The organism is Chryseobacterium sp. MYb7, from assembly GCF_002979455.1.
GTDB lineage: Bacteria > Bacteroidota > Bacteroidia > Flavobacteriales > Weeksellaceae > Chryseobacterium.
The window spans coordinates 115,344-173,014 of record NZ_PCOU01000002.1 but is presented as its reverse complement, the minus strand read 5'-3'; the positions used below and the strand labels follow the sequence as shown (position 1 = coordinate 173,014).

At 34.9% G+C, this 57,671-nt stretch carries 52 protein-coding genes (2 of these 52 cut by a window edge); 31 read left to right on the top strand and 21 right to left on the bottom strand.

Going from position 1 to position 57,671, the window contains the following annotated elements:
* Window positions 1-250: the 3' end of an SDR family NAD(P)-dependent oxidoreductase gene (locus CQ046_RS02720; protein WP_105700792.1), read on the top strand. Its footprint begins 512 nt before the window's first position; only the last 250 of its 762 coding nucleotides appear in the window; the start codon falls outside the window, past its left edge; the stop codon is at window positions 248-250.
* Between the two features lie 53 nt (window positions 251-303).
* Window positions 304-780, top strand: a complete 477-nt coding sequence (locus CQ046_RS02715; protein ID WP_034692183.1) for a Dps family protein — start codon at window positions 304-306, stop codon at window positions 778-780.
* 50 nt (window positions 781-830) lie between these two features.
* On the opposite strand, the gene CQ046_RS02710 is transcribed toward CQ046_RS02715, so the two are convergent.
* The gene (locus CQ046_RS02710; RefSeq protein WP_105700791.1) at window positions 831-1,763 is read right to left on the bottom strand and encodes a 1-phosphofructokinase family hexose kinase; all 933 of its coding nucleotides are present in this window, start codon (window positions 1,761-1,763) and stop codon (window positions 831-833) included.
* Between the two features lie 164 nt (window positions 1,764-1,927).
* Here CQ046_RS02710 and CQ046_RS02705 point away from each other — a divergent pair, with 164 nt between their 5' ends.
* The 5 genes from CQ046_RS02705 (at window position 1,928) to CQ046_RS23840 (ending at window position 5,313) form a co-directional block, all read left to right on the top strand.
* The gene (locus CQ046_RS02705; RefSeq protein ID WP_105700790.1) at window positions 1,928-2,590 is read left to right on the top strand and encodes a BON domain-containing protein; all 663 of its coding nucleotides are present in this window, start codon (window positions 1,928-1,930) and stop codon (window positions 2,588-2,590) included.
* Window positions 2,591-2,700: 110 nt separating this feature from the next.
* On the top strand, window positions 2,701-3,465 hold the full coding sequence (locus tag CQ046_RS02700; protein ID WP_105700929.1) for an MlaE family ABC transporter permease: 765 nt from the start codon (window positions 2,701-2,703) through the stop codon (window positions 3,463-3,465).
* Complete coding sequence (locus CQ046_RS02695) at window positions 3,465-4,244, top strand: ABC transporter ATP-binding protein (protein ID WP_105700928.1); 780 nt, start codon at window positions 3,465-3,467, stop codon at window positions 4,242-4,244. The genes CQ046_RS02700 and CQ046_RS02695 overlap by 1 nt, the downstream gene beginning before the upstream one ends.
* A gap of 11 nt (window positions 4,245-4,255) precedes the next feature.
* Window positions 4,256-4,999 carry an MlaD family protein gene (locus CQ046_RS02690; protein ID WP_228406865.1) on the top strand — a complete coding sequence of 248 codons (744 nt, stop codon included), beginning with the start codon at window positions 4,256-4,258 and terminating at the stop codon, window positions 4,997-4,999.
* Window positions 5,000-5,013: 14 nt separating this feature from the next.
* Entirely contained in the window at window positions 5,014-5,313 is a 300-nt protein-coding gene (locus tag CQ046_RS23840) for a hypothetical protein (RefSeq protein WP_228406864.1), read from the top strand.
* An 80-nt stretch (window positions 5,314-5,393) separates the two neighbouring features.
* On the opposite strand, the gene CQ046_RS02685 is transcribed toward CQ046_RS23840, so the two are convergent.
* Together CQ046_RS02685 and CQ046_RS02680 are read right to left on the bottom strand one after the other, a co-directional pair.
* The gene (locus tag CQ046_RS02685) at window positions 5,394-5,951 is read right to left on the bottom strand and encodes an inorganic diphosphatase (protein WP_105700789.1); all 558 of its coding nucleotides are present in this window, start codon (window positions 5,949-5,951) and stop codon (window positions 5,394-5,396) included.
* Window positions 5,952-6,041: 90 nt separating this feature from the next.
* Window positions 6,042-8,558, bottom strand: coding sequence for a cation-translocating P-type ATPase (locus CQ046_RS02680; RefSeq protein ID WP_105700788.1), 2,517 nt, complete (start codon window positions 8,556-8,558; stop codon window positions 6,042-6,044).
* Window positions 8,559-8,703: 145 nt separating this feature from the next.
* Here CQ046_RS02680 and CQ046_RS23835 point away from each other — a divergent pair, with 145 nt between their 5' ends.
* The 3 genes from CQ046_RS23835 (at window position 8,704) to CQ046_RS02670 (ending at window position 9,891) form a co-directional block, all read left to right on the top strand.
* The gene (locus CQ046_RS23835; protein ID WP_228406862.1) at window positions 8,704-8,883 is read left to right on the top strand and encodes a BON domain-containing protein; all 180 of its coding nucleotides are present in this window, start codon (window positions 8,704-8,706) and stop codon (window positions 8,881-8,883) included.
* Between the two features lie 8 nt (window positions 8,884-8,891).
* Window positions 8,892-9,383, top strand: a complete 492-nt coding sequence (locus CQ046_RS02675; protein WP_228406861.1) for a BON domain-containing protein — start codon at window positions 8,892-8,894, stop codon at window positions 9,381-9,383.
* A gap of 151 nt (window positions 9,384-9,534) precedes the next feature.
* Window positions 9,535-9,891 (top strand): DUF6629 family protein, encoded by a 357-nt coding sequence (locus CQ046_RS02670; protein WP_105700787.1) that lies wholly within the window; start codon window positions 9,535-9,537, stop codon window positions 9,889-9,891.
* 574 nt (window positions 9,892-10,465) lie between these two features.
* Here the strand turns inward: CQ046_RS02670 and CQ046_RS02665 are convergent.
* From CQ046_RS02665 to CQ046_RS02655, 3 genes are all read right to left on the bottom strand, one after another.
* A complete protein-coding gene (locus CQ046_RS02665; RefSeq protein WP_105700786.1) occupies window positions 10,466-11,377 on the bottom strand; it encodes a hypothetical protein in 912 nt (303 codons plus the stop codon).
* Between the two features lie 10 nt (window positions 11,378-11,387).
* Window positions 11,388-12,308, bottom strand: coding sequence for a hypothetical protein (locus CQ046_RS02660; protein ID WP_105700785.1), 921 nt, complete (start codon window positions 12,306-12,308; stop codon window positions 11,388-11,390).
* A 520-nt stretch (window positions 12,309-12,828) separates the two neighbouring features.
* A complete protein-coding gene (locus CQ046_RS02655; protein ID WP_105700784.1) occupies window positions 12,829-14,274 on the bottom strand; it encodes a helix-turn-helix transcriptional regulator in 1,446 nt (481 codons plus the stop codon).
* A gap of 851 nt (window positions 14,275-15,125) precedes the next feature.
* On the opposite strand from CQ046_RS02655, the gene CQ046_RS02650 reads away from it, so the two are divergent.
* Window positions 15,126-16,421 (top strand): NRAMP family divalent metal transporter, encoded by a 1,296-nt coding sequence (locus CQ046_RS02650; RefSeq protein ID WP_105700783.1) that lies wholly within the window; start codon window positions 15,126-15,128, stop codon window positions 16,419-16,421.
* A gap of 95 nt (window positions 16,422-16,516) precedes the next feature.
* Here CQ046_RS02650 and CQ046_RS02645 read toward each other — a convergent pair whose 3' ends face one another.
* The 9 genes from CQ046_RS02645 to CQ046_RS02600 form a co-directional block, all read right to left on the bottom strand.
* A complete protein-coding gene (locus tag CQ046_RS02645) occupies window positions 16,517-17,068 on the bottom strand; it encodes a CPBP family intramembrane glutamic endopeptidase (RefSeq protein ID WP_105700782.1) in 552 nt (183 codons plus the stop codon).
* Window positions 17,069-18,210: 1,142 nt separating this feature from the next.
* Window positions 18,211-18,858 carry a response regulator transcription factor gene (locus CQ046_RS02640; protein WP_228406860.1) on the bottom strand — a complete coding sequence of 216 codons (648 nt, stop codon included), beginning with the start codon at window positions 18,856-18,858 and terminating at the stop codon, window positions 18,211-18,213.
* The gene (locus tag CQ046_RS02635; protein ID WP_105700780.1) at window positions 18,855-19,589 is read right to left on the bottom strand and encodes a sensor histidine kinase; all 735 of its coding nucleotides are present in this window, start codon (window positions 19,587-19,589) and stop codon (window positions 18,855-18,857) included. Before CQ046_RS02635 ends, CQ046_RS02640 begins: the two co-directional genes overlap by 4 nt.
* Before the next feature lie 750 nt (window positions 19,590-20,339).
* Entirely contained in the window at window positions 20,340-21,773 is a 1,434-nt protein-coding gene (locus CQ046_RS02625) for a hypothetical protein (RefSeq protein ID WP_105700778.1), read from the bottom strand.
* A 10-nt stretch (window positions 21,774-21,783) separates the two neighbouring features.
* The gene (locus CQ046_RS02620) at window positions 21,784-24,588 is read right to left on the bottom strand and encodes a hypothetical protein (RefSeq protein ID WP_228406859.1); all 2,805 of its coding nucleotides are present in this window, start codon (window positions 24,586-24,588) and stop codon (window positions 21,784-21,786) included.
* 9 nt (window positions 24,589-24,597) lie between these two features.
* A complete protein-coding gene (locus CQ046_RS02615; RefSeq protein WP_228406858.1) occupies window positions 24,598-25,398 on the bottom strand; it encodes a WxL protein peptidoglycan domain-containing protein in 801 nt (266 codons plus the stop codon).
* Window positions 25,399-25,466: 68 nt separating this feature from the next.
* The gene (locus tag CQ046_RS02610) at window positions 25,467-26,012 is read right to left on the bottom strand and encodes a peptidoglycan-binding protein LysM (RefSeq protein WP_105700776.1); all 546 of its coding nucleotides are present in this window, start codon (window positions 26,010-26,012) and stop codon (window positions 25,467-25,469) included.
* 200 nt (window positions 26,013-26,212) lie between these two features.
* Entirely contained in the window at window positions 26,213-26,758 is a 546-nt protein-coding gene (locus CQ046_RS02605) for a peptidoglycan-binding protein LysM (RefSeq protein WP_105700775.1), read from the bottom strand.
* Between the two features lie 204 nt (window positions 26,759-26,962).
* Entirely contained in the window at window positions 26,963-27,505 is a 543-nt protein-coding gene (locus CQ046_RS02600) for a peptidoglycan-binding protein LysM (RefSeq protein ID WP_105700774.1), read from the bottom strand.
* A 419-nt stretch (window positions 27,506-27,924) separates the two neighbouring features.
* On the opposite strand from CQ046_RS02600, the gene CQ046_RS02595 reads away from it, so the two are divergent.
* From CQ046_RS02595 to CQ046_RS02525, 15 genes are all read left to right on the top strand, one after another.
* The gene (locus CQ046_RS02595; RefSeq protein ID WP_105700773.1) at window positions 27,925-29,289 is read left to right on the top strand and encodes a sigma-54-dependent transcriptional regulator; all 1,365 of its coding nucleotides are present in this window, start codon (window positions 27,925-27,927) and stop codon (window positions 29,287-29,289) included.
* Window positions 29,290-30,432 carry an FIST signal transduction protein gene (locus tag CQ046_RS02590; RefSeq protein WP_105700772.1) on the top strand — a complete coding sequence of 381 codons (1,143 nt, stop codon included), beginning with the start codon at window positions 29,290-29,292 and terminating at the stop codon, window positions 30,430-30,432.
* Entirely contained in the window at window positions 30,374-33,955 is a 3,582-nt protein-coding gene (locus tag CQ046_RS02585) for a PAS domain S-box protein (protein ID WP_105700771.1), read from the top strand. Before CQ046_RS02590 ends, CQ046_RS02585 begins: the two co-directional genes overlap by 59 nt.
* A gap of 123 nt (window positions 33,956-34,078) precedes the next feature.
* Window positions 34,079-34,519 (top strand): response regulator, encoded by a 441-nt coding sequence (locus tag CQ046_RS02580; protein WP_105700770.1) that lies wholly within the window; start codon window positions 34,079-34,081, stop codon window positions 34,517-34,519.
* A 6-nt stretch (window positions 34,520-34,525) separates the two neighbouring features.
* Window positions 34,526-35,257 (top strand): polysaccharide biosynthesis/export family protein, encoded by a 732-nt coding sequence (locus tag CQ046_RS02575; RefSeq protein ID WP_105700769.1) that lies wholly within the window; start codon window positions 34,526-34,528, stop codon window positions 35,255-35,257.
* Between the two features lie 9 nt (window positions 35,258-35,266).
* Window positions 35,267-37,408, top strand: a complete 2,142-nt coding sequence (locus CQ046_RS02570) for a GumC family protein (RefSeq protein ID WP_105700768.1) — start codon at window positions 35,267-35,269, stop codon at window positions 37,406-37,408.
* Window positions 37,409-37,411: 3 nt separating this feature from the next.
* Window positions 37,412-38,638 carry a lipopolysaccharide biosynthesis protein gene (locus CQ046_RS02565; protein ID WP_105700767.1) on the top strand — a complete coding sequence of 409 codons (1,227 nt, stop codon included), beginning with the start codon at window positions 37,412-37,414 and terminating at the stop codon, window positions 38,636-38,638.
* Window positions 38,629-39,744, top strand: a complete 1,116-nt coding sequence (locus tag CQ046_RS02560; protein WP_105700766.1) for a glycosyltransferase family 4 protein — start codon at window positions 38,629-38,631, stop codon at window positions 39,742-39,744. Before CQ046_RS02565 ends, CQ046_RS02560 begins: the two co-directional genes overlap by 10 nt.
* 3 nt (window positions 39,745-39,747) lie before the next feature.
* A complete protein-coding gene (locus CQ046_RS02555; protein ID WP_105700765.1) occupies window positions 39,748-41,037 on the top strand; it encodes an O-antigen ligase family protein in 1,290 nt (429 codons plus the stop codon).
* Between the two features lie 133 nt (window positions 41,038-41,170).
* Complete coding sequence (locus CQ046_RS02550; RefSeq protein ID WP_123906562.1) at window positions 41,171-43,480, top strand: hypothetical protein; 2,310 nt, start codon at window positions 41,171-41,173, stop codon at window positions 43,478-43,480.
* Window positions 43,477-44,217 (top strand): acyltransferase, encoded by a 741-nt coding sequence (locus tag CQ046_RS02545; protein WP_105700763.1) that lies wholly within the window; start codon window positions 43,477-43,479, stop codon window positions 44,215-44,217. Before CQ046_RS02550 ends, CQ046_RS02545 begins: the two co-directional genes overlap by 4 nt.
* Complete coding sequence (locus tag CQ046_RS02540) at window positions 44,165-45,400, top strand: glycosyltransferase family 4 protein (protein ID WP_105700762.1); 1,236 nt, start codon at window positions 44,165-44,167, stop codon at window positions 45,398-45,400. Before CQ046_RS02545 ends, CQ046_RS02540 begins: the two co-directional genes overlap by 53 nt.
* Window positions 45,397-46,473 (top strand): glycosyltransferase family 4 protein, encoded by a 1,077-nt coding sequence (locus tag CQ046_RS02535; RefSeq protein WP_105700761.1) that lies wholly within the window; start codon window positions 45,397-45,399, stop codon window positions 46,471-46,473. The genes CQ046_RS02540 and CQ046_RS02535 overlap by 4 nt, the downstream gene beginning before the upstream one ends.
* 126 nt (window positions 46,474-46,599) lie before the next feature.
* Entirely contained in the window at window positions 46,600-47,820 is a 1,221-nt protein-coding gene (locus CQ046_RS02530; protein ID WP_228406857.1) for a DUF1972 domain-containing protein, read from the top strand.
* 11 nt (window positions 47,821-47,831) lie between these two features.
* Window positions 47,832-48,899 carry a glycosyltransferase family 4 protein gene (locus CQ046_RS02525; protein ID WP_105700759.1) on the top strand — a complete coding sequence of 356 codons (1,068 nt, stop codon included), beginning with the start codon at window positions 47,832-47,834 and terminating at the stop codon, window positions 48,897-48,899.
* A 347-nt stretch (window positions 48,900-49,246) separates the two neighbouring features.
* Here the strand turns inward: CQ046_RS02525 and CQ046_RS02520 are convergent, their stop codons facing one another.
* From CQ046_RS02520 to CQ046_RS02500, 5 genes are all read right to left on the bottom strand, one after another.
* Window positions 49,247-50,350 carry a calcium:proton antiporter gene (locus tag CQ046_RS02520; RefSeq protein WP_105700758.1) on the bottom strand — a complete coding sequence of 368 codons (1,104 nt, stop codon included), beginning with the start codon at window positions 50,348-50,350 and terminating at the stop codon, window positions 49,247-49,249.
* A gap of 42 nt (window positions 50,351-50,392) precedes the next feature.
* Entirely contained in the window at window positions 50,393-50,662 is a 270-nt protein-coding gene (locus CQ046_RS02515) for a heme oxygenase (protein ID WP_105700757.1), read from the bottom strand.
* Window positions 50,659-50,877: a hypothetical protein gene (locus tag CQ046_RS02510; protein WP_105700756.1), complete on the bottom strand. Its 219-nt coding sequence runs from the start codon at window positions 50,875-50,877 to the stop codon at window positions 50,659-50,661. The genes CQ046_RS02515 and CQ046_RS02510 overlap by 4 nt, the downstream gene beginning before the upstream one ends.
* 137 nt (window positions 50,878-51,014) lie before the next feature.
* Window positions 51,015-51,233, bottom strand: coding sequence for a hypothetical protein (locus tag CQ046_RS02505; RefSeq protein WP_105700755.1), 219 nt, complete (start codon window positions 51,231-51,233; stop codon window positions 51,015-51,017).
* Window positions 51,234-51,336: 103 nt separating this feature from the next.
* The gene (locus tag CQ046_RS02500) at window positions 51,337-51,897 is read right to left on the bottom strand and encodes a helix-turn-helix domain-containing protein (RefSeq protein ID WP_228406856.1); all 561 of its coding nucleotides are present in this window, start codon (window positions 51,895-51,897) and stop codon (window positions 51,337-51,339) included.
* Between the two features lie 166 nt (window positions 51,898-52,063).
* Here CQ046_RS02500 and CQ046_RS23955 point away from each other — a divergent pair, with 166 nt between their 5' ends.
* From CQ046_RS23955 to CQ046_RS02490, 3 genes are read left to right on the top strand one after another with little or no spacing between them, the layout of a single operon-like run.
* A complete protein-coding gene (locus tag CQ046_RS23955) occupies window positions 52,064-52,195 on the top strand; it encodes a hypothetical protein (protein WP_262484053.1) in 132 nt (43 codons plus the stop codon).
* Window positions 52,196-53,224, top strand: coding sequence for a pesticidal protein Cry7Aa (locus CQ046_RS02495; RefSeq protein ID WP_105700754.1), 1,029 nt, complete (start codon window positions 52,196-52,198; stop codon window positions 53,222-53,224).
* 43 nt (window positions 53,225-53,267) lie between these two features.
* Window positions 53,268-55,535: a glycosyltransferase gene (locus CQ046_RS02490; RefSeq protein WP_105700753.1), complete on the top strand. Its 2,268-nt coding sequence runs from the start codon at window positions 53,268-53,270 to the stop codon at window positions 55,533-55,535.
* 46 nt (window positions 55,536-55,581) lie between these two features.
* On the opposite strand, the gene CQ046_RS02485 is transcribed toward CQ046_RS02490, so the two are convergent.
* Window positions 55,582-56,679: a calcium:proton antiporter gene (locus tag CQ046_RS02485; RefSeq protein WP_105700752.1), complete on the bottom strand. Its 1,098-nt coding sequence runs from the start codon at window positions 56,677-56,679 to the stop codon at window positions 55,582-55,584.
* A 460-nt stretch (window positions 56,680-57,139) separates the two neighbouring features.
* Between CQ046_RS02485 and CQ046_RS02480 the strand changes: the two genes are divergently transcribed.
* Together CQ046_RS02480 and CQ046_RS02475 are read left to right on the top strand one after the other, a co-directional pair.
* Entirely contained in the window at window positions 57,140-57,358 is a 219-nt protein-coding gene (locus CQ046_RS02480; RefSeq protein WP_105700751.1) for a hypothetical protein, read from the top strand.
* A gap of 122 nt (window positions 57,359-57,480) precedes the next feature.
* A protein-coding gene (locus tag CQ046_RS02475; RefSeq protein ID WP_105700750.1) for a cupin domain-containing protein crosses the window boundary here: on the top strand, window positions 57,481-57,671 show its 5' portion. Its footprint extends 148 nt past the window's final position; 191 of the gene's 339 nt are visible here — the first part of the coding sequence; it begins with the start codon at window positions 57,481-57,483; its stop codon lies beyond the right edge, outside the window.

The following is a 57,671-nucleotide window of genomic DNA, read 5'->3' as shown; positions in this document are numbered from 1 at the left end:
TTCGCGAAAAATCAGAGTGAATACAATTCACCCTTCTCCGGTAAATAACAGAATGATGCGTTCTATAGAAGAAAGCTCATCTGCAGGACATGGTGAAGAGGTTAAGAAGCAATTTGAGGCGGCAATACCATTAGGACGTTATGCTGAACCTATTGAAATTGCAAAACTGGCTTTATTTCTTGCAAGCGAAGACAGTCAGTTCATTACAGGAACAACTCAGATCATTGATGGTGGAATGTCTGCAAAATAGTAATATGTATTTCTCTGGGATACTAAAAAACAATAAAACCAATTAAAATTAAAATGAAAATACAAATAGGAATAGCAGACAATCATCGGCAGGCAATCGCGGATCAGCTCATAAAAATATTGGCAGATGAAAACGTTTTATATATAAAAACAAAAAATGCCCATTGGAATGTTGAGGGAGCTGACTATCATGACAAACGTACTTTTTTTGATACTCAATGCAAACAATTGGATGATATCATCAACAGTATTGCAGAAAGAATACGTTCTCTCGGTCAGTATGTACCGGCAACTCTAAAATCGTACGTAAGTTCAACACATTTTACAGAACAAAATGGGGAGAGACATAACAGCCATGCTTTTATTACAGAATTATTACAAGATCATGAAAGTCTTATTCTTAGACTTTGTGAATATACCATGAACTGTAAGGATGACTTACACGACGTAGCAACAAGTCATTTTATAACGCGCCTCTTAGAAATACATCAGAAAATGGCTTGGCCTTTACGTTCACATATAGTAGAATAATTTCGCAGACAAAAATTGGAGCTAACTATGATATCATTTTTAAGTAAAAGTTATTTCCAAATTTTATAAAATAAGTGCTTCGCATTTTCCCTGGTAAAAAGTCCTGTTCCTTCGGTCATTGTAGTGGCAGATCCACAAGCAATTCCCATGGAAAGGACTTCTTTATAATCACCTCCCTTTACCAAAACCGAAACCATTCCTGCAACCATGCTGTCTCCAGCGCCAACAGTGCTTTTTACTTCAACAACCGGTGCCTCAATCTTAATTTTTTCACTTCCTGAAAATAAGACAGCACCCTGAGAGCCCAATGATACTACCACAATCTCAGCTTTACCCTGTGAAATGATAAGCCGGGCAGCTTGATCTATATCAGTTTCTTCCAGTTTTTCTTTTCCCACTAAAAAGGCAAGTTCTCCAATATTAGGTTTTAATAAAAACACCCCTTCTTCTACCGCTGTTCTAAGAGCTTCTCCTGATGTATCGATAATTACCTTAGTTCCCATTGCCTTATAGATATTAACAAGTCTTCTTAGAAAATTCGGATTTGTATTTGTTGGTAAACTACCACTGATGACGACAAAATCCGGACAGGGATTTATGGTAGGCAAAATGCTTAGAATTTCTTTTTGCTGTTCCTGCGTCAGCTCTTCTCCGGGAAATCCAAATCGATACTGTTTGTTGGTGGAGATATCCAAAACAATGAAATTTTCCCGCGTTTCTGAAGTAATATGGGAAGGGAATATATTCAGCTTCTCGCCCTTAAGCAACTTTTCAAGCAATCTTCCGGTCCTTCCCCCTGAAGTAAAAAAAATATCTGAGACTACTCCCAATCTTTTTAAGGCTCTCGATACATTAACTCCGCCCCCACCCGGTTCATATATAGGAGAATTACAACGCAATTTCTTTTCGGGAACGACGCTCTGAACACTGCTGCTTTTGTCTACTGATGGGTTCAGTGTTATTGTTAAAATAGTTTTGTCCATTTTTATTTTTTTTAAGCTACACACGTACATAGCTATCCAAATTTCAACAATAAAACACACACCACCAAGCATTTATCCTGATTAACATCATGATTGATTGTGATGTTGGTCATCTTATATTTTGTGAAGTTGCTGGAACTTTGAAGTATAAAACTGTATAAAAAATGAAAACAAATGCAGAATTACAAAAAGATGTTCAGGATGCCATTCAATGGGAACCTTTGCTGTATTCAGCAGAAATTGGTGTTGTTGTAAATAACGGAATTGTTTCCCTTACAGGTAATGTAGACAGTTATGCAAAAAAGCTGCAGGCTGAACATGCCGCAAAAAATGTTACAGGGGTAAGGGTTTTGGTAGAAGATATTGAAGTAAAATTACCAGCCCCCCGCTCAAAAACCGATGTCGAAATCGCCAGTGAAATTATAACCGCATTTAATGCAAACTCATTTATTCCACAAGAAAAAATAACAGTAAAAGTAGAAGATGGCTGGGTGGATCTGGATGGTGAAGTATCTTGGGAGTACTTAAGGGAAATTACAGAAAATTCGGTCAAGTATCTACCTGGCGTCAAAGGTATTTACAATAATATCACCATTAACCCAGAAATCCGGGACGCTGTTGAAAAGAGTGATATTGAGAGGGCACTTGACAGAAGTTCAATCGATAATAGTGAAATCAGGGTGTCCGTAACCGGAACTACTGCCACATTAACAGGGACAGTACATACCTGGCATCAAAAGGAAGAGGCTGGTCGTATTGCCTGGAAAACGCCTGGTATACAGGATGTAAAAAATAAGTTAGAAGTGGATTATGAGTATGATTTATAACTAATAAACCTTTACCCCATTTCTAAGCATTGCAAGCCACCGGTTTTCTTGATAGGTTTAATCCTATAGATTATAAACAAAATGCACTGGAATATTTTAAATCCAACATCGTGAAAACCTATTTTAAAAATTATCTTAGCATCGCAGGCAATATAGCTTTATTCTCCCGTCGCTTTTTTAAAGAAATTTTAAAACCGGGATTTGAGTTTAAAGAGTTTATACGACAGTGTTTTGTTGTTGGTTACCAGTCATTGCCTTTAGTAACGATAACAGCTTTTATCATGGGATTGGTGCTCACTATACAGTCACGTCCGGCTATGGCAAGGTTCGGTGCAGAATCTATGATACCCGGTATGGTTTCACTGTCATTAATAAGAGAAATTGCACCGGTCATTACGGCTTTGATTTGTGCAGGAAGAGTTTCGTCAGGAATTGGAGCAGAACTGGGTTCTATGAAAGTCACAGAACAAATTGATGCCATGGAGGTTTCAGCGATCAATCCTTATCGGTATCTGGTGATAACCAGAACTCTTGCTACGACATTAATGATTCCTGTTTTAGTACTATATGCCGATCTGATTGGGATTATCGGTGGCTTTATCGGCATCAATATGCACAGCGAAAGCAATCTTGAACATTATTTTTCTCATGTATTTCAATCGTTAGAATATGAAGATATTTTACCGGCTATCATTAAAACCTTCTTTTTTGGATTTTTTATTGGTATTATTGGTTGTTATGAAGGATTTAATGCTTCGGGGGGAACTAAAAGTGTAGGAAAAGCGGCAAATTCAGCCGTAGTTTCAGCATCATTGATCATTTTTATCATTGATCTTATAGCCGTACAGATAACCGACTTATTTTTTGAATTATGATGGAAAATAGGGAAAAATTTACAGCCGAGTATAATGAATTACAAAACTGCGAAACATTGATAGAATTTAAAAATGTTTACAAATCATATGGCAGTAATAAGGTACTCAATGGAATCAGCTTTACCGTTGGAAGAGGAGAAAACCTGGTCATTTTAGGAAAATCGGGCTCGGGGAAGTCAGTTACGGTTAAATGCCTTGTTGGCCTTACAAAAGTTGATAAAGGAGAAATATTTATATCGGGAAAGGATATAACAAAATTGGATGAGGAAGGACTCAACCGGATCCGAATGAAAATTGGTTTTTTATTCCAAAATGGGGCCTTATATGATTCAATGACGGTCAGAGAGAATTTAGTTTTTACATTGCAGCACAATAATAAAATGCTTACCGAACAGGAAATAGAAACAGCTGTTAAAGAAGCTTTACAAAATGTAGGACTGGAGGAAGTGATTGACCTATTGCCGGCAGAACTGTCCGGAGGAATGAGAAAGAGAATTGGGCTGGCGAGAGCACTAATCATTAAACCGGAAATTATCATATATGATGAGCCGACAGGAGGTCTTGATACCATCACAGCTCGTGAAATTATCGGGCTCATTCGAAATATCAAACTACAATACAATACCTCATCCATAATCATAACACATGATTTAACCTGTGCAAAATATACCGGTGACAGAGTCATCGTCCTTAAGGACGGTCTAATTAAGGCTGAGGGCAGCTATAAAGACATAGAAAATAATGCCGATGATTGGGTAAAATCTTTTTTTGAAAAATAAATAGAACAATCATGAACAATGAGTCATCAAACAACTGGAAATTGGGAATTTTTGTCACAGTTGGCATCCTTCTTTTCATAACAACCATATACTTTATTGGGGTCAACAGAAATTTGTTTGGCTCTAACTTCGCTCTTCGTTCTGAGTTTAAAAACGTCAGCGGATTAAAGCAAGGCAGTAATGTCCGCCTTTCCGGAATTAACATTGGAACAGTCAGCAAAATAAATTTTATTTCAGATTCATTGGTTTTGGTAAAGATATTAATTAGAAAGGATGTTCAAAAATATATCAAAACTGATGCAGTTGCCAGCATTGCATCTGACGGATTAATGGGTGATAAAATACTTATTATTACCCCCGGTCCACAATCTAACACTATAGTGAAGGATAATGACTTCATTACTTCTTATAAAACCATCGAGATAGATGATATACTCTCGAGTGTAAAACAAAGTACCGATAATGCCAAAACAATTACCAACGAACTCGTGGAGTTCAGCGGTAAAATGAATAACAAGAATAGTTTATTGACAAAAATAATGACCAATAAAGATTTTGCTTCGAGAATTGACAAGACCATAGAAAACCTGCAACTAAGCTCCCGAGAACTGGCAAAATTCACATCTTTTATGAATAATAAAATGGATTTGCATCAAAAATATTTACCGATAAGAAATGGTCAGATAATATTGAAAGCAGCATTTCTAATTTGCGGAACAGCTCCCAAGAAATTAATAGGTTTACAACAAAACTAAACGACAAAAATAATGTGTTTTCTCAATTATCTTCCAACGATTCTTTAGCTCCTTCAATAGAAAAGACACTGCGCAATCTTGAAAAAAGCTCTGATGATCTAATTCAATTTACTTCGAAAATAAATAATGATGAGAATGTATTATCGAAACTTACCAACAATCCTAAATTAGGGAAATCTGTAGATTCCACTATTGTTAATATTGAAAAAGGTGTTGGTGAACTGAGAGAAATAGAGGCCGCCGCTAAGAACAATTTTTTGCTGAGAGGTTATTTTAATAAAAAGAAAAAAGAAAACGAAAAACAAAAAAGATGATTGCTGCCTAATCCATTCAAAAAGGTATGATTCATTTATTCGTACCAACCTACTATAATATACACAGAAATGAAATCAGGTTAAATATTTTTTATTTTAGGTTTGATTTCTTTGGCATACATCATTAAGCTTTCTTCAATACAGTTGAAAGCTTCTTTCTTATTTTTGAAACCAAATACCTGTACCGTTTTCCCTTCTAATTTTTTATATTCTTCAAAAAAATTCCGAATCTCATTAACTGTATAAGCCGGCAGTTCTTCAATATCATGGATATGCAGCATAGAAGAATCATTTTCAGCTATTGCTATTATTTTATGATCTTTTTTATCTTCGTCTATCATCTCCATTATTCCTATCACCCTCGCATTAACCAGAGTAAGGGGAACGAGGCTTTCCGAACATAGCACAAGAATATCCAACGGATCTCCATCACTGTAATAGGTCTGTGGTATGATCCCGTAATTGGCAGGATAATACATGGAAGATAAAAGAATCCTATCCAATCTTATTAATCCCGAGAGTTTGTCTATTTCATATTTTGTACGGCTGCCGGTGGGAATCTCAATAACTGCTGTAACTATTTGTGGCAGATGCTCTCCTGGTGAAACATCATGCCACGGATGTTGGTTTCCTATCATTATTTAAGTTTTAATTATTTATTTCTACTGTTCTTAATTTATTCCTATAAGTTTCAAGAATATAGTATTCTTAAGAATGGGTGGTAGTCACTATGCTTTTGCTTTTCCTATTCTTATTCTTCTTACATACTTATAAATCTCAAACCATAAAACAGAAACCGCTGCGATGAAAACAGTGAATCCCAATTCACCTATATTAAGTGCTGTTACCTTAAAGAATAGAGAGACAGGCTTTACGTATAATATTGCAAAAAGTAATCCCAGAACTAAGATGGAAATACCAATAAGCAAGGGATTACGGTTTCTGAAACTTTCCAACACACTATAAAAGAATGATCTGTTAACAAAACTCAGTAATATATTGGCAAAGATCAATGTACTGAATACCATTGCCCTTGTCTTGGCTTCATCACCTCCATTTTGAACGGTAAACTGATATACAAATAAAACTCCGAGGGTTATCACTACCCCCTGAATAAAGCTGATTCCTAGCTCACTCAAACTTAAAAAAGTATCTCCGATGGCTCGTGGCGGCTGCTTCATTGTGTTTTTTTCCATGGGCTCATTCTCATAAACAATAGAACAGGTCGGCCCCATCACTAATTCAAGGAAAATAACGTGAACCGGAGTAAATATGTGTGGAAATATCCATCCAAAAAACAGGGGCATAGAAACCGTCAGTATAATAGGAATATGAATGGAAATAATATACTGAACCGCCTTTTTAATATTGTTATAAATTCTCCTTCCTGCAGCAATTCCCACAATCAGTTTTTCTAAATCATCATTCGTTATAACCAATGCAGCGGCTGATTTGGCAATTTCGGTTCCTTTACTTCCCATGGCAACTCCAATATGCGCCGCTTTTAAGGCAGGGCCATCATTAACACCATCTCCAAGCATGGCTACCACTTCGCCTTTCTTTTTCAGCGCATGTACTATTGCAAGTTTCGCATCCGGAAACATCCTGGTAAATAAAGTAGTTTTTTCCGAGATTTCCATTAATGCTTCTTCAGTATTATTCATTATTTCACTACCATTGAGGGCAGGAGCCATGTTGATAATTCCTGCCTGTATTGCAATTGCTTTGGTTGTATCTTCATTATCTCCCGTTATAACCTTTACCTTAATACCGGCATCATAAATACTTTGAAAGACCTCTTCTATTCCTTTTTTAGGAGGATCATAAAATACAGTCAGCCCTAAAAATTCAAATACAAAATCCTGCTGTCTTTTGGGAAAATTGTTCCCTTCAAAATGTGACTTCGCAACTCCCAAAACGCGGTAACCTTGCTGTCCAAATGTTTTTATAATGTCCCTTATCTTTTCTTTCTCTGTCTCTGAAAGGCGGGAAACATTCAAAATTGCTTCCGGAGCTCCTTTTGCTGCAATAATTCTATCTTTATTTTCATTCTCAAAAAGATGAGTCATCATGGGTGGCTTGCCTTCAAGCGGATATTCATGAAACATTTTATATTCTTTTCGTAAATCATTCTTTTGAGTTTCGTCATACGTTTTATGCAGAGTGATTTCCATAGGGTCAAAAGGGACTGGTTCACTACTCCACATTGCATAATCAATAAGTTCACTTAAATTATTATTTTTAAATTCTTTTTCTTCATAAATTTTATCGGATAGGTAATTATATAAATGTTGAAGCTTCATCGAATTCTCAGTAATGGTTCCGGTTTTATCAGTACAGATAACGGTAGTACTTCCTAAAGTTTCTACAATACTGCTCCGCTTAATGATAATTCCCTCACGCATAAGCTTCCATGCTCCCAACGCCATAAAGGTTGTAAATGCTACAGGGATTTCCTCAGGTAATACAGACATTGCCAGGGTTAATCCACTAATAAGACTCGTTATGAGGTCTCCGGTTTTAATATAGCTGAAGATACAAACCATAAGAAAAATAATGATTCCAATAACAGCCATCCATTTTACAAACTTTCGGATCTGGATCTGTAACGGTGATATTTCTTCTTTTATATTCAATATAGATTCCCCAATTTTTCCTACACGGGTTTCTGAGCCTATTTTTTCAACTTTAAAAACCGCCAAACCTGAAACTGTAACTGTACCGCTATATACAAGATTGTCCTCGGATTTACGATCCTTAAAAACTGAAAAACTTTCGCCCGTAAGAGATGATTCATTCACAGAGAAATCATTGCTGTGCACAATCATTCCATCAGCATTTATATTCTTTCCTTCTTCAGTAACACATAAATCACCTACAACAATTTCATGGGTTGGAATTTCTATTATTTGCGAGTTTCTGATGACCTTACTTAAAGGTTCGTTCAGCTTCTCAAGTTCCTCCAGAGCTTTTTTACTGCGATTATCCTGATAAAAAGAAATAGCAGTTACCGCAACAATAGCCACAAACATAAAGGCAGCCTCACCATAATCCTCCACTATCACATAAATGACAGAAATAATGATAAGCAAGATCAGCATAGGTTCTTTTAAAATATTAATGACAAGATCAAACCATGTATTTTTATGGACCCCTTCCAAACGATTATATCCATTTCGTTGCCGGGAAGCTACCACTTCATCATGTGTAAGACCTGTAAGACCTTCGGGTATATTGTAAGACATAACAAATAAATAGGTTATCTAAAAATAAGCAATTATTATATACAAATTCAATTTCCCTTCTTGACCAGTATCAGGTTTCAATGTGATGTATATCATAGTGCTTTCTCCAAAGTTTCTGGAATTTTGATTAATAAATTACGTTATCATGAAGACAAATACAGAATTACAAAAAAATGTTCAGGATGCCATTAAAAGGGAACCATTACTACATGCAGCAGAAATAGGGGTGACCGCAAAAGACGGTGTCGTTGCCCTTACTGGGGTAGTTGATCATTATGCAAAAAAGATAGAAGCCGAAAATGCTAAAAAAAAGTTATTGGAGTAAAAATTTTAGTGGAAAACATTACCGTTAAATCTCCAGATTCCTTATCAAAAACTGATGATGAAATTGCTGAAGAGATTTTAAAAACTTTTAAATCCAATGCATTAATTCCAGAAAACAAAATCAAAGTAATTGTAGAAAATGGTCAGGTGACTTTAGAAGGTGAACTGCCATGGGATTATCAACGGGAAATTACTAAAAATGCAATCCGGTATCTACCAGGTGTAAAAGAGATCATCAATCATATTAAAATCACATCAGAAATAATGGATGATATCAAACAAAAAGATATTGAACATGCAATGAACATGAACTGGGCACTTTATAATAGTGATATTCACATCCAAGTATCCTGTGCTACAGTGATTTTAACAGGAACCGTAAATTCATGGTATCAAAAAGAAGAAGCCGGCCACATTGCATGGAAAACTCCAGGGATAAAACATGTAGATAATAGGCTATTGGTAGATTATGAATATTCAAACAATAGTTTATCATCCTAATTGTAAGACTTCAATTCCATCGAGATAACAGAATATTAAAAAATTACAGTGGACATTAACTTTATAACGCAAGGCAGCGCATCAATAACAAGTAAGTTTAATATTATTCTGTAAAAGAGTCACGAAAAATAACTTCTAAAATCCAAAGCAAATGTGTTTTTCAGCAATTTCAAGTTTTTCAGCAGGTATAGCACTCACGGCTGTTGGCATAGCATGTATAAAAAAAACACGCCATCCTTCACAACATCTTTTTGCATGTATTCCATTTATTTTTGGAGTCCAACAGCTAACAGAAGGAATACTTTGGTTAGCCCTTTCCCAGCAAGAACATATCATTATGCAACGGGCTGCAACTTTTATATTTCTATTTTTTGCAGAGATTCTATGGCCCGTTTGGGTACCTATTTCTCTTTTAATGTTTGAGGACAATGAGCCACGAAAAAAAGTACAGAAGATATTATTACATCGTGAGTATTTATTAGCGTATTGTCTTTTATCATATCATTAAGTATTAGAACAAATAAACACTTGTTGGTTCTGCCGAATAAATTTAATTCAAAACTACACTTTACTGATATGCTGCTTATTGTTTGATATTATAAAAAACCTTGATAAAGAATACCAAGGTTCAGCAAACTAATTATAATTGGTTAAAACCAAAAAAAAAATTCAAAGTATTATCCCTTTCTTAATTAACTTAAAATTAACATAAACCTCCGGTTCTTGCTGCAGATGCACTTCTGGAAGTCCCTGTATTTGTTATTTTTGTCTGCCGAAATATCAGCATAACATCAGCTGGTGCTACAATACCATTCACCGAAGATCTCACTGCATTAATTAATATCTATCGGGGAAATATCATTTTCCATGCAAAGGAAGACTAATCCTCCAAATAAATATTGCAATTGGTAATATATAAGGAATTCAGAAGGTAAAATATGAATAGAATTACTCTTTTTTCTAAATTCTGTATTTAAAAACTCCTGCTTCTGTTCTCTGGATAGAGTAAAGTTGCAGGAGTTCCTGGGAATAGTTTTTCTTTATTTTTGTTTTTAGAATCTTGAAGTGTGATTTTAGCCCATCTAAAGTTTGGTGACAATTAAGTAACCATAATTATCACTTCCATTTGGAATATTCATTTGACACGTTTGTGTATTATAGCTGTCTCCTCCAGCATAATTAACAAACAACGCCACTTTTTCATTTACTGCCGTACTTTGATAAGCAATAATAAGCTTCTGTGGATTAGCATACGCATAACTGCTGACATGAATTCCTCCTGTCCCATTTCTTCGAGCAACCGCATAATCTCTGAAAATTGTATTGGTAGAATAAACTGAACTTCCATTACTGGCTGTAGCAAATATGGTATTGATAGCAATTTGACCAGTATTAGATGATGTTGTTGGCAGTCCGGTACAAAATGCCGTCTGATACATCTCAAAAAGATATACACCAGGTTCGGGAATCGTTAGATAACTTATATTGCTGGCAGATTGTGAATTGACAGTTCCCGAAACATCTGTTCCGAATCCAAAACCTGTTGTATTACCTTGAACATCTCCTCCTGCAGGAAAAGGAATATTGGTATACATATTTGTATTATAAAGCGAAAAGTTACCAAAGGATGAACTGCGTTTAAAGTAAAAATACTGAATTGTTGCAGGCTTAACCTTAGCAGCACCACTAGCATCAACAGCAAGAGGACTGTAAGGAGAAGACAAAACAGGCAGATTTTCATGTTTCACCTCAGTTTTTACATGCAGTAAATCAGTCGGTAGAGATGTACCTGTATTAATTCCTAGGTACCCATTATTTTGGAGTTTAAATAATTCTGATCCGTCTGAGTTATTAATTTCCAGAGCTTTAGTTGTCAAATCATTTCCTTTTGAAATAATATCTAATGTTGCTGAAGGATTACTGGTATTGATACCCACCTGCCCCCAAACTTCAGCACTGACTGAAGTTAAAATTATTAAAAATATCTTTTTCATAATTAGTGAATCATAATTTGGAAATATTCATTGTTATTTTATTGGATAAACCAGGAGGAGTAGCAAAGGCACACACATTTGTGGGAAAGCTATCACCAAAACCATAATTTACAAAAAGGGCAATTTTTTCATTTGCTGCTGTAGTTTCAAATATTAGAAAAACAGTGTGGGGAAGTGGAAAATTATAAGGGCCGGCAATTACCGCACCGGTATCATTTCTTCTGGGTAAACCATTGTAACGGACTACTGCTAACCTATTGTAGCTCGTACTAGCTGAAGATGCTTTGAATAGAGCTGTTCCTATTCCCAACATCCCATTGGATGAATCAGTAGGACTTCCAGTGCAATTGGTATAGTAATTTAAATTTATTTTATAAACCCCAGGTTCCGGAAAAGTGATATATCTTACATTTGAGGATGAAATTACGGTACTGTTAACATTTAAAGAGGCAGAAGCATCAGTACCAAATCCAGTATTAATAGTATTGGTAACAGCCTGTGCAGAAGTAAGAGGGATATTGGTATAAACACCAGTATCTGAAAGTGGGAAACCAGAAGTAGTAACTGTTGACGCCATTGCCATATAAAGATATTTAGTAGGCTCTGGAACGTAGGTTCCAACTGTACCATCATCCTTGATAGCAAGAGGCGATAAACTTCCGGAAACAATAGGTAGGTTTTCATATCTTACACTTCCGTTGGTATGCAGTTTTGCAGTAGGAGTAGAAACATTGATACCGACATTTCCATTATCAAGAATTGTCAGGAGTTCTGTTCCATTGGAATTACTTACTTCAAGTGCTTTAGTTGTATTTGTATTTCCCTTAGATCTAATATCTAACATGGCACTAGGAGTTACCTCATTAATACCAACTTGTGCAAGTGTAGTAGCTGACAATAATATACTTGCAAAAAATACTGTTTTTTTCATATATGCTGTTTTAGAGTTTGTAAAATATGGGATATAAAAAAGTAAATCTATCTTGGTCTATTTATATAAAAATATTATAGAATAGATATGGAAAAAGGAACCTAATGACATGTTTACATTTTCTTGCCAAATGTATTGTAATATCACAAAAAGATCTGCACTGCATTTGCACTGCAATGAATAAATAACTGAATATGTAAAATTTACACTTAAGCCATTGAATACTTTCTTTTCAAATTGTAAGGATTAATTCAATAGAAGGAATACCCCAAACTACATAATTGCAGCAGTAAGGTTACAAATTAATACATTGTATGATCGAAATATAGTTTCTACAAAATATGAAATAGATAAGTATATACTGAATATTTTATGAAGCAATATAATCTATCTCAGTCTGAGTAGACCAAAAGTAATGCGGGAAGCATCGGTAAAACGTTTAGTCAAAAACTGATCTTGCCTAAGATACAATTCTTCATACAGTTTTACACGTGAGACATGAACCGTTGCATTGATAAAATTAATGTTCCAAAATCCATTTATTAAAATCTATCTCCTTTGGTAGCTCAAGTTTCTTTCTTAGCCTGTATTTTTTAGATTCAACAGTCCTTAGTGATATATGGTCATAATCAGCAATTTGCTTATTGGAAAAGTTTAATTTGATAAAAGCACATAATCTTAAATCATTTAAAGTAAGATGATTATACTTCGAAGTTAGATTATTACAAAATTCCGGATACAATTCCCTAAAACGATTCATAAAAGAAGGATCAGCATTTTTTACAAGTTGAATCAGTTCATCATGGACATTGCTAAGCTTTTTTCTGAGTTCTTGAGATTCCTGCACTTTTTGATCTATTAAAAAATCTTTTAGCTTTTCTCGTTTTTTTAACTCATCACGAATCAAGTAAATAGCTACGATACTCATGATTAAAATACTTATAATAATATAGTAAAAATAATATTTATTACCCTTTTCTTTTTTCAACTCCTCATCAAGAATTTTTTCAATTACAATGTTGGTAACAGTTTCTTCCTCAGTTCTTAGACTATCACGTAGCTGAGAGTACTTCAATACAAATTCTTGTTCTTTTTCCTTATCATTAAGTCCTTTATAAGCTTCAGAAATTAATTCATATGATTCCAAATTTCTTTTTCGTAGATTGGCTTTACTAGTAATTTTTAATGAATTAAACAGATAACTCAACGCTTTATCATAATGTTTTTTTTTGATGTTGAGTTTGCCGAAGGCCCGCAAGACATTAGCCTTTCCTTCGATGGGAATCTCTTTTACCAACAATAAGTCATTAGCTTTATTAATAAAAAATTCAGCTGAATCAATATTTTGTTTTTGAAAATGTCTGTTGGCAATAGTTATAAACAGCATGGGCATTGGAGACTGCATGCACTTTTTTTCATTACTATATACTGAATCCATCATCCCTAACACCTGAAAGCTATTTCTTTTCCAATCATAGATATTATATAATCTCTTCTCTCTCGTCTTTTTATCTTCGATTCTTTGTGCATATTCAAATGCAACATCAAAACTTCTTATTGCTTGTGAATGCATATGAAGTGAATTATAATTGACTCCATAGACAAAATATAGGTACTCTAAAAGATTATTATCCTGATCTTTGTCGAGCTCTTTTTTAGCAATTTCTAAAAAATCTAGACTCGTTTTGTTTTTCTTAAATACAGTCAGAGCATAAGCAATATTAATGTTCCCTCTTATTTTTCCTTTTTTATAGTTCTGTTTCCTAGCTACTTCAAGATACTTTCTTTCTTGCAAAATTATTTTTTTAAAATCACCATTTCTTAAAAGTCTGCCAAAAGCCTCTGTCTGCAAACTATCAATTTCATGTATCTTGGATTGTGACTTATACTCTAAAAAAGAAAAAATGATACCTAAAAAAAATACTTTTCTAAAATAAATCATACCAATAAATAAAGTTGAATTCATACCTTACAAAATTGTTTTTCCTCCATTTATTGATAAGGAATGTTTATCCAGTACTGTTGATTCTGAACAATATTTATAGTTACTAATAGAAGATAGTATTATTTTTTTCATACACTTTTTGACCTTAAATATATAATGTTTTACTTTGTTTTCAATTCATATTATTCTATTCATTAAAAAAATATTATAAATTAATTTTATTCTAAATAATGATGATTTTAAATTATTTTTTTTTAATAATAAAAATTAACAAATCACAAGTATATTGGGGTATACATAAAATGTTAAAAAGTAAATTCCATCAATTCTTCTTATTAAGGATATATAGCAGCATCCTTTATACATTATCTTATGTGTGAGCTGTTATTTTAAAATGCAGTATCAACAATATATATCCAAGTTCTTTTGCTCTATGATGTAAACAATATAATCTTCAATTAGGTAATAATTTAGAAAGGGTACAGCATAAGATTCGCATGGACACTTGATACATAACATTCCACAGACTAAACATTATAGAATAAAAAGCAAAGTTTTACTTCTGACACATCATTATATGTTTTTAGAATCGACTATTCTGTCTGCTAAATGTCTGCAGAGAAAATATCATTCCTATACAGGAGCAGTTCAATCTGAGCCGCGGCTATTTCAATTACCATACATGAAAAATTCTTTCTTTGAAAAATTTACCTCAGAGATCAAATAAAAAGATTGTTATGGACATCGGGAAGGTCTTCTCAACTATGAAAGAGCTATTTTGCTATATAAAATTAAGGACTGCGATTTGCTATAAAAAATATACCAATTAATTCTCTTTAATAGTATATTGTATCCCTAAAAACTATTTAATTATGTCCGCTAAGCATAATGTTCAAAACCAAAGCAAAAAAATCAAAAAATTTTTCGGACTACTAGGTCCTGGACTGACAACAGGGGCTGCTGATGATGATCCTTCGGGAATTGCTACATACTCCCAGACCGGGGCTCAATTCGGTTATGGGCAGCTATGGACCGCACTCTATATGCTCCCATTTATGACTGCAGTACAGGAAGCCTGTGCAAGAATAGGAATGGTTACTGGTAAAGGATTAACAGGAGTTATCAAAGAGCATTATAGTAAAAAAATACTCTATAGTTCTGTAGGATTGGTTGTCATTGCTAATACAATTAATATAGGAGCGGATATCGGAGCCATGGCGGCGGCGGCACAATTAATTATTCCTGCTGATATTGTTGTACTAATGTTGTTTTTTACTGTTAGCATACTTACTTTGGAGGTTTTCACCAGTTATCGCGTATATTCAAAAGTTCTCAAATGGCTGGCATTATCACTCCTTGCCTACCCTCTTACAGCTTTCATGATTGATCAGCCGTGGAAAGAAATATTAAAAGCCTCTATGGTTCCTCATTTTGAATTTTCTTTCAATTTTCTGTTCATAATCACTGGTGTATTTGGGACGACGATTACGCCCTATATGTTCTTTTGGCAAGCATCTCAAGAAGTGGAAGAAGAAAATAAAAGAGGTCTGATTCAAGATGGAAAACCCAGAATCGGGTGGCGTCATATTCATGCGATGAGAAAAGATAATAATATAGGCATGATTATCTCTGAATTTACTACATGGTGTATTATTTTGGTCGGAGGAACCGTTTTACACAGCGCTCATATAACAGATATTAATACTGCCGCTGATGCAGCTAAGGCTTTAGAACCTTTAGTTCAATCATTTCCAAATTCCGGATTGATATCAAAAATTATATTTGCAATTGGTATCATTGGCTTGGGACTTCTTGCTGTTCCAGTTCTATCAGGATCAGCATCTTATGCAGTTTCGGAAGCTCTCAACTGGAATGCAAGTTTAGATCTTAAATTTACAAAAGCAAAAGGCTTTTATATGGTCATTATTATCTCTACACTTATTGGCCTGTGCATGAATTTTATTGGAATTAATCCAGTGAAAGCCCTTGTTTACACAGCAGTTCTCAATGGTGTAGCTGCCGTACCTCTCTTGTTTCTGATTATCCGGATATCTGCAAGTGAAAATATTATGGGAGAATTTAAAAGTAAGTGGTTATCAAAAAGTTTATTATGGGCAACATTTTTTTTTATGGCGGCGGCAGCAGTTGCAATGTTTTTTACGATCTAAATAGATCAGTAAATACTTCAGTAAATAATGAAACCGCTAATATTGACCATTTTTGTATAATTAGATACTAAATTTACATCTGCAAGATCTGAGTATCATATTGAGTTATATCTTTTTTGAGATTTGATTAATTGAGAAACTGTTAGAATTCCCAATAGCATAACTACAATGTAAGCAGCATAGGAAACAATTTCGCCTTGCCTACCATTTTCCTTAGAAACTACTTCAACAAATAACATCCAATGTAGTAAGTTCCATGCAAAATGTAATCCTGTAGACAGGGCTATATTTCCAGTCTTTAATGTAGCAATACCAAAAAGTACAGCTCCTAATCCAGCTCCTAATATTGAGTTTTTTAACGTTGAACCGCCGATTATATGCTCTGCTATAAATATTACAGTAACACAAACCATACTTACTACTGGTCCAATTTTATCATTCAACCGCCATAACATATACGTTCTAAAGACTAGCTCTTCCCTAATAGCTACAAAGAAGAAAAGTGGAATATATAAAGCCAGTTGATGAAATTGAAATATAGAAGACCGTTGAAAATCTATACGGGTTAAATTTGTAATAATTAAAGTCATCACCGTTACCATCAGCATCCCGATACAAATCCCCCAAAAAAAATTTTGAAATATCATTTTTCTTAAAACAGAGACCTATACGATTCAATGAAATCTTATCCCGATGCGTGAATATATAGATCAATCCGGCTGTTAATAAAGTTGCCATTACTAATGAAAATAATTCAGGGAAACTAATGGTTTTACAAATTGCGTTTGAAATTGCAAAGAGCACCATACTACAGAGATGAAATAGAATTACTTTAAAATAAATAGAAGCACTTCTCATTGTATTAATTTAAGTTATTTAAATCTATAAAACCACTGAAAATCAACCAACTATTCACGATCTAATTTAGAGTCCATTTTCAAATTAGAACTAAAACCCTTTCTTTCTTGTTATCTTAATATTTATGTTCATTTAAAATGCTAAAATCAAAGATGACAGATTACTTGAAACCAACAAAAAAATAAGCACTCTATAACATTTTTAACTTTCTATTGTTGGTGGTTAGCCTTTTCGAAACACTATTGGAATTATCCCTATACTCTTTATAAAATATTTATTAAGGTGGCTGGTATTTGTAAATCCGTCATAAAAATTAAATATGTCTTATATCTTCGCTGTTACAAATAATTTACAAAAGTTTATTATTTCATTCCTGGTAATTGAATTTTTTTTAAATGTTCCAATAAATATTTCATTATTTCTTTATCCAAGTATAAAAGATAAGCAAAGCCAACTAAAGATTTATTATTCCAAGGCTGATTGTTATTAATTTTTAAAGTTAAATTACATAATCATAAAGGAAAGGAATTTGTTGATATAAATGAAGCTTGTAACTCTTGTTTAATTTGGCTCAGACGAACCAAATCATCGACAAAAGTGTTTGAAAATACGCTCGTCAAGGTCACAAACAGCCAAACGGCGCCACTTTAAGACAAGTGGCGCCGTTTATTTTATCCTCGATTCCAAAATAAGCCAATTGTTTTGGCAGTAGATATTTCTTACTGTAAGATATTCCGGTGTTTTTGTAGAATTGATAAATTCTGTTGATCATTTAAAGCAAATAATCAAAGTAATATCCAGTAAGCGATATACAAAGATACTTCCGTATACGATTTTGAACCTAAAAGAAGCAGATAAGGAGCCAGAAAATCAACGCATTGCATAATTTCATTGAATCACAATCATTTTTTTACGATATATGATATAAAATTTACTGATTATACAACCTGAGAATCTTCACCAATTCAGGTATGGATCGTATTTTCAGCTTCTCAAACAATCTGTTTTTGTAAGTACTGATCGTCGATGAATGGAGATTCAGTTGATTAGAAATTTCTTTGAGGGGAAGACCTTCTGCAATCTTATTGGCAATTTGCAATTCGCGGTCTGATAGTGCTTCAAAGGGAGAATTTTTTGTTGCACCAGTTAATGATTCTAAAAAAATCGTTTCTTTTATATTATCACTGACATATCTGCCCTTACTAAGCATCGCCGTTAAAGCAGTCTCAATTACTTCAGTGGAGCTTAGCTTGCTTAGATAGCCACCAGCACCCATTTTCAGATAACGCATTCCATACAACTCTTCATCCTGTGAAGAAAATATTAGAATTTTTAATTCAGGTTGGTGAATTTTTATGTAATCTATTGCTTCCTGAACAGTACCATTAGGCATATTAACATCCATGATGGCCAGATCAAATTCTTCTTTCAGAATTAATTTGTACAGCGATTTATAATCTTCTACTTCTGAAATTATGGCATCGGGTTTGAATCGTTTGATTGTTTGTATCAAACCCATCCGGACGATACCATGATCATCTGCCACAACAATGCGAATGTTTACTTTTAAACCCATCATTCTATAAATTTACGTAAAAAAAGGGAAACCGTAGTGCCTTTATTTTCAGTGGAAATGATTTGTACGTTTCCATACAACAAGGATATAAAGTTTTTTACAATTTTCAAGCTTAATCCAACTCCTTTCTCGCCCGCAGTTCCCAGGAATATGGGATTATCATAAGTGTAGATCGCAGATAAATACTTTTCATTCATTCCTGTCCCAAAATCAATTATAGAAAGTACAATCTCATCACCTTTCGTAATCATCTGTAAATAAATATCTTGCCCCGGAAAGGAATATTTTAGCGCATTATTAAAAATTTTGTCTAAAACGTATTCGAGCAACAGGCGATCGCTTGTAAGAAATACATTGTGATCACCTTTAAAATAAAATTTAATGTTTTTTTCTTCTAATTTTGTAGCATATTTTTCTTCTAAATAGTGAAAAAGATCCATCACCATGATTTTAACGGGTTTAATCTTGAAACCTCCGTATTGTGTTTTTATCCAAGTAATGCTGTCCTGGATCGTTTGCAGATTCTTCAGGGTATCACGTTTTACCTGTGGCAACAACTTAAAAAAATCTTCCTCACTTATGGTCTTTTGCTCTAGCCCTTCTATAAGCCACACAAAAATTCCAAACAGTTCTTTTGAGTCATGAGACAATATCGAGATCAGTCCGTTCTTGAAATTGATTTCGTTTTCCAGTCTTTCAATTTTTAATTGTAGTTCGTTGATAAAATCATTCATAAATTCAGTATCATGGTTTTAGAAGTTGTTTGAATTATTTTTTTTAAAAAAGGTAGAAAAGGTTATATTGTTTAAACTCGAAAAAACATATGGTTCAGACCTTTCTTCCAGGAGTTGGCAAGTTATAAAAAATATCATATTAGTAAAAAGAAAAATCAAATGGGATTTACTTGAAATAATAAATACCATATTTGATCCACTAAAAACAGCTGTGTCTAACGTGACATTCCGGGAGGGTTCCCGCCCTGGCAAATCGTTTACCGGCATTACCGAAATGGTGAAAGATGGAACATGGGACATGGGACAACATCACCAGGTTACTGATTGCAAGCAGCCGAATGATGCAAGATGAAAAATGGCAACCTGAAGATAGCCAGCATTGATTCAAAGGAAGAAAACGTTTCTATATAGAGATACCTAGGAAATCTTTTGGACCGTTTTGTATGTTTGGGCCAATTGCTATAATGGAACCACAGCTGTAAAACATTGGCATAAAATGGACTCAGAAAAGAAATTATTGGAAGACATACAGCTTATTTATGCCGATGGATTTTGGAGGAACTTTTCGTAAGCAAATGAAAACAAAATATGAGATCGAAGTGGAAATACCTAAAATCCCGATTACACTAAAAGGCAAAATTGAAATTTATTTTTTCTAAATACATTTAATTTATCAATATCTTGCTGATCCGGCGCTTGATTATTCCTATTAAAATAGTCCATAAGGAGGAGCTATTTCAGAAAATATTGTTAAATTGACGTAAAGCTATAATAAACATTGATAGAGTAAGTCGTATTTTCCTTCCCTACCAAACTTTGAGCACCTGCAGATGGTATGGTGTATCTTACGTTCAGTCCCCGGTCCAAAACCGGTGTTCCGTTAAAGAGTATTTTTTGGGGAGTTTTAGATAAGGGCACATTTACAGAACTTCCATCCACGCCAATTTGTAATATGTTGGAATTGATATCGGTCTGCAGGCCGCCTTTCTTGAAATAATTTTCGTCCGATTTTACATAGAGCTCAAAATTTTCATTATTTGACAACATAATTTGGTTTGGAATCATTTGTGACTGACCATCGGTGTAATGGGCAGCAGTATTAAAATTGAAGTTTACATTGCGCCCGGAACTTGGGATGGTGATCTCAGACAAAGGAAGTACCTTTAACTGAACAGCCGTATTTTGCAAACTGTTAATTGAGTTATCTGTACTGCTGGCATTGAAGTTCAAATCAAACGTATATGTTCCGGCTTCAAAAAAAAAGTTTTTAAAATCTTCCGCAGACACATAAAGTTGCGGAACAAAATTGTTTCTGTTTCCTGCTACAACACTGAAATTAGCAGCTGAAAAATTCTGAAAATCGGAAGATAAGGCTTTGGTTGTGAGTGAAGATCCGTTACTGCCCAATTTAATGCTTGCTATATTTCTGGTTCCCGGAACACCTTTAGAGGACGTAAACTGAACTGTTGTGGCAGTAGCTTTCGCCCAAAAATTAAAATCAACCGTATTTGCGATTTCCGTATTCCCCAAATCCCACACCCTCGTGCTTGTACTGCGGTAGTCATTCAAAGAAGAGATTTCTATGTATTTTGTTAAAGAGTTTGCTACCCATCGTATAGCTGAAGGAATGACTAAAATTGTTTTAAAATTACGTGGTGTGAAGTCATTATAATTCTGAGTGATATCCATGGAGTAATTCCCTGCCCGGAAGGCATTGGCACTAAATTGGGTGGCAGGAATTTTAAATGTAAAATTGATATTTCCCCGGTTGAATCCGCCCCCGATACTGATGGATGGCGGTTCAAACCATTTTACAGAGCTTGTACTGAACGACTGAAAACCTGGTAAATAACCTGAAAATCCAGTAGACGGCAACTGCCCGCCCATACTTTCTAACTGCCACAGAAGAGTGGAACCGGGTAAAGTAAGTGAGGAAGAAGAATGAGTAAAAGCTGGTCCGGAAACAGAGGTAAATGTAGGAGCTGTTGGGAGTAATCCCAAAAAGGCATAATCCCAGTTTGTTCTGTTGCCATTCGTCATTACCCTTGTAGGTACTGAAGTAAATTCGCTCCTGTTAAAAATATTATTTTCAGGAACCGACAGGTACACATCCTGAGCTTTCGTAGCTGCAGACCCGCAAAACACGGTAAAAATTCCTATTAGAAAAGTCCTCATCTTTTTCATACTTTTAAATTTAAAACTTTTTCACCTTAATGGTGGTGTCTTTCTTCTTATATTCAAAAACCACGGTTTTCGAGTAACCTTCTTTTGTCACCTGAATAGTTTGGGCGGGTTGTGTATAGCTGAATTTGTCATTTTCAATATAGAGGTTGTATTTTCCATCTTTCAGGAAAAACTCAAACTCATTTTTTTGATTAACCACTACGGTGTAAATTTTACCATCTTCAGCTTTTGCATATACCAAAATTCCTGTTACATCCGTATCTACAGTATCGTAAGCTTGTTTGATCTCAGTTAATTTCCCGCTTACCCTGATGTTTTTTACCAAGCCCACTTTACGGTTGATATTGTTATGTACCATAATGACAGGATCCATCATCAACCGGGAACCCGCACTTTCGTTCACCTTCAGTGTGTAAGTACCTTCAGGCACATTCTGAAAAATTACTTTTCCATTCTTATCCGTCATCGCTACATAATTGTCCAGTTTTACAATTTCATTAGCAAGTACAGATTCACCGGACTCCAGAAGTCCATTGAAATTTTTATCTTCAAAGAACTGGAGCGCCACTTTATGATTTCCGAGAGCCGTAGCTGTGGTAAAATATTTTTTAATCCCCACTCTGAACTGGTAATAACTGCCACTGCTTGCATATTCAGCCGTAGATTTATAACCGGAAAGATTAAAATACCCCGTGGTGGACCATGAAGGTGAAATCTTATATTCCAGATTACCGGTGATATTGCTGTTTAGATTTTTATAAAGTTCCGAATAGAAGGCTCCTACTGAAAAAGATCCGGTCAGACTATGATTTAGCATCTGGAAATTATATGAGGCGTATACATTATAGTTGGCGAAATTATGGTTTACATCATAATAAGAATTTAAATCAAAGACACTGGTTGCATTCCATTGGGCTGTTCCATTGAGGGAGAATGTTTTATATCTGTAAGATAAAGTTGTTTTCAAACTGTTGAACCAGTCTGGTTTATTGTTTTCTTTTGAATAAGAATATTCTGCCGTCAGGTTCAATCCGTGTGCTCCTAATGTAGTACTGATGTTGGCTTCCAGCCGGTAAGAAAAAAGTTCCTGTGATGTGTAAAAATTAGCTGTTTTTTGTTTTTCAACCTTTGGATAAAGTAGGAAATTCCACTTCTTTAAAGAAAACTGATAACCTAGTCCCAAAGCTTCTGTACTGTTGAAATAATAACGCAAATTAGCTGTATTCTCAGGTTGGATTGGCTCACTCTGGAAACTCAGGAATTCAGGTTCTACCTGCGAATTCTGATATTGTATAAAAGCGCGCTGAGAAACAGAAAATTGGAGACCAATCCGCTGATTTAAGAAAAAGGATCCCCGTTTGATCCCTGCATAACTTTTGGTCGCAAAGGAATTGACAGATTGTATATCCCATTTTCCTATTTTCCCCTCGTAATTGGCTCCCATTGAAGCCCCTGCGTTTTCATCGTTGTTCGAAAGACCTTTTTCCTGGCTCAGGCCCACCTCCGTACGGATTGTATGTTTATCGTTAATTAACAATGATGTTACCGCGTTCGCTACCTGCGTATCTATCTTAAGATGCGGATCATGGTCGAAAATATAGGACACTTTCCCATTGAAAGATTTAGCATTCCCAAAAGCATATTTTGCTCCCCCCATGATAGATCCTTCTGTTTGCTGGAAATAAGTACCATACAGATTATAATTGTTTTCAAGTGCAAGAATTTCAATCTGATTATTTTTACCAAATTTGGTAGAAACCTTCCCTCCTCTTCCGAAAACCGGGTAATCGTAATCGCTGCTATTAACATTTCCCACCCGTAATACCGTATTCTTTCTCTCCAGTTCCAGCCAGGTATCATACAGATTATAACGACCGTCTTCAAGATAGTAATCTGCGCCAATATTGAAGCGTGATTTTAAATTCTCTGTCACCCGAAATGCTGTGTTTCCTCTCAATTGAAGATAATTGAGACGTGAACTGTTTTCATTATAACTAATTTCTGCAAAATTATTTCCACTCACCTCTTCATTTCCCCGGGCAATTTGTCTATTATGTGATAAAACGACTAAGTAGAGCGTGTTGCTTCCCACGATTTTATTGTCAAGCAGATCTGTCACAATTGCATTAATATTAAATTCCGGATAAAGTGTATTCTGTTTTCTGACTACAATTTTGATCTCAATCGTTTGCTTTTCTAAACCTTCCAGAGAAACAGTTTGTTGTTTTGGCAAAATTTCCAGACCATCAGGAATGGATTGCAAATCAATCTTAACGGTTCGTTTACTATAACCTTGGTTTTCTACAATCAGCAGAATTGAGGATTGGGGTAAAGCAGGGTTAATGAAATTTTCGTATGTGGCGGTATAAATTGCAATGTTTTTATTCTCGCCTTTAGCAACGAGGAAGGAAGCGCTTTCAGTTCTGGTGGCCGTTGGGGTGGCGTAAGAAACCTGGAATTGAATCTGATTGGATCTCAGTTTCATAAAGTCCATGTTGGCGATCAATTTCACGGGAAGTTTTTTAGACTGCCCCGCAACTAGAGTAAAGTCATTTTGGGAATAGAAAAGCAATCCCGGATATTTTTCCTGAGGGAAGATATTCTGAATGATAATCTCTTCAGAACTTTTATTCTCAATAACCAGGAAATTAGTAAAAGTAGACCCCTTCTCAACAGCTACACTGTCATTTTCAAAATAGATTCGGATATCCTTCTTTTCCTGCGCAAAAGCCAACGAAAAGTGCAGAAGAACAAATACAAAAAATAAGATTGTTCTTCTTAGGATTGATATCGATATTCTATTCTGTGTTTTCAAAACGTAATTTTAAAATTTAAAGTTTTTTTCTCCTACACGTAAATCATTGGATTCTGCCATTTTAATAATAACCACGCCAAGGAAGTTTCCTAAAATTTTCTCTGGTAAGGAAAACCGAACAACCTGATTAGTATCCGGAAGCATCGAGATCGAAATTGCGGGTAATTTTATTTCCTTACCACTGTCTTTGTCGGTAAGTTCAAACGCAACGGTGGCATCATTGATAGTGTTTCCATCATTATGGATGCTTACTGCAACTTTTCTGTTCGCTGTATTCTCAGTACTCACCTCTGAAATATTGGTAATATCCAAACTTTTTACATGGTTTCCCGGTGGAGTATAAAAGATGTGAAGCCCCACCTCAAATAATGTGATAATACCAATACCATTCTGAATACGTGTCTTATCTGCCTGCTGGGGAAGCTGGGTAAAAAACAGCATGCTGTTTGTAACGGCAGAATTTGATACGTTTGCCGGAATCTGCATGTTTACTGCAATTTCCTTTGTACTTTTCGCAGGAACTGTTACGGTGTTTTCTAAGGTGGATACCCAGGAGGCATTGGAAGTTTTTGAACTGCCTGCTTCAAGATAAACCTTATTTCCGTCTTCTTCTCTAACCCAATCTTTATAGTTGAGATTAAAAACATAATCCTTATCCGAGCTGTTTTGAAGCGTAACTGTCTTTGTTACTTTTTCTCCTGGGTTACCGGTGAAAAACAAGCGTGTAGGCGACATAGAAATACTTTGTGCCAGAAGTGAGGAAACCCCTGTGAGGATAAAGAAAATGAAAAGGTGGATAAACTTGTGCATGGTGTAAATAGTTTAATAATATAAGACTGAAAACGTAGCAAAAGGAACCTTTGCAAACTAAAATTTTATTATAAAGCAGTCGCGGTATAAATTACTGTTTGCGTATACGTTCCGGCAGGTTTACCTAAAATATCAGATGATGATGATTTCGCCGCGGGAATGGTGTAGTCCAGATTCAGTGTTAATGCACTTCCAAGCGGAGCATTTGCAACCAAGGTTTTTTCTCCTGCAGATAAAACTACATCATTTTTTGTTCCTCCCATTGTTCCAGCAGCTGGGGAAGCTTTGATAGTCAAAACATTTACAGGGATTGAGTTTGAAACATTGACGAAATTCGGGCCACCTGCTTTTACTTTAACATTAAAGTTCTTCGTTGAAGTAACCTTCAAAGAGTTGGCTTTAGTAATCGTCTGATCAGAGTTATAGTCCATTGCAGTAACATAGTTAAAGGTAACTGTACCACCAATTGCAGTACTTCCTGCATCTATAGAGATGACATCGTTCAGGGTAATGGTTGCGGTTGTGGTTGCGGTTGTATTTTGAGCCTGAACATTATTAGTTCCTAATATGATTGCTCCAATAGTGAAGGCTGAGATTACGATTTGTTTTGTCATGGTAGTAATATTTAATTGTTATTCTGTTTAATTGTTCTCTTTTGAACATTACAAATCTACAACGGCGGTAAAAGTTTCTTTGTAGTGGAAAAAGGAAGTTCATGTAGTAAAATAACTACAGGATTACTCATTTGGTTTAAATAGAAAAACCCTCAATACTTGGAAAGTACTGAGGGCATATATATTGATGTGTTTTTTTATTATAAAGCAGTCGCGGTATAAGTTACCGTTTGTGTATACGTTCCGGCAGGCTTACCTAAAATATCAGAAGATGATGATTTTGCCGCTGGAATGGTGTAGTCCAAATTCAATGTTAATGCACTTCCAAGAGGAGCATTGGCTACTAAGGTTTGATCCGTAGCGGATAAAACTACAGCGCTTTTTGTTCCGCCCATTGTTCCGGCAGCCGTAGCTGCTTTGATAGTCAAAACATTTACAGGGATTAAGTTGGTTCCATTCATAAAATTAGCACCCCCTGCTTTTACTTTAACATTAAAGTTCTTTGTGGAAGTAACTTTTAAAGAGTTGGCTTTAGTAATTGTTTGATCAGAGTTATAGTCTGTAGCAGTAACATAGTTAAAGTCAACCGTATTACCAATTGCTGTACTTCCTGCGTCGATAGAAATTACATCGTTCAGGGTAATGTTCACGGTTGTTGTTGCGGTTGTATTTTGTGCTTGAACATTGTTAGTTCCTAGCATCATTGCTCCAATAGTGAAGGCTGTGATTACGATTTGTTTTGTCATGATAGTAATATTTAATTGTTATTCTTATTTAATTGTTCTCTTTTGAACATTACAAATCTACAGCGGCGATAAAAGTTTCTTTGTAGTGGAAAAAGGAAGTTCATGTAGTAAAATAACTACAGGATTACTCATTGGGTTTAAATAGAAAAGCCCCCAATACTTTTGCATATTAAGGGCTTTTCTATTTAAAAAATTGGTGTTTACTTACAATGCAGTGGCAGTATAAGTTATTTTTTGGGTGTACGTTCCCTGTGGTTTTCCCAGAAGTACCTTGGAAGCATTTTCCGCTGAAATAGAATAGGCAATATTTAAAGAATGTTTGTTACCTAAACTTGCATTACTCACCAGCACCTGATCAGTTGTAGATAAAGTGACCTGATTCAGGGTTCCCTCCAAACTTCCGCCCGGTATTGCTTTTACCTGTAATATATCTACAGGAATTACGTTTGCACCACTTACAAAGTGTGTACCTTCAGATTTTACTTTTACATCAAAATTTTTGGAGGAAATAATGACTAAACTATTGGGAACGGTCACATTTTTTGCTGAATTATAGTCTTTTGTGTTCCCATAATTAAAATCTACAGCGCCTTCTGAAGCAACAGAGCCAATGTCCATTGCAATAACGTCTGATAAAATAATATTTACTGATGTACTCACCTGCTCTGAATTTTGTGCCATAACCTGTTTGGTTCCTAAGGCGATTGCTCCCAGAGACAGCGCAACGATAGAGATTTGTTTTTTCATGATTAATAAATTTAAAGAGGTGTATAAAATATTGTCATTCAGAATCAATTATAAATCTAATAACATTATCCAACATTACCAAAGCCTTTTTCATCATTGGCTACATATTGTCATCATAAAGTTTACGGATATTTCAATCTATAGCTAATTCTTATTACGATCTTTTACTGTTATCAGTATCATAATACTTAAGGAAATTATTGAACGGCCCGGTAAATGTTTACAACAATATATATAAAACAATTATGGGGCGGACAGTTATTAATCAATATATTAACATAAACCAATATATAATACCAGAACATATAAGTATAATCATTTTAATTAAAACATTATACTTATATTTAGTTATTATTATTTATTACGCATTTTATAATGAAAAATCATTATTTTAGTAATAAATTAAAAACTAAAACCAAATGGGGACTTTCAAAATTTTCATAGTTGACGATGACCCTTTTTTCGGAGAAATGTTAAAATACCATCTCCAGCTAAATCCTGACTACGAAGTACAACTTTTCAGCACAGCAAAAAACTGTCTTTCAGCGCTTTTTCTTAATCCTGATATTATCTGTATAGATTTTGGACTTCCGGATATTCAAGGTGATGAGCTTTTTAAACAGATCAAAAATCTGTATCCTGATCTTCCCATTATCGTTATCAGCGGACAGGAAAACATAGAGGTAGCAATCAATTTTCTCAAACAGGGAGCAAAAGATTATATCGTAAAAAATGAGCATACAAAAGAGCTTCTGTGGAGCTCTATTATCAGGTTGAAAGAAAATATCTCGCTGAAACAGGAGGTGGAAGACCTGAAAGATGAACTTGAAAAAAAATACACTTTTGAGAACACCATCATTGGACAAAGCGAATCTATAAAAGGTATATTTTCAAAAATAAATAAAGCGCTAAAATCCAGTATTAATGTTTCAATTACCGGGGAAACGGGTACAGGAAAAGAAGTGGTCGCGAAAGCCATTCATTATAATTCACCCAGAAAGAACAAGCCCTTTGTAGCGGTAAATATGGCTGCTATTCCTAAAGAACTTGTAGAAAGCGAATTTTTCGGTCATGAAAAAGGGGCATTTACGGGAGCAGCGGAAAGAGCTTCCGGAAAGTTTGAGCAGGCTAATGGAGGAACCATTTTTTTGGATGAGATCGCAGAGCTTGATCTCAATATCCAAAGTAAACTGCTCCGAGCTCTACAAGAAAGGGAAATTACAAGAGTAGGCGGAAACCAGAAAATAAAGCTGGATGTAAGAGTGATTACAGCAACCCATAAAAATCTCGCCCAGGAAGTAAAAAAGGGCACTTTCCGGGAGGATCTGTATTACAGAATTATAGGCCTCCCTATTGAACTCCCACCCTTACGTGAAAGAGAACAGGATACTTTAATTCTTTCCAGGCATTTTATAGACTTATTTTCAAAGGAAAATAAAATCAAACCTTTAGGGTTATCTGCTGAAGCTAAGAAAAAACTTCTTGCTTATAATTTCCCCGGAAATGTAAGAGAATTGAAATCTATCATTGATCTGGCATGTGTAATGTCTGACCATTCTGAGATAATGGCAGATGATATTAGTTTTTATAGCCTTGAAAAAGATTCAGAGTCTTTTCTCGGCGAGCAAAAAACATTAAAACAATATACTACAGATATCATCCTACATTTTCTGAAAAAAAATAATAATGATGTGATTAAAACAGCAAAGTTTCTGGATATAGGCAAATCAACAATTTACAACCTGATTAGTCATGCTGAAACTAAAAAACTAAATAACAATTAGATGAAAGTTGCCAAATTACTTTTTATAAACGGAGAATTCAGATATGAAAGAAATGATGAAAATCTTGACTATCAGAAAGCTCAGCTCGTCCTAGGATATGGAGCCAGAAATCTTATTGAAGACAATCATTTTTTCTTACAGCTCAAAGAGAAATTCCCCCATGCAGAGATTACCTTATCATCATCGTCCGGAGAAATTTTCTGTAATGAAGTATATGATAATACGGTAACCGTTACCATTATCAGTTTCTCAACATCTTATATTAAAACTTCACAGATTAATATAGATGATTTTCCTAGCAGCTACGAAGCCGGGAGAACCCTAATGGAAAAACTTCCTAAAGAAAACCTCAAATGGGTATTTGTTTTATCAGATGGCAGTCGTGTCAACGGCAGTCAGCTGGTTCAGGGACTGAACTCCGGACGCCCTGATCATGTGTTAATTTCAGGAGGATTGGCAGGTGATGGGGACAAATTTGAAAAAACAGCAGTTGGCCTAAACCAGGTTCCTGCATCTAATCAGATTGTAGTAATTGGTTTTTATGGAAAAAATTTGGAATTATCTCATGCTTCATACGGAGGTTGGGAAAGCTTCGGACTTGAGAGAACAGTTACCCGTTCTCATCATAACATCCTATGTGAAATCGATCATAAAAATGCCCTTGATCTTTATAAAAAATATCTCGGAAAATATGCAGAAGAACTCCCGGGTTCAGCACTTCTTTTCCCTCTTTCTCTTAAATCTGACAACACCTCCTCTTCTGTTGTACGTACCATCCTTTCTATTAATGAGAAAGATAATATGATGGTCTTTGCAGGCGACCTTCCCGAAGGAAGTAAAGTAAGATTTATGAAGGCCAACATGGACCGGTTGATTGATGCAGCCAGTGATGCAGCCAGTGAATGCCTTGAAATAATTCATAATAAGCCTAAAATGGGAATTATTGTAAGCTGTGTAGGAAGAAAATTAGTTTTAGGAGACCGGACTGCTGAAGAAGTGGAAATGGTAAGAGATGTTTTTGGCCCTGACACCATCATTACAGGTTTCTATTCATATGGAGAGATATCCCCTCTGAAGCCTTTTGATGATTGTGCCTTACACAACCAGACTATTACCATTACCACCATTAACGAAACTGAATGAAATGGAACCGGAATTTCACAACCTATTAAAAAGACAGATCAACAAGTATCTTACAGAAGACTGTAAGTCTCATCCGCAGTTCAAAAATTTCATCAATGCTGTGAATCAGTCTTATCAATCTTTTGAAAGGGATAAAGAACTCATGGATCATGCTTTTAAACAAAGTGAGGAAGAGTATCAGGAAATCTACATCAACCTTAAAAATGAAAATATTTTAAAGCAAAAGTCGATCTCCAATCTTTATGAGTCCATCAAAATTCTTGATCCTGCGATTGAATATCTGGATTCTGAGGATCTTACAGAGCTGTCATCTTATGTATCTGAACAGTTGAGAAAAAGGTTTTTTTTGCAGGAACAGCTTAACAAGCAACTAGAGTTTCAGAAACTGCTTATGAATATATCTTCAGAGTATATTAATATTCCTATAGAAGAGGTATCCGAAAGTGTGAATAAGTCTCTTAAAGAGATGTCAGAATTTGTAAATGCAGACAGGAGCTATATTTTCAGATATGATTTTGCAGAAAACACCTGTTCCAATGTTTATGAGTACTGCAATGAGGGAATAACTCCTCAAATAGACAACTTGCAGAATGTACCACTTGATATCATCAGTGAATGGGTGGAAATCAATAAAAAAGGAGAAAGCATCTATTATCCAAATATTCAGGAACTGCCGGAAAGCGATCTTAAATATCTTTTAAAGGAACAAGAAATCAAAAGTCTTTTTGTGATTCCTGCCATGATACAAAATGAATGCTTAGGTTTTGTGGGATTTGATTTTGTGAGAAATTACTATGAGCTATCTGACACGGAGAAAAATTTGCTCACCATTTTTACTCAGGTTCTTGTCAATGTACGTGAGCGCCTCGTTCTTGAGAGAAATCTTTCCAGAACAGTAGAAATCCTGAAAAAGCTACTGGCGAATTTACAGTCCGGAATATTAATGGAAGATGAGAACAGACAAATTATATTTACCAATGATTTGTTTTGCAAAATGTTTAATATTCCAATTTCCGCAGATGATATGATCGGAATAGATTGTACAAATTCTGCAGAAGAATCTAAAGCTCTTTTTAAGAATGAAGATTATTTTGTCCAGAGAATTAATGAAATACTTAAAGAAAAGAAAATCGTAACCAATGAACTCCTGGAAACCAGGAATGGGAAGTTTTTAGAAAGACATTATATTCCCATTTTCATTAAGGATCATTACAAAGGACATCTCTGGAAGTATAATGATGTAACGGAACGTGTTGTTACCCAAAACCAGCTCAAACAAAGTGAAGAACGCAACAGAATGATCATGGATTCTGCCATGAGTGCCATCATCATTACCAACCACAAGGGGCAAATTACTTTTTGGAATAAAAGTGCGGTCAATACCTTCGGCTGGACAAAAGAAGAAGTAGAAGGTAAAAAAATTCTTGAAAAAATTATTCCGAAAGCAGATAAAACGCTCTACACATCAATGCTGAATAAACAAGTGGAACGAAACGTTATCAAAAAAAACGGAGAAGAACTTACGGTAGAAATATCAGTTATTGCCGTAGAACAGGATGATAACAAATATTACTGCTACTTCATTAAAGATATTTCTGAAAGAAAAAGAGCGGAAGATCGCATCAAGAGACAAGAGGAAAAATACCGGAACATCATTGCCAATATGAATTTGGGCTTGCTGGAAGTAGACAACAACGAAACCATCCGCTATGCCAATCAAAGTTTTTGTAATGTATCCGGCTATGATCCGGATGAGTTAATTGGCAAAAGTCCTTCACAGCTATTTGTATACGGAGACAATAATCTTGAGTTTGTAAAAGAGCAGATCCTATTAAGAAAAAAAGGAGTTTCAAGCGTATACCAGCTTCCTGTAAAAAATAAGAGAGGAGAAATTAGATGGTGGGCAATAAGCGGAGCGCCCAATTATGATGATAACGGTAATCAACTTGGTTCGATAGGAATCCACCTTGATGTTACAGACCAAAAAAAACTGGAAGAAGAACTAAAACAGGAAAAAGCTAAAGCATTGGAGGCATCCAAAGCCAAGGAAGTTTTCCTCGCCAATATGAGCCATGAGATAAGAACACCTCTTAATGCTATTATAGGTTTTCTACGAGAGTTAAAAAGAATAAACCTTAATGCCACCCAAAAACAGTTTGTAGAAAACAGCTATAATGCTTCACAACATTTGTTATCAATTATTAACAATATTCTTGATATCTCCAAAATCGAATCCGGCGAAATGTCTCTGGAAAGCAAAAGCTTTTCATTACAAGAAAGTATCGAAAACGTTATTACCATTCTCCAACCTAAAGCAAAACAAAAAAAGTTACAACTATACGCTATTTTTTCAAAATCCCTCGCCCCTACTCAAAAAGGTGACTCCTTAAAGATAGAACAGATTCTGTATAATATTATGGGCAATTCATTAAAATTTACAGATAAAGGTGAAATAAAGGTGGATTGTAATGTTCTTAAAGACTTTTCCCGTTATCAGACAGTCTCTATCTGCATTACTGATACTGGAATCGGAATGAGTGAAGAGTATGTAAATAGTATCTTTAAAAAATTCAATCAGGAAGACAGCTCTATTTCCAGAAAATATGGCGGTACAGGTCTCGGAATGACAATTACCAAAGAGTTGGTCTCATTAATGAAAGGAAAAATAGAAGTAAATAGTGAGAAAAATAAAGGAACTGCTATTACCATCACTTTCAATGTTGACAAAGGAAATGAAGAATCATCTTCAAAATCTTCCCAAAAGAAACAGAAAATTTCTATTCGGGGAGTTCATATCTTGCTAGTTGAAGATAATGAGCTGAATCAGCTGGTTGCAGAAAATTCACTGACCCATTTTAAGTGCAGTGTTACAAAAGCTGACAATGGCAGAATGGCAGTAGATCTACTAAGAAAGGAAAAGTTTGATATTATCCTGATGGATATCCAGATGCCTGAGATGGATGGTATAGAAGCCACCAAAATAATACGGGAAGAACTTCGAATCGAAACCCCTATCATCGCCCTTACCGCAAACGCTTTCAAAACAGAGATAGACAATTGTATTAGTGCAGGAATGGATGACTATATTACCAAACCGTTTATTGAAGAGAATCTGCTCAATATTATTCACAAATACACCAAAATTCAAAAAAGAACCAACACAACGATATCCAATATGAACAAAACACTTTATGATCTTAAAAATATACAGATGCTCAGCAGAGGAGATGAGGATTTTATTCAGAAAATGCTTTCCATATTCATTTCGCAGACCCAGGAAACAATTCCTTTGGTAGAAAAAGCATTTGAGGAGAAAGACTATGCAGAAATAGCCAGGCTCATCCATAAGATCAAGCCCAGTATAGAAGGCATAGGTATCTATTCCATTAAAGAAGAAGTAAAGCAGTTGGAAGTATCAGCAAAAGAACAGCATACAGATCTTACTGAACTGTATACTCTATTTGAAAACATAAAAAAAACTCTTACTACCGTAATAATCCAGCTGAAGGAGAAGATTAAATAAAGAGAAACCATCCAAAATCAAGACTCAATTCCATATTTTGGAAAAAGACAATATTTAAATAATTGATTTTCAAATAATTAAATACAGGCACAATAATAGACTTATTGTTTTCAAATTAAAAATATGGAAACAAATAAACAAAATTTAAAGTTTTTTATTGTAGATGATGACAGATTCTGCGCAAGTGTGTATGAGCAGTATTTGAAAAATCATCATTATGAAGACATTATTTGCTTCAGCAGTGGCGAAGAATGCTTGGATGAACTTCATCAGAAACCAAACATCATTTTTCTGGATCACAATATGGAAGACCTGAACGGCTTTGAGGTTCTAAAGAAAATCAAACGTTTTGATCCCAACATTTATGTGATCATGGTCTCTGCACAGGAAAACATCGATACTGCTGTAAACGCACTTAAATACGGAGCATTTGACTATCTGGTAAAAGATGGGAATGTTTCCAAAAAAATGACAGAAACTATAGACAAGATCTTGAAAATAAGAGAAGAAATGTCTCAAAACAAATTAAAAGGTTTCCGCAAATTCTTTTCAATTCTATTTTAAAAAACTATGGCAAAAAAATTCATCATATCATCCATTTTCATGCTTTTACTCCTTTCCTGTAAAACATATAATGTACTGGAAGAAGAACAGCCATCCCGAGGTATGCAGGATTTCAGTTTCGACCCCAACTACGAATACAGAATTCGCAAAGATGACAAAATAACGCTTTCAGTTTGGGGACAGGATGATCTGAGTGTGGGATCCGTCTATGGAATCTATAATTCTAACGAGGTTTATGGAAAATGGCTTTTGGTGGATATTAACGGAAATATTGAAATTCCAAAATTAGGAACAACTTCTGTAATCGGGAAATCTTTGCCCGAGCTGAAGGAAGACATAAAAACAAAACTTAAAAAATGGCTTGTGAACCCTATTGTTGATGTGAAAGTTCTTAACAAAGAAATTGCCGTGATGGGTGAAGTACGAAATCCTGCAGTGATTCAGGTCGATAAGGATCAGAATACATTACTTGAGATTATCTCAAAAACAGGAGGTTTTGAAATGTATGCCAATTTAAAATCAGTGAAAATTTTAAGACAGGAAGGAGAAAACGTAAGGGTTACCAACATAAACCTCACCAAAATGAAAGATGTTCCCAATCAGAATATTATGCTCCATCCGGGAGACTATGTTATTGTACCCTCTAAGAAAAGTAAGGACTTTGATAAAAGAGTTTCCACAATCATTCCTTTTACAACAGTTACTTCCGCTGCAGGAATATTAATTGGGCTTTTATAAAAAAAGATCATGAACAACGAAAATATACGGTTTCTGAAACCTTTATTGAGAGGCTTGCCCATTGTAATCATTGCAATGGTCATTTCTATATTGGCTGCCAAAAAATACCTCAACTATGTCACGCCAATGTACGAAAGTACAGCAAAACTCAAACTTGCTGACACTCAGGAAGGGGTCCCGAGTGCCAATCTTTTCAAAGATTTTGATGTATTTGCTTCTGCCAATAAAATAAGTACAGAGATTGAGGTTTTGAAATCGACCTCGCTGATTGAAAAAACACTCTCGAAGCTCCCTTTATCCACAGAAATTTACAGAAAGGGAAAGGTTCAGTCGGTTGAGCTTTTTAATGATTCGCCTATTAAAGCAGCAGCAACCTTCAGTGATGATAAAAATAATGATAAAAAATTCCTGTTAAACGTCCTATCCAAACAAACCTACTCTATTACCGTTCCCGGTACTACCACACCGAAAAAGGGAAACTTCGGAACTCCGGTTCATATAGCCAATGGACAAATACTCGTCAGCCTTAATGAAAATTACATCCGGTCCAGACCAGATGTTAAAATTATCGATCAATATGAGATTGAATTTTTAAGCAGACAAAAACTTCTGGACAACATCAATAAAAATCTGGATATCGTCTCTGTGGACAAAGACGTTCCGGTGATCAGGATCAATTATAAAAGCAATGTACCTGAAAAAGCGGCATTGATAGTCAATACCCTTGCAGAAACCTACATTCAGGATTATATTGAAAATAAATACCGCGCTGCCAACACCACTGTAGATTTCCTTAAAGGAGAGATTGGACAGGCCAATCATAAACTTTCTGATGTAGAAAATAAAATTGAAGACTACAAAAATAAGGAAAACATCATCAATATTCCACAGGAAACAGAGACCGATCTTAGGAAAATAGCCCAGCTCAAAATCCAGAAAAGCAATCTGAAAATGAACCTGGATGCCATAAAGGATCTTAACGGATATATTGCGCAGGGTAAAGATAATTATCTGGATCTTGCCACCAATTTTGAAGCCTTTAACGATCTTCTTTCTACGGAAATGATGAAAAATATAAAGCAATTACAGGCAGAAAAAAAAGATCTTCTCCTCACCTACACCCCGGAACACGAAAAGGTAAAAATAATAGATACCAAAATCAAAGATCTTACGGACTATCAAACCGAAAGTATCAGGAATACCCAAAAAAACCTACAGATCAAATACAATGATATTGATCAGGATATCCGTGTCGCTGAACAGTCTTTTATAGGCTTACCGGAAAAAGAAAAGCTCCTCAACATCATGAACAGAGAGTTTAATCTGTATGAAAAAAATTACAATTTCCTTAATGAAAAGAGAATAGACGCCGAGATTGCCAAAGCAGCGAAAATTTCATTTCACAAAATTATTACTCGAGGAGAAATTTCTACCCATCCCGTATCTCCCATGCGTTCCATCATTATCATTGTGGCTGCTATGATGAGCATGATTGGATCTATTGCTCTAATCTATGCCATCCATTTTGCCAAAGCAAAAGTAAATGATGTCTATACGATCGAGAAAAACAGTTCCATCCCCATCGCTTTCACAACACCATTTATTAAAAAAAGAGAAAGAATACCTTATTATTTTCTTGAGAATATTCTTGAATTGGAACTCAAAGGCATCATTGCGGAAAAAAATGTCATCTGTATCACTTCCTATGACAATCCCGAACATCACACCTTCCACGCCAAAAACCTCATCAAAGCGCTTCAGCTGCAATCAAAAAAAGTTCTGGTGGTGGATGTTTCCAATACCTTGAAAGATATTCAGGCAGAGCATTATATCAATTTTTCCGGAGATGAAAATCTTAGACTTACCTCAACGGATATTCAAAACATGATCCGCGAAAAAATAAAAAGTACGGATGTTTGTATTGTTAATAATCAGGCCATAAGACAAGGGAAAATGCCTCTGCTTTTTCTGAAAATTGCTGATCAGAATCTTTTCCTTTTAGACAGTCGGAAAACCGCCACCAAGAGCATTATGAATGTAGAACTGCTAAAAGATGAATATAAGCTTGATAATCTATGGTTCATCCTTAATAAAGAAGGGTACAATCCGAGTATTCTCACAACTGTAAAAAGATTAATCCCAAAAAAATAAACGGTGAAAAAGCTGAAAGAAATAGCGTCCAAACAATCATCTCTGGTCTTTACAGATCAGCTGATATTTAGTGGATCCAACTTTCTGCTTACTTTTTTGCTGGCCAGGAAACTGAGTATTTCAGATTTTGGTTTCTTTTCTTCCATTCTTTTGGCAACCTATCTTTTAGTTGGAATTTGTAATGCAATTATTGTACAGCCGTTTCAGATTTCAGCAGCAAAAGAATTCAGCCGAAAATCGCTGGGATTTGTTTTTCAGACTGCTCTGCTGTTGATTTTTATTTTTGCTTTGCTATTGCTTATCACGAAGTTTTTACCTATTTCATCCATAGATTTTTTTAAGAAAAACTTATCAGAGGTTATTCTTTTTATAACGGCCTATATTTTTCAGGATTTTATCAGAAAGATCTTATTGACGGTTGATCGCATTTACCTTGTCCTTTTTATTGACAGCATTTTTCTGACTGTTTTCCCTATAATCTGGTTTGAACAGAGCCTTAATTTATTTATAAGCCTATATATCATAGGTATTATTAATTTTTCAGCATCCATTCCGGGAATCATCTACTGTATAAGAAATTCAGACTTTAGCTTCAAAAACAGTTCACTCTTCCGCTATCATTTTATAGAAGGGAAATGGCTCCTGAGCGCCTCTGTTATACAGTGGTTTTCAAATAACTTCTTTACTTTGGTCGCAGGTATTTATCTTGGTATTAATGCATTGGGAGCATTGAGGCTTGTGCAGTCTTTTTTTGGAGTTATCAATATTGTTCTACAGACTGTTGAAAATTATTATCTTCCGAAAACGGCTCAGCTTCATTATCAGAATAAAGGACAGGAAAAAAAAGAACTTCTTAAAAATATGTCGAAAGGAATGGCAGTACTGGGAATTCTTATTGCCGGCTTCTTTATCTTTTCAGAACCTCTTATTACTTTTCTCGGAGGGCAGAAATATCATCAGTATGCTTTTGTTATCAGGTTAATCTCTGTTTTGTATATCATTATCCTTTATGGCTACCCTACCCGCATCGCCATCAGGGTTTTGGAGCAAAATAAAGCCTTCTTTATAGGTTATTGCATCTCTTTTGTTTTCTCCCTCCTGAGTTTTCATTTCCTCTTAAAATATTTTGAACTGTACGGAGCCGTTTCAGGACTTGTGATCAATCAGATTCTAATGATCATGTACTGGAAGATTCTTCTTAACAAAAAAAATATTTCTGTATGGGCATAGTGCATATTATATTAGGTAAAGCCAATCCCGAAAAAATGAACGGGGTGAATAAAGTCGTGTACAATCTGGCGACTCAGCAGGCAGAAAAATCCGGGAAGGTAGAAGTGTGGGGAATTGCTGAAAATACCAAGATCAACTATCCTGCAAGAAATTTTAAAACCAAAGTTTTTCAAAAAAGTAAGAACCCTTTTTCTATTCCTCAAAATCTTAAAAAAGAAATTCTGAATGCAGATGATAACACTATTTTTCACCTTCATGGAGGATGGATTCCGGTATATTATTCTTTAAGTGAATTCCTGAAAAAACATCAGCGCAGATTTGTAATTACCCCTCACGGCGCTTATAATATCATTGCCATGAACAAAAACAAATGGGTAAAAAAAATCTATTTAAGGTTTTGTGAAAAGAAGGTAATCGGAAATGCAACCAAAATACACTGCATCGGCGAAAGTGAAATAGAGGGACTCCAATCTATATTTCCGACAGACAAAACCGTTCTTATCCCTTATGGATTTGACAAAATAGTAAACAGCTTTTCTGAAAAAGCACACGACAGCACTCTCCTGTTCGGCTTTATCGGAAGACTGGATATTTTCACCAAAGGGCTGGATATTCTCATGGACAGCTTTTCAGATTTTATCAAAGAAATTCCTGATGCAAAGCTTTGGATCATTGGAGACAGCAATGAAAAGCATCAACTTCAGCAAAAAATAAAAGAACTTCAGCTTGAAAAAAAAGTGGAACTGCTGGGAAGTAAATTCGGAGATGAAAAGAATTCTCTGCTGAATCAGATGGATGTCTTTGTGCACCCCTCCAGAAATGAAGGCCTCCCTGTTTCGGTCATAGAAGCCGCCAATTTTGGAAAACCTTGTATCGTCACCAAAAATACCAATATCGGTTATTTAATTGAGGAATATGGTGCCGGTATTACCATTCCCTACCCTGACCGGAAATTATTACTTCAGGCTATGCAGGATATGTACGCAATATGGACAGACAAAAACCAATACAATACAGCTTCTCAGAATGCTTTGAAAATGGTTGAAAAAGCATTCGATTGGGAACATATTATCACTGAAATGAATTCTGGGATTTATCATCTATAGAATATGGAAACACTTACTATATCCCATCAAAAATTTTTAAAAACAATAAACAGCAAGCTTTTTATTGTCCTTTTATTAATGATTGCCTGCTTTTTTACATGGAGTGAGAATGTTGCGATTACAAGAGCCATAAAAGTAGTGGGAAGAATGGGCGTTATGTTTTCAGCTATACTTATTTATCAGAAAATAATCAGATATGGCAGTATTAATTCGTTGGCTTACAAAAATATTTTCTCTCCTATTCTCTATATGGGTTATCTTACGTTGGGATTTATTTCCTTTTCGTGGAGTACTAACCCCGGTTTTAGCGCTCTCCAATGGTTTATGACTTTCCAGAGTTTTGTTTTTGCCTATTTTTTTGTTAAAAGCATTAAAATTCTGGATATCTATTTTGAAGGACATAATATCAGGCTCTATCACTTGCTTGGTAATTCAGTCTTTATCCTTCAATTGATTTTCGTCATAGGAATGTGGGTGTCTCCTGATGTTTTTTTCCGTCTCACAGATGGTGGTGAGGAAGCAAGACTTGGCGGAACTTTAATGAATCCCAACGAACTGGGAATGTTAGCCGGTGTGGGATGTGCCTGTCTTATTTTTGACCTTTACCGCTTTAAAAATAAAGTATGGACCATCATCAAAATTCTTATCATCATGTATGCCCTATATATGACAGGCTCCAGATCTTCGCTTATCGGAGTATTACTCATCATATTTTTTCATGTGAACCAAACGAAAAGAAAAACCCTTAAATTCGGCATTATAGCCGTCGTAGCTACGGTAGCACCATTTGCGGTATACAGTATCATTTTGAAAGGAGGAGACCAATCCCGTCTGGAAGAAGTAATGAGTCTTACAGGAAGACTTCCTTTCTGGAAGGCACTGATAACAGAAGGCTTACCAAGAGAACCGCTTTTAGGCTTCGGTTTTATGCGGATCGATTACAAAGAATTTTTCCAGAGCGCCCATACCTATCCCGGAAAAATGACCCATAATACCTTTATGCAGGTATTGATGAATCTCGGATTTATTGGCTTTACGATTGTTTTATTTCAGGTATTTTTTACAGTGAAATCTATTTTATCCGAACAAAAAGAAATTAAACTCATGCTGATCGGAATTTTGATTCCTGTTGTTATTAATTCTTTTACAGAATTTGGAATCTTTGGTGAGAGTAATTATGGCATCATGTTTTACCAGATCATCATTTTTTCCATTGCCTTCAGGAACAGCAATCATCTTACCCGCCTACAAAAAATTATATTAAGAAAAAAACGGCCGGATCTTACAGTCTGAAATTCCAGCCCTTACACTATTTTTCCATTTTTTGGAAAATAAAAATCAAACAATTAATCATAAAATACTGAATTACAAACATTTAAATACTTGGCAGACTATTTATATCCTTATTTACTATACAAGAAATGCCATGAAAAATATATTTAAAAATACAGGATACAGATTGTTTACAAAACAACAGCCTGGAGGTGTGAAAATTTCTTTTTCTTACATCCCCAACCCTGATGGGAGTGTGAGATGGTTTTGGAACTCAAATTCAAAAAGGCCATTATTTTTAAAGTTCTATAATATAGCCACCTTTAAGGCAAAAATGTTCTCATTGTTTGTACAATTACTATTTGTACTGCATCTACAGAAACTGATTTTCAAGAAAGAAGCATTGTACTATATAGCAGGTGAAAAGCCTATTTTCGACATTGAAAGTGATTGGGCCATTTTTACAGGAACTGTAGGTCCTAATAATAAATGTCTGTTATTTTCAGATGGATATTTTTATAAAATTGCAAGTACAGAGCAGGCAAAACAACTCATCCATAATGAATTTCAAAGCCTAAAAATATCCAAAAACAATGCAAAATATATTACCCCATCTTCAAAAATGGTAAATGAATATGTTCTACAGCTTTCAGATATTTCCGCTGGCGGAGAGAGAGTGAATGAATTGACACTTATACATGCAAAGACAGTACTAGACATTGCAAAAAAGAAAACACAAAGTACAAAAGTAGCAGATTGGAGATATTTTCAGGATCTAAAAACTGATTTTGAAAGCCTAAATGATGAGCGGATTCCTAAAAACTTATTACGGAAATTAAAGCTTGTCCTAAGTGGCATCAATGAAAACGAAAAAGTAGATCTTTCTTTTTCTCATGGTGATTTTACTTCCTGGAACTGCTATATAAAAGATCATACACTGGCAATCTATGATTGGGAACTGGCATCCTTTGAAAGACCAAAAGGATTTGATTTTTTCCATTTCATCATTCAAAACAGTATTTTAATTCAGAAAAAATCCTGGAAGAATATTTTTAAAGAGATCAAGGAAAAAAACGCAATAGACTTTCAGGATGACGATAAAGAACTTGAAAAGTATTTAAAATTCTATCTTCTTACCAATACATTATCATACCTTAAAATATACTCTGAACAAGACAAATGGCATGTACAGATTCACTGGCTTTTACAGACCTGGACTGAAGCTTTGAATGTTTTTCTTGCAGAAAATAATACAGAAAGAGAACTTTTGATCATGGATATTTTTGATCAGCTGTATCATACCCCTTATGCCACTTTAAAATTTCATAACGAAGCTCCTGAAAATCTGAAATTAAATTCTGATATTGATATGATTATATCTTCCCGGAATGCAAAAAAGATGATCGCTTTTTTATCTGCCAGCAGTCTCGTACAAAACGTTACAACCGTTAAAAAATCGTTTATGTACTCTTTAAGAATTATCACAAAGCATCATGAAATTCTTAACCTTGACCTCATCTCTCAGTTGAAATGGAAATACCTGCAGATCATGGATACGAATGAAGTTCTGGCAAACAAATTTAAAAACAATTTTGGAATCTATAAAGTTTCTGAAAAAGACACTGCCCTGTTTATTGCCCTGTTTTATCATCTTAATGAATCAGAAATTCCGGATCTGTATAAAAATCTTGTTTCAGAACATGTGGATTCAAAAAAAACAAATGATAAAAAAACAATCATAAAAGTTCTGAAAACAAAAAATTACAACAAAGGGTTTCGATTTCTGAAAAATATATACCATTATCTGAAAGATTCTTTCTCAGAAAAAGGTTTTATCATGACATTCAGTGGTGTGGACGGAGCAGGAAAATCCACTGTTATTTCTGAAGTTTCTGAACTGATAGAAAAACGGTATCGAAGACCTGTAAAAGTATTGAGACACAGACCCTCACTTCTTCCTATTCTGAGTGTATGGACCAAAGGTAAAGAAAAAGCCCATCAGGATGCAGTGAATTCTCTGCCAAGACAAGGGAACAATAAGAGTTCTGTTTCTTCTTTATTCAGATTCGGGTATTATTACACAGATTATATTTTAGGACAGTTTATTATTTACCTCAAATATGTCTTAAGAGGAAAAATAGTACTATATGACAGATATTACTTCGACTTTATTGCAGATGCTAAACGAAGTAATATCCAACTTCCAAAGGCTGTTACTGAAAGTGGATATCATCTGTTGATGAAGCCGAAATTCAATTTCTTCCTCTATGCGGCTCCCGAAAAAATCCTCAGCAGAAAAAGAGAACTTTCTTATCGTTCTATAGTGGATTTGACCACAGAATACAGCACATTGTTTTCAAAACTGAATAAGAAAGACCAGAATGTAAAATATCTTTCCATTGAAAACAATGATCTTGATACGACTTTGGATACCATAATGAACACCATAATTACTGCAAAATGAAACCAATTGTTGAAAAAATCATAAGACTTAGAAACCCTGATTTTACGATAGATGATGCATTGAACTCCGGAGCTGTTCTTCAGCTGATATGGATTCAGCTCTGGAACATCATCAGGGGATTAAAGGTTATTTTCTTCTTTAAGAATCCAAAAGGAATGCTTTTAGGGAAAAGAGTCAGCTTTTTTAATCCCTCAAAAATGAAATGGGGGAAATTTCTGAGACTGGGAAATGATGTCTATGTTTCTGCATTGTCAAAACAGGGAATAGAGTTCGGAAATAATGTTTCTATCGGAGCTTTTAGCAGAATTATTGTTTCCACTTCCTTTAATAATATCGGAGAAAAGATAAAGATAGGAAATAATGTAGGCATCGGAGAATTTGCCTATCTGGGAGGTTCCGGAGGACTGGAAATCGGTGATGAATGCATCGTTGGGCAGTACCTGAGCTGTCATCCCGAGAATCATCATTATGAAGATTTAGATATTTCGATAAGACATCAGGGGGTTAACAGAAAAGGAATCAAAATCGGGAAAAACTGCTGGATCGGTAGCAAAGTTACCATTTTGGACGGTGTAGAGATTGGTGATGGCTGCATTTTAGCGGCAGGAAGTGTCATTACAAAATCTTTCCCCAACAACAGTATTATAGGAGGCATTCCTGCAAAACTATTAAAAACAAGAACTCATGACAACCAATCAATCTGTACTGGCAACTTGCTACGCAGTGAATCCTTATAAAGGTTCTGAAGATGCGATGGGCTGGAATTTTGTGTATCAAATTGCCAGATTCCGAAAAGTGATCGCTATCACAAGGGAAAATAACAGAGTACATATCGATAAATATATGGCAGAAAATCCTGATACCATTTATCAGAATATGCATTTTCTCTATTTTGATCTTCCCTATTGGATGCGTTTCTGGAAAAAGGGAAACCGGGGAGCAGTGCTGTATTACTATCTTTGGCAGAAAGGAATTATTTCGTTTATTAAAAAACAAAAACTGGATTTTGATATTGTTCATAACGTCAATTTTCATAACGACTGGACGCCCAGTTTTTTATGGAAGCTTAATAAGCTAATGGTCTGGGGCCCTGTAGGACATCATCCACTGATTCCCAAACAGTATCTGCAAGATTATTCCAAAAAATATTTTATAAAAGACCGTCTCACATGGATGGTGAAAAATTTCTTCTGGAACTTTTCACCTTCATTAAGAAACACTATCAAACATTCAGATCATATCTGGTGTATGAATACCGGAGTCCCTGAAAAGCTCAGTCTTTCTGAACATCAATATTCCCTATATCCATCCGTAGCTTCCGAAGACTTTTTCCAAAGCAATGAGATGGCTGTAAAATCTGATTTTACGGTGATAAGCGTGGGAAGATTTGTTCCGTTAAAAGGCTTTGATTTAACCATAAGATCATTTGTAGGGTTTATCAATAGCCTTCCGGAAAAAAACAGGGCACAATGCAGGCTGATCCTGGTAGGGACAGGTGAACAAAAAGAATTTTACCTGCGTCTTATTACCGAAAACCAGATGAATGATTATATTGAAATCATTGAATGGATCGACCGCAGAGACCTGATGAAAATGTACCAAAAAGCTTCCATATTTCTTTTTCCTTCGCATGAAGGAGCAGGAATGGTGGTTCCGGAAGCACTTTCTTTTGGATTACCGGTGGTATGCCTTCAAAATGAAGGTCCAGGAGAATTTGTGAATCATCAATGTGGTATTACAGTTCTCCATCAGGAATATAACCAGACTATACAGGGCTTAAGCGACGCATTGCTCAGATTATTTTTGGATAAAAATCTTCAGAAAGAAATGAGTACCGGAGCCAGAAAACATTATCTTAAAAGATTTTCCTGGGAAAAAAGAGGAGAACATCTCAACAGCATTTATAACCAACTAAGATGAAAAGAATTGTTGCTATCCATCTACTGAATGATTACAGCGGAAGTCCGAAAGTACTGATGCAGCTTTTGAAAGCCTGGACAAAAAACGGAATTGACACCCATCTTTTTACTTCCGGGGGAAGAGCAGGATTTCTTTCCGATATACCAAACGTTAAAAATCACTTCTTCTGGTATCAGTTTTCTCAAAGCTCATGGATTAGAATAGCTATTTTTTTTGTGAGTCAGTTTCTTTTAATGATCAAGCTTTTGTTTTTTCTAAAAAAGCAAGACATCGTCTATATTAATACGGTACTTCCTTTTGGGGCAGCTATTGCCGGAAAAATAAAAGGCTGCAAAATCATTTATCATATCCACGAAACCTCCGTTAAACCTAAAATATTTAAAAATTTTCTTTTCGGAATGGCAAAACGCGCTGCTGATAAGATCGTTTTTGTTTCAGATTATCTTTTACAACAGGAATCTCTGATAAATCATCAGGTCCTTCTCTATAATGTTTTGGAAAGTGATTTTACAGATCAGGCAGATCAGTTCCAATATGTGGAAAAGCCTCTTCCGATTGTCCTGATGATCTGTTCTTTAAAAATATACAAAGGCGTTGACGAATTTTTAAAATTAGCAGAAAAAAACAACAGCTACCTGTTCAAATTGGTTGTGAATGCATCTGAAGAAGAAATACAGGATTATTTCAGAGGAAAAACAATTCCGGATAACCTTACCATCTATCCTACACAAACCAATACCCATCCTTTTTATCAGGAAGCAAGCATCATCGTCAATTTGTCTCATCCTGATCTTTGGATAGAAACTTTCGGACTGACAATTCTGGAAGGAATGCGTTACCGTCTTCCGGCAATTGTTCCTCCGGTTGGCGGGGTGACCGAATTGGTAAAAGACGGCAAAAACGGATTTTTGATCAACTCTAAAAATGTCGACGAATTATCTGAAAAGATTACTTATATATTGAGCAATGCACACATATACCAGTCGCTCAGTGAGGCATCTTATCAGACAAGTCTTTTGTTTTCAGAAACTTATTTTGAAAAGGAATCTCTACAGATTATTTCCAATTTATAATTTATTTTCCATTTTTTGGAACTTGGCACCATAGCCAAATAAACACAAGTTAATGATTATCAATCATTTAAAAGCAATTCTGCTTTTGGAATGTGAATAGTAATACTGTTATCAAATACATCTATTATGAAGACAAAAGTAGCCATCATCGGAACTGTGGGTTTACCCGCTAAATATGGAGGATTCGAAACGTTAACCGCTCACCTTGTAGAAGAGCTTGCTGATACTTATGATTTTACAGTCTACTGCTCATCAAAAAAATATACGAAAGATGAGAGAACCGAAAGCTGGAAAGGGGCAAAACTAAAATATCTTCCTCTTGATGCCAACGGAATTCAAAGCATCCCTTATGATACCTGGTCTATTCTTCACGCATTATTTTGTAGTGATGTTCTATTGGTTCTAGGGGTTGCAGGTGCCTGGTTATTACCATTTGTAAAATTGTTTACCCGTAAAAAAATTATCATTTCGATTGACGGTATAGAATGGAAAAGAGACAAATGGTCTTTACCTGCAAAATTATACCTGTGGTGGGCAGAAAAACTGGCCGTGAGATTTTCTCATATTGATATTTCTGATAATGAATCTATCCAGGATTATACTTCATTACGATATAAAACGATCAGCAGAGTCATAGAATATGGTGCCGACCATGCGAAAGTAAACTTGATCCCAACTTCTGAAAATATAGAAAAATATCCGTTCTTATCAAAAGAATATGCTGTAAAAGTATGCAGAATAGAACCGGAAAATAACGTTCATACTATTGTAAAAGTTTTCAGTGAACTTCCTGACCGAAAGCTGGTATTGGTGGGCAACTGGAAAAACAGCCAGTATGGTATTGATATCAAGCAGCAATATTCAGGCTACGAAAACATTCATCTTCTCGATCCTATTTATGATCAGGAGCTCATAGACCTCATTCGCGGAAATGCTTCTGTCTATATTCATGGGCATTCTGCAGGCGGCACCAATCCTTCTTTAGTAGAAGCTATGTTCTTAGGGCTGCCTATTATAAGCAATGGAGTTTCTTACAACAGAACCACAACAGAGCATCAGGCTTTTTATTTCTCCAATGAGGAAGATCTTAAAAATATTTTAACTGAAATTAAAAAAGAAGATCTGCAGAATTGTGCCATACAGATGAAGAAAATAGCAGAAAGAAGATATACCTGGAAAAAAATCGCAAAAAAATACAGTCAGCTAATTGAAGAAACATTTACAATCAATAAGAAAACCAATGTTTACCCTGTGATTTCAAAGTTAGACAAAAAAGTTCTTGAAAAGTATCATGTAGGACATTTAAAAAATCTACAACTGTTCAACAGTTCAAATAAAACCGCTTAAAACCAAACGCCATGAAAAATTTAATAGAACTATCCATACTGGGAATTCTTGCCTTCATTTTATCCATGTGTATCATTCCGCTGATGAGAACTGCTGCCCAAAAACTTAAATTAGTAGATGTTCCCAATTCAAGAAAGATTCATCACACGGCAATTCCTTTAATTGGAGGCTTAGTCATAGGCATTGTTGTAATTTTGCTAATGGGTGTTACCATCAATACCAGCCTGAAAGAGATACTTCCCATCATCATCACATCATACATTATGCTTTTGGTAGGAACTTTAGATGATAAAACGGACATCAAGGCAATCTATAAGCTGGGGATACAACTTTGTGTGAGTGTAATAATAGCAACATCCGGAATCAGAATATCTTCTTTGTACGGACTGTTCGGAGTTTATGAAATCAGCATTTACCTGCAATACATTCTTACCATTTTAGTTATTACCACTGCAGTGAACTCCTTTAATCTGATTGATGGAATAGACGGATTAGCAGGAAGCGTTGCAGGAATAGGTTTTAGTGTTTTTTTCATTATCACACTTATAGAAGGCAAAATTAGCCTTGCAAGAATTGGCATTTTGTTCATTGGCAGTATCCTGGCTTTTCTCAAGTACAATTTTTCACAAAAAAACAAAATATTTTTAGGGAACTCCGGGGCATTATTTTTAGGATATCTATTAATTTGCCTAGGTATTTACATTACGAAGTTTGATCACAATACAGCTCATTTCCCTTATGGTATCTTCTTCATTCTGTTTGTATTTACCATCCCGGTGATAGATTCTGTAAGAGTATATACTGATAGAATTTTAAGAGGAAAATCTGCCTTCAAAGCAGATAAAACACACATCCATCATCATCTTTTACAATTGGGTCTGTCTCACAAAAAAATTACTTTGGTCTTTGTATCAATCAATGTTATCGTTCTTGCTATTCAAGTCATCTTTTTCAAAAACTATTCAGTTTATACCATACTATTATCCTTCCTTGCTTTCATCCTAATATTTAAGCTGATCAAAACGATCAATCTTTTTTTAACCTGGAAAAATAACATCAAACAAATGGAAAATTCATAAACATATTGCTCACTTCAAATGTCTGAAACTAAAATTGCAAGAAATTTAGTATACTATAAAATTAAACTTTTGTAATTCTTGTGTAATTTGGCCCAACCTAACCAAATCATCTATAAAAGTGTTTGAAGATACGCTCCTAGAGGTCACAAACAGCCAAATGGCGCCAACTATCTTTAGTTGGCGCCATTTTGATATTTCTTAGTTTGGCATATAATGAATAATCAGATCGCGCTTTTACTTTAGAATAGAAATAAATATTTGTATGCTGATAACTGCATTGATTTTAAAATAATAACCACTTGCATTTTTTTTATTTGACACATCAAAAAATATAGTTATCAAAATTCTTAAGGAACAAGTGTCGTAAAAAGATAAAGGAGAAAAATCGAAATCAAAACTAATCCCTGCATAATATTGGTACGTCCTGTTGCCAGCGAAATCGTAATGATAAATAAAGATAATCCTAACAAAAGCATCGATTTTAAATCTACACCTAATGTCATCCTGAAATCACCTATCACTGAAGACACAGCTACAGCCGGAATACTGAGACCAATACTTGCCAATGCAGATCCAAAAGCCAAATTAAGGCTCGTTTGTAGACGATTATTATATGCAGCACGGATTGCGGCAACTCCTTCCGGTAATAAAACAATTCCGGCTATAATAATTCCAACGATAGATTTGGGAGCTCCGACTTTGAATACAAGATTATCAACATCTTTTGAAAGATATTTAGCTAAGAGAACGACAATTCCAAGACATAAAATCAAAAATATAATGCTGTAAAACATCATCTTTCGAGTGGGCTTTTCAGGAAGGATCTCATTCTCTTCATTCTCATCATCACTATTTTTAGGAATAGGCGCAATGAAAAAAGCACAGTGTCTAATCGTCTGAACCATTGTAAAACCTATATACAGTAATAGACAGATAAGAGATATAAAGATAAGCTGCAAAGACGTATATTCTCCTTCACTGTGACTTGTCGTGTAATTGGGTAAAATAAGAATAAATACAACAATCACAACAAGTGTAATCATAGCAGTACTCACACCCTGCAGCGTAAAAACCTGTTGTTTATAACGGATTGATCCAACAACAATACAAATACCAATAATCCCTGTAAGAATAATCATCACAGCAGCAAAGACCGTATCTCTTGCAAGGTTGATTGTTTCCAACCCTTTTGCACTCAGCATTATAGAAATAATAAGAGAAACTTCTATCACGGTTATCGCAAAAGCCAAAAGTAAAGTTCCATAAGGCTCACCTACCCGATAAGCAATGATTTCCGAATGATAAACCGCTGCTAAAACGGCTCCTACAAGAAAGAATGTAAGGACTAAAGAATATAAATGTCCCGTTAGCGAATAATGTAGCAAATAGGCTATCCAAGCCAATATAGGAACAATTATCGTCCAGCCTAAAAGATAGATCTTTTTTTTCATATATTTTAATTATCTGATGATTGAAAACTTTGGTGGGTAAAATCAGATAACATTATAGTCGTTCAAAGTTGTTACAAAATGATAATCAATAAAACTTTTAGAAGTCCTGCATAATTCTAACAATTCTTCATCGGTGTGGTATTCAAAGTTAAAATCGTCAGGAACATCAATTGTATATTCCGTTATTATTTCTGTATCCAGAAGATCAATTGCCATCAGATCATTAAGTGAACTAAGCAGACTTTTTTCTTTCAGAAGAGGCATTTTCTGCGTGACAGAGTTTTTAAATTTATATAATATAATTGTTTTCATTTTTTTATTTTTTCTTTCTCGAAGGTAACAAGCTGCATTCTAATAGACGAAAGATATTGCATTATATCCTGAACCGTAATATCTTCCTGATTTATAGACATAAACAGAGGCGTTTCATTCAACAGGAAATATAATTCTGGATGTGAAGACTGAATTTTACCCGTCACTTTAAAAATCTTTCTTGTAAGATTCTGCAAATTATCCGTTGGTCTCATATTTTTTTATTTAAATGGAGCATAAAATTGTAGGGTATTTTCAAATAAAAAAGGACAGGGGCTTTAAAAGCACCTGCCCCTTTTTCTATTAAATCCATCAAAACATATGTACTATTTCTCAGGATTTAATATGCTCATTATGAAAGTTGAGTATTATTAAGAATCTTAATAACCTCTTCACGGCTTTTGCTTAGTTTATTTTCTAATCTTCCCAGCAATTCATTTTCTTTTCCTTTTTCAAGCACTAAATCTGAATCTTTAAGCTGTGAAAATTTTTCTTTTAATTGTTTCGATTGTTCTTTCCAATCTCCTGTAATTTTAAAAGCCTCATTAGCTTTATTGTGACTTGTATTCATAATTCGAATTTATATGTAACAGAATTATTACAATCCAAAGATGATCTATTTTAATCTTATCCTGTTATACATTTCTAAAGTAGATTTGCATATATCATACTTTTTATAAGTCTTCTAAATTTTTCAGCCGTTTTTGCTTCAGTTGCTTATAGAAAGAAGGAGAAAGTCCGGTTATTTTTTTAAACTGGTTGGAAAGATGTGCAACACTGCTGTAATTGAGTTTATAAGAGATTTCAGTAAGATTGAGTTCATCATACAAAAGGAGCTCTTTTACCCTTTCTACTTTATTGATAATGATGAAATGCTGTAAAGTCATCCCTTTCACTTCGGAAAATGTATTGGCAAGGTAAGTGTAATCATAACCAAGCTTTTCACTTATATAATCTGAGAAATTTTCTTTAGGAAGAGATTCGGAATAATGGATCATTTCTGTGACTGCATTTTTTATTTTTTCGATCAGAATGCTTTTTTTATCATCCAGTAATTCAAGTCCGGTTTTAAGGAGATTTTCTTTTAACAACTTTTGCTGTTCATCCGTAATATCATCCAATATTTCTACAAGTCCTAAATCTACTACGGCATTCCTGATATTCAGTTTTTCAAGCTCCTGATGAACCACCATTTTGCAGCGCAGGCTTACCATATATTTTATATATAACTTCATAATCCTTACCGTATTTCGAGTTTGTCAATCTATATGTTGACAGCCACTCTTTCAAAGTTAGTCTTTTAAATTTTAATAACTATGATTTATGTAACAAATTGAAAGACTATTACAACCCTTTCTTTTTTTAATAGATGACCTTTACATATAATAAATTTTTTTTAAAATGTCAAAAGAAAAGGATACAAAGAAAAAAACAGATAAAACACCTGCGGCAAAATCATTAAAAGAGAAGCGGGAAGACAAACAAAATAAAAGGAAAGAAAAAGAAAATGAAAGTCGCAACGCAACAACCTAAATGGTAGAAATAAAAAAAGAAGGAATTATACTCAGGAAAACCAACTTGAATTTTGAGAACAAAGGCGTTCTAAATCCTGCCGTTATTAAAGTAAACGGAAAAATACATTTGTTTTACCGTGCCGTGGCTAAGGGTAATTTTTCAACTGTCGGGCATTGTGTATTGTCAGATCCCCTTACGGTAGAAAAACGGTCAGATTCACCCATCATAGTCCCTGAATTTGAGTACGAAAAACACGGTGTGGAAGATCCTCGAATTGTAAAAATAGATGATTTATTTTATCTTACTTACACCAGTTATGACGGCATCAATGCTTTAGGAACATTAACGACTTCAAAAGACTTTAAACTCTGGAAAAATGAAGGAATCATTGTTCCTAAAATTTCTTATGAAGAGTTTAAGCTTTTATCAGAATCAGAGGGTTTAATACCTGATAAATATAGAAGATACAATGAATTTCAAATTAGTCATACTGACATTGATCCTATTTTTTTATGGGATAAAAATCTTATTTTCTTCCCCAGAAAAATAAACGATAAATTTTATTTCCTTCACAGGATAAGACCTGAAATTCAGATTGTCAGCATAAAAAATATAGAAGATCTGAATTCTGATTTCTGGCAGGATTACTTTTCACATTTGAAAGACCATATTCTTTTATCACCTAAATACGATCACGAATCAAGTTATATCGGAGGAGGTTGTCCACCAATAGAAACAGAATATGGCTGGCTGATGATTTATCACGGTGTTTATGATACCGTTAACGGTTATGTTTACAACGCCTGTGCAGCTTTATTGGACCTTGAAAATCCGGAAAAAGAAATTTCCCGACTTCCTTATCCGCTTTTCAAACCCGAAGAAGAATGGGAACTGAAGGGTGAAGTTAACAATGTATGTTTCCCGACAGGAACCATTGTAGAAAATGACAGACTGCATATCTATTATGGAGCTGCCGACGAAAGGATAGCTGTTGCATCAGTTAGTATTTCAAAATTATTGAAAGAGTTGATGATGTACGCGGTATAAAGATAATCCATTAAGAATTATCCGATTAAAATTAAAGTAAATTATGAATAAAAATATCAATTCAGACGTGGAGGATAAAGCAATTAGACAATCTTATAATGACAAAAAGCACAAAACCAATAATATAACCAACATTGTCTTTGTAAGCACTTTTCCTCCAAAAGTATGCGGAATTGCTACTTATACACAGGATCTTATAAAATCTCTTCGTTCGAAATTCGGAGAATCTTTCAATACGATAATTTGCCCGATAGAAACAGAAGAGGAAAACTATGAATATAATGAATATACCGAGTATAAATTAAATATCTCAGATGCTGTTTCTTATTTGGAATTGGCTGCAAAGATCAATAAAAACGATACAGTTGAGTTGGTGATGCTTCAGCACGAATTCGGCTTTTTTAATGAAACCCGAAATGGTTTGTATCTTTTTCTCAAGAACTTAAAAAAAGATGTTATCATAACTTTTCACACTGTTTTGCCAAAACCGGATAAAGAGCTAAAGGAAAAGGTGAAAGAAATTGCCGATTTTGCAAAATCTCTTGTCGTAATGACTAGTATTTCTGCGGAAATTCTTTCGAATGATTATGAAATTCCTTTCGATAAAATTACGGTAATACCCCATGGAACACACCTTTTGCCATTCACAGATAAAATTGCGTTGAAAGAAAAGTATAATCTTAAAAACAAAAAGGTTCTTTCAACTTTCGGATTATTAGGTTCCGGAAAAAATATTGAAACGACACTGAAAGCCTTACCGGAAATTGTTGCTAAAAATCTTGATGTAATTTTTTTAATTCTTGGCAAAACACATCCTGCAATAGTAAGGCACGAAGGCGAAAAATATCGTGATTTTTTGGAAGATCTCACTTGTAAACTTCATTTGGAAAACAACATCCGCTTTATCAATGATTATCTGCCACTCCCGGAATTACTAGAATATCTTCAGCTTACCGACGTTTATCTTTTCACGTCAAAAGACAGAAACCAGGCAGTGAGCGGAACATTTTCCTATGCAATCAGCTGCGGATGCGCTATTGTTTCCACTCCAATTCCACACGCTCTGGAAGTTTTAAAGGAAGATACCGGAATTATTATTGATTTTGAAGCTCCAAATCAGTTGTCTGTCGCTGTAAATACCTTATTAGAAAATGAAAGCAAACGAGAGGAGCTACGTCAGAAAGCATTGGAAAAAATGGCTCCGACAGCTTGGGAAAATTCATCTATTTTACACGCTTTATTATTTCAAAAATTCAGAAATAATAGAACAGAACTCAATTATACTCTACCGGAAATCAATCTTGGGCATATTCAAAATATGACAACAGATTTCGGGATGATTCAGTTTTCAAAGATCAGTAGACCGGATATTAATTCAGGATATACGCTGGATGATAATGCGCGGGCGATGATTGCTATTTGCAAGCATTTTCAAATCAGTAAAGACAAAGCAGATCTGCAATTGATTTCAATTTATTTAAACTTTATTAAATTTTGCCAGCATAATGACGGGAGTTTCCTAAACTATGTAAATGAACAAAAACAATTCACTAATCAAAACTATGAAACTAATCTCGACGACTCCAACGGAAGAGCAATCTGGGCTTTAGGTTATTTAATTTCATTAAAAGAAATTTTGCCACAGAAATTGTCTGAGAATGCGGAGGAAATCATTCAGAAAAATCTTGTCTGGGCAGAAAAAATCCATTCTACAAGAGCAATGGCTTTTATTATTAAAGGATTGCATTATCAAAACTCAGAAAAAAATCTTCCCTTATTAAAAGAATTAGCGAATCGTCTAGTGAAAATGTATCAACACGAAGCAAAAGACGATTGGCATTGGTTTGAGAATTATCTGACCTATGGAAACAGTGTAATCCCTGAAGCTTTATTGTGTGCATGGATTACGACCCAAGACGAAATGTATAAGCAGGTCGCCAATGAATCATTCAAATTTCTGCTTTCTAAAATATTTATTAAGGGAGGCATCAAAGTAATATCCAATAAAGGATGGTTGCACAAAGAAACGATTAAAAGTCCTGAATCAATTGGTGGTGAGCAGCCTATTGATGTTGCGTATACTATACTAGCCTTATCTACATTCTACAAGGTTTTAAAGGATGAAAAATATTTGCAGATGATGAGAAATGCTTTTAGCTGGTTTTTAGGAAAAAATTATTTACATCAGATTATTTACAACCCTGCAACGGGTGGATGTTATGACGGTCTTGAAGAGAAAAATGTCAATCTCAATCAGGGTGCGGAATCCACAGTAAGCTATCTCATGGCAAGGCTCTGTTTTCCTAAATAACAACCCTTGATTACGACATTTTTATACCTTTCTAATAAACAGCAGTTTATGGAACTATCGTAATAAAAAGGTAAATTAAAAAAATAGCAATCAGTACAATTCCCTGCATGATATTGGTTCTGCCTGTTGCCAGTGAGACTGTAATAATAAAAAGTGATAGTCCTAAAAGTATTGTTGATTTGATATCTATTCCTAATGACATTCTTATACCGGTTATTACAGATATAATGGCTATGGCAGGAATGCTCAATCCGATACTTGCCAAAGCAGAACCAAAAGCCAGATTTAATGAGGTCTGAATCTGATCATTTTTTGCAGCTCTGAATGCAGCCAGGCCTTCCGGAAGTAGGACAATACCGGCAATAATGATACCTACCAGAGACCTTGGAGCGCCCGCTGAAACCACTATATGCTCAACATCTTTTGAAAGGAGCTTTGCCAATAAGACAACTATCCCCAGGGATAATATTAACAATATACAACTGATATACAATTGTTTTCGGGAAATCAGTTCATGACTAATTTGTAAAGGCTGATTTTCGGATAGCTTGTTTTGTGGGGAAATGAAAAAACTTCGGTGCCTAAGTGTTTGGATCATGGTAAAGCCGAGGTAAAGACCCAAAGAAATCAAAGCAATAAAAAGCAACTGAAAGGAAGTATATTCCCCTCCGAGATGGCTTACTGTATAATTGGGCAAGATAAGCACAAAAATAATAACTGAGGTAAGCGTAATTAGTGCAGTACTTACCCCCTGTAGTGTAAAGCTTTGTTCTCTATATCTTAAAGAGCCTATTACAATACAGCTTCCGATGATTCCGGTAAGGATGATCATTACTGCAGCAAAAACCGTATCTCTGGCGAGAGTAATAGTTTCCAACCCTTTCGCTCCCATCATGATAGAAATAATAAGCCCTACTTCTATGACCGTAATGGCAAATGCCAGAAGTAAAGTTCCAAATGGTTCCCCCAAACGATGGGCAATGACTTCAGAATGATACACTGCAGCCAAAACACTTCCTATCAAAAATAAAGTAAGAATCACAGAGTAATACCCTGAAGAAAAAACAGTATTTCCAATATAAGAGAGCCACGCCAGAATAGGAATCAAAAACGTCCACATTCTTAAATATTTTTTTATATACATAAAAGCATTAATAATTTTACAAGTGAAGTGTACTTTGGAGAAAACCAATAGTTATATTCTCTTTTCAAAACAGTCTTATTAATGGTTTGAAACAGACTAGAGATGAAAATATACCCGAAAATATTGAATAATGAAAAGAAGAGAATATACGCGAACCTAGAGTCCGGATTATCAGTTCAATGTAGTTATTCAGCAATATACGAATAATCAATCACTTATTTGAATTATATATTAGTATTTTAAGTTTGTAATCATTTCCTAGGCTTAATAACTTCCATTACTTCATCAGAGTGATCAAACCAGTGCTTTTATGAAAAACCTGGATTTCAGATACACAAAACAAGCGGCAATTTTGTAAAAGTGTGATATGTGCAACATAAAAGAAACAATATGTAATACAATAGATTATTAAACGCCCAACTTTGTACTGTAGCAATGAAGTTACTCTAAAATCCACCTTATGGACACAAACCACAACAAAGGCGACAAATTTTTCAAAACTCCTGGAGACTGGATTGAACAGTCAAAACAATTAAAAGAAAAATTTTCAACATTAACAGATTATGATCTGAAACTTGAAGAAGGTAAAGAAAAAGAAATGCTTGAAAGAATTGAAAACAGACTAAGAAAAAACCGTGAAGAGGTTCTTAATATTTTAAAAGAAATCAATCTTTCATAAACTTTTCACCAATACAGTGAATATATGTTAAAAAAATTTTAACTGAAAAAAGGGATGAAAAATCAGACATTTCATCCCTTTTGTTTACAACATACCGACTCCTTACCCATAAACAGACTGTGATGAATCATAAAGAACTTGAGAAATCCAAAATATATGTTATCAGCAAGATGGTAGAATATATCTCAAATTCTGTAATCAGCAGAACCATACTGGGGAAATTAACAGGTACTATCAATGTCCTGGCTTTTGATGAAAAGGAAGGACTTCCCGAGAAAATATCCCCTTTTGACACTGTTATACAGATTATCGA

Coding starts and splice junctions, on each gene's coding strand:
- CQ046_RS02680 (WP_105700788.1), bottom strand. CDS start 8,558: ATGTCTTACAATATACCCGAAGGTCTTACAGGTCTTACACATGATGAA.
- CQ046_RS02615 (WP_228406858.1), bottom strand. CDS start 25,398: ATGCACAAGTTTATCCACCTTTTCATTTTCTTTATCCTCACAGGGGTT.
- CQ046_RS02525 (WP_105700759.1), top strand. CDS start 47,832: ATGAAAAATTTAATAGAACTATCCATACTGGGAATTCTTGCCTTCATT.
- CQ046_RS02595 (WP_105700773.1), top strand. CDS start 27,925: ATGGGGACTTTCAAAATTTTCATAGTTGACGATGACCCTTTTTTCGGA.
- CQ046_RS02560 (WP_105700766.1), top strand. CDS start 38,629: ATGGGCATAGTGCATATTATATTAGGTAAAGCCAATCCCGAAAAAATG.
- CQ046_RS23955 (WP_262484053.1), top strand. CDS start 52,064: ATGTCAAAAGAAAAGGATACAAAGAAAAAAACAGATAAAACACCTGCG.
- CQ046_RS02690 (WP_228406865.1), top strand. CDS start 4,256: ATGAACAATGAGTCATCAAACAACTGGAAATTGGGAATTTTTGTCACA.
- CQ046_RS02605 (WP_105700775.1), bottom strand. CDS start 26,758: ATGACAAAACAAATCGTAATCACAGCCTTCACTATTGGAGCAATGATG.
- CQ046_RS02535 (WP_105700761.1), top strand. CDS start 45,397: ATGAAAAGAATTGTTGCTATCCATCTACTGAATGATTACAGCGGAAGT.
- CQ046_RS02555 (WP_105700765.1), top strand. CDS start 39,748: ATGGAAACACTTACTATATCCCATCAAAAATTTTTAAAAACAATAAAC.
- CQ046_RS02540 (WP_105700762.1), top strand. CDS start 44,165: ATGACAACCAATCAATCTGTACTGGCAACTTGCTACGCAGTGAATCCT.
- CQ046_RS02635 (WP_105700780.1), bottom strand. CDS start 19,589: ATGAATGATTTTATCAACGAACTACAATTAAAAATTGAAAGACTGGAA.
- CQ046_RS02505 (WP_105700755.1), bottom strand. CDS start 51,233: ATGAATACAAGTCACAATAAAGCTAATGAGGCTTTTAAAATTACAGGA.
- CQ046_RS02510 (WP_105700756.1), bottom strand. CDS start 50,877: ATGAGACCAACGGATAATTTGCAGAATCTTACAAGAAAGATTTTTAAA.
- CQ046_RS02590 (WP_105700772.1), top strand. CDS start 29,290: ATGAAAGTTGCCAAATTACTTTTTATAAACGGAGAATTCAGATATGAA.
- CQ046_RS02600 (WP_105700774.1), bottom strand. CDS start 27,505: ATGAAAAAACAAATCTCTATCGTTGCGCTGTCTCTGGGAGCAATCGCC.
- CQ046_RS02665 (WP_105700786.1), bottom strand. CDS start 11,377: ATGAAAAAGATATTTTTAATAATTTTAACTTCAGTCAGTGCTGAAGTT.
- CQ046_RS02710 (WP_105700791.1), bottom strand. CDS start 1,763: ATGGACAAAACTATTTTAACAATAACACTGAACCCATCAGTAGACAAA.
- CQ046_RS02705 (WP_105700790.1), top strand. CDS start 1,928: ATGAAAACAAATGCAGAATTACAAAAAGATGTTCAGGATGCCATTCAA.
- CQ046_RS02645 (WP_105700782.1), bottom strand. CDS start 17,068: ATGATATTTCAAAATTTTTTTTGGGGGATTTGTATCGGGATGCTGATG.
- CQ046_RS02495 (WP_105700754.1), top strand. CDS start 52,196: ATGGTAGAAATAAAAAAAGAAGGAATTATACTCAGGAAAACCAACTTG.
- CQ046_RS02640 (WP_228406860.1), bottom strand. CDS start 18,858: ATGATGGGTTTAAAAGTAAACATTCGCATTGTTGTGGCAGATGATCAT.
- CQ046_RS02580 (WP_105700770.1), top strand. CDS start 34,079: ATGGAAACAAATAAACAAAATTTAAAGTTTTTTATTGTAGATGATGAC.
- CQ046_RS02650 (WP_105700783.1), top strand. CDS start 15,126: ATGTCCGCTAAGCATAATGTTCAAAACCAAAGCAAAAAAATCAAAAAA.
- CQ046_RS02520 (WP_105700758.1), bottom strand. CDS start 50,350: ATGAAAAAAAAGATCTATCTTTTAGGCTGGACGATAATTGTTCCTATA.
- CQ046_RS02500 (WP_228406856.1), bottom strand. CDS start 51,897: ATGAAGTTATATATAAAATATATGGTAAGCCTGCGCTGCAAAATGGTG.
- CQ046_RS02515 (WP_105700757.1), bottom strand. CDS start 50,662: ATGAAAACAATTATATTATATAAATTTAAAAACTCTGTCACGCAGAAA.
- CQ046_RS02715 (WP_034692183.1), top strand. CDS start 304: ATGAAAATACAAATAGGAATAGCAGACAATCATCGGCAGGCAATCGCG.
- CQ046_RS02625 (WP_105700778.1), bottom strand. CDS start 21,773: ATGAAAAAGATGAGGACTTTTCTAATAGGAATTTTTACCGTGTTTTGC.
- CQ046_RS02610 (WP_105700776.1), bottom strand. CDS start 26,012: ATGACAAAACAAATCGTAATCTCAGCCTTCACTATTGGAGCAATCATA.
- CQ046_RS02570 (WP_105700768.1), top strand. CDS start 35,267: ATGAACAACGAAAATATACGGTTTCTGAAACCTTTATTGAGAGGCTTG.
- CQ046_RS02585 (WP_105700771.1), top strand. CDS start 30,374: ATGATTGTGCCTTACACAACCAGACTATTACCATTACCACCATTAACG.
- CQ046_RS02655 (WP_105700784.1), bottom strand. CDS start 14,274: ATGAATTCAACTTTATTTATTGGTATGATTTATTTTAGAAAAGTATTT.
- CQ046_RS23835 (WP_228406862.1), top strand. CDS start 8,704: ATGAAGACAAATACAGAATTACAAAAAAATGTTCAGGATGCCATTAAA.
- CQ046_RS02480 (WP_105700751.1), top strand. CDS start 57,140: ATGGACACAAACCACAACAAAGGCGACAAATTTTTCAAAACTCCTGGA.
- CQ046_RS02530 (WP_228406857.1), top strand. CDS start 46,600: ATGAAGACAAAAGTAGCCATCATCGGAACTGTGGGTTTACCCGCTAAA.
- CQ046_RS02575 (WP_105700769.1), top strand. CDS start 34,526: ATGGCAAAAAAATTCATCATATCATCCATTTTCATGCTTTTACTCCTT.
- CQ046_RS02670 (WP_105700787.1), top strand. CDS start 9,535: ATGTGTTTTTCAGCAATTTCAAGTTTTTCAGCAGGTATAGCACTCACG.
- CQ046_RS02550 (WP_123906562.1), top strand. CDS start 41,171: ATGAAAAATATATTTAAAAATACAGGATACAGATTGTTTACAAAACAA.
- CQ046_RS02545 (WP_105700763.1), top strand. CDS start 43,477: ATGAAACCAATTGTTGAAAAAATCATAAGACTTAGAAACCCTGATTTT.
- CQ046_RS02695 (WP_105700928.1), top strand. CDS start 3,465: ATGGAAAATAGGGAAAAATTTACAGCCGAGTATAATGAATTACAAAAC.
- CQ046_RS02485 (WP_105700752.1), bottom strand. CDS start 56,679: ATGTATATAAAAAAATATTTAAGAATGTGGACGTTTTTGATTCCTATT.
- CQ046_RS02490 (WP_105700753.1), top strand. CDS start 53,268: ATGAATAAAAATATCAATTCAGACGTGGAGGATAAAGCAATTAGACAA.
- CQ046_RS02685 (WP_105700789.1), bottom strand. CDS start 5,951: ATGATAGGAAACCAACATCCGTGGCATGATGTTTCACCAGGAGAGCAT.
- CQ046_RS02660 (WP_105700785.1), bottom strand. CDS start 12,308: ATGAAAAAAACAGTATTTTTTGCAAGTATATTATTGTCAGCTACTACA.